Here is a 56,358-nt window from a genome sequence, read left to right as displayed (position 1 = left end):
CGGACAGCAGCCGCCACACGCCGTCGGCGTACCCGGCCGCGACAAGCGCCACGGTGGTGTCGCGCGGCGCGTGCCAGGTGTGGCCGTAGCTCACGCCCTGTCCGGCGGCGAGCTTCTTGACCATGAGCACCTCGGCGGAGAACGTCATGGCGGGCACGAGACCGTAGCCGTCGTCGGGGATCGGGCACAGACCGTAGAGGGCGATGCCGGGCCGCACCATCTCGAAACCGTCCCCGGGCCGGGTGAGGGTGGCGGCCGAGTTGGCGTGGTGGTTGACCGGGCACTCGAGGCCGCGGGCGCGGGCCTCGCGGACGCACTCGTGCAAGCGCGCCACCTGCTCGTCGATGACGGGGTTGCCGGGGTCGTCGGCGTGCGCGAAGTGCGCCATGAGGCCGGTGACCTCGACGAGTCCGGCCTCCGAGGCCTCCACGAGCCGGTCGAGCAGCGCCGGCCAGTCGTCCAGGGTGATGCCGGAGCGGGCGAGCCCGGTGTCGATCTTGGGGGTGACGCGGGCACGGCGGCCGGTCCGCCGCGCGGCGTCGAGGACCGGCTCGAGGTGGCCGGGGCTGGGGATCGCGAGGTCGACGTCGGCTTCGAGGGCCACCCGGACGTCGTCGCGGACCGAGTAGAACCAGGCGAGGATCTCGGCGTCGATGCCCGCCGAGCGCAGTGCGAGCGCCTCGGCGACGGTGGTCACGCCGAGGGCGTCGGCGCCGCCGCGCAGGGCGGCCAGGGAGACGGGGACGGCGCCGTGGCCGTAACCGTCGGCCTTGACGACGGCCATGACGCGGGCGCCGGCCGCGGAGGCGACGAGGACGCGCGTGTTCGCCTCGATCGCGTCGAGGTCGACGACGGCGCGGCACGGCGCCGGGGGGACACTGGCGGTCATTTTGTCTATTCTGCCAGCCCGCCTCACCGGGAGGTATTCGCCGACCCGCGGAGTCGCGAGATCGCGCCCGGAAGCGCCGCGAGCAGGTCCGACGCGCCGATCGGGGCGCCCGGCGGGCCCGCCCGGAGCGCGGCGTCCCGGGCGGCGCGGGAATGGGCGACGACGGCGAGGACCGCGGGCCACGACGGCGCGCCGTCGCGACCGAGCCCGTGGGCGAGCAGCGCGCCGGCCACCCCGGACAGCACGTCGCCGGAGCCGGCCGTGGCGGCCCACGAGGAACCGGCATCGACGGCCCACGCCGCTTCGCCGTCGTCGACCAGGGTGACCCGCCCCTTGAGCAGGACCGTGGCGTCCACCCCGCGCTCGCGCAGCCCCGCCGTGTACCGGCGTAGCGCGCCGGCCCGGTCGGCTCGGTCCCACCCGCCGGTGAGCCGGTCGAACTCCCCGGCGTGGGGGGTGAGCAGGACGGGGCCGGTGGCGGCGCGCAGCAGTGCGGGGTGCTCGGCCACGCAGGTCAGAGCGTCGGCGTCGAGCACGGTCGGCAGGCCCGCGGCGAGGATCCGGTCGACGTCGGCCACCGCGGCGGCGTCGGTCCCCGCGCCCGGGCCCACGACCCAGGACTGCGCGGTCCCGGCCCCGTCCACCGTGGGGTGGCACACCACCTCGGGGCGGGCGGCCACCACGGCGGCGGTGCCCGAGCCGACGTAGCGCACCATGCCGGAGGTCGCGGCGACGGCCGCCGAGGTGCACAGGACCGCCGCGCCCGGGTAGCGCTCGGACCCGGCGCGGATCGCCACGACGCCCTGGCTGTACTTGTCGTCGTCGGGCCCCGGCACCGGCCAGTCGCGGCCGACCTCGGCGTCGTGGGGCGCGGCGAGCGTGCCGGGCCCCGCGGGGAGGCCGGGCAGGCCGATGTCGACGACCTCGACCCGGCCGCACGCGGGGCCGGCGAGCAGGTGGGCGCGGCGCAGGGCCCCGAAGGTGACGGTGACGTCCGCCGGCACGTGCGCCGGGTGGACGGTGCCCGTGTCGGCGTCGACGCCGCTGGGCAGATCCACGGCGACGAACGGCGCGCCCGCGGCGGCCAGCTCCGCGACGAGCGTCGCCGCCGGTTCACGCAGCGGACCGGTCCCGCCGAGACCCACCACGCCGTCGATCACCGCGTCCGGCGTGCGGCCGGGCCCGCGGGACCGCCCGCCCGACGGCGCGTCGGGCCGCTCGACGACCGTGCCGCCGGCCCGGCGCAGCGCCGCGAGGCCCCGCGCGTGGGCGTGGTCGGGGGCGAGCAGCACCGCCTCGACGCGGCAGCCGCGGCCGCGCAGCATCGCCCCGGCGTACAGGGCGTCTCCGCCGTTGTCCCCCGAGCCCACCACGAGCAGGACCGTGCGGCCGGCCACGCCGCCGGTGCGCTCCCGCAGCAGCGCCGCGGTGTGGTGCGCGACCCCCGCGGACGCGCGGCGCATCACCGCGTCCGGGTCACCGGCGGCCGAGGCCGCGTCGAGCAGCGGCCTCTCGGCCGCGCGGATCTCCTCGACGGGGTGGGCTCGCCTCACGGTGTCACCCGCGCATCGTCATGGCGGGCCGCGCCGGCTGGTCGTCGTGGCCGGGCGACCAGCCGTACCGGGATTGTCCGTACTGCGGCCCGGGGTACTGCTCCGGCTGCTGGGACGGGTTCACTCGCGCTCCTGGGGGGGGGGGGGGATCGACGTCGGTTCGGCGCGGACGCTGGCCCACCGCGACCGTGGGGTCTCACTCCACGGTGACCGACTTGGCCAGGTTCCGCGGCTTGTCCACGTCGTAACCGCGGGCGGCGGCCACCTCGGCGGCGAACGCCTGGTACGGGATGGTGGCCAGCAGCGGCTGGAGGAGCGTGGTCGAGGTGGGGATGGGGATGAAGTAGTCGGACAGGGGCCGCACCACGTCGTCACCCTCCTCGGCGATCACGATGGTCCGCGCCCCGCGGGCCTTGATCTCCTGGATGTTGCTCACGAGCTTGGAGTGCAGGACGCCGCGGCCCTCGATGGGCGGCATCACCACGAAGACGGGCAGGCCGTCCTCGATGAGCGCGATGGGCCCGTGCTTGAGCTCACCCGCCGGGAAGCCCTCGGCGTGCATGTAGGCGAGCTCCTTGAGCTTGAGCGCGCCCTCCAGCGCCGTCGGGTAGCCCACGTGGCGGCCGAGGAACAGCACCGACTTGGAGTCGGCGAGCTCGCGCGCGATCGCCCGGACCGGCTCGAGCGAGTCCACGACACGCTGGATGAGCTCGGGCATCTTCTCGAGCTGCCGGAACTCCGAGGCCACCTCGTCGGGGTACTTGGTGCCGCGAGCCTGCGCCAGTGCCAGTCCCACGAGGTAGTTGGCGGTGATCTGGGCGAGGTAGGCCTTGGTGGAGGCCACTCCGATCTCGGGGCCGGCGTGGGTGTAGAGCACCGCGTCGGACTCCCGGGGGATCTGCGAGCCGTTGGTGTTGCACACGGCCAGGACCCGGGCCTTCTGCGACTTGGCGTGGCGGACGGCCTCGAGGGTGTCCGCGGTTTCTCCGGACTGGGAGATGGCGACGACGAGGGTGGACCGGTCGAGCACCGGGTCCCGGTACCGGAATTCCGACGCGATCTCGACCTCGCAGGGCAGCCGCGTCCAGTGTTCGATCGCGTACTTGGCCACGAGCCCCGAGTGGTAGGCGCTGCCGCAGGCCACGATGAAGACCTTGTCCACGTCGCGCAGCTCCTGGTCGGAGATCCGCTGCTCGTCGAGCACGATCCGGCCGTCCCGGAAGTGCCCGAGGAGGGTGTCGGCGACAGCGTCGGGCTGTTCGGAGATCTCCTTGAGCATGAAGTAGTCGTAACCGCCCTTCTCGGCGGCCTCGAGGTCCCAGTCGATGCGGAAGGGGCGGCCCTCGGCGGGCTCACCGGCGAAGTCGGTGATCTCGTAGCCGTCGGCCCGCATCACCACCACCGTGTCCTGCCCCAGCTCCACGGCGTCGCGGGTGTGGTCGATGAAGGCGGCCACGTCGGAGCCGAGGAACATCTCGTCCTCCCCCACGCCCAGGACGAGCGGGGTGGAGCGGCGGGCCGCGACCAGCGTGTCGGGGTGGTCGGCGTGGCTGAACACCAGCGTGAAGGCGCCCTCGAGGCGATTCAGGACAGCGCGGCAGGAGGCCACGAAGTCGCCGGCGGTGGGGCCGTCGTCCATCGCGCGCGCGAGCAGATGGGCGGCCACCTCCGAATCCGTGTCCGAGACGAGGTCGACGCCGGCGGCCTCCAGCTCGTGCCGCAGGGGCGCGAAGTTCTCGATGATGCCGTTGTGGACGATCGCGACCTCGCCCGACACGTGCGGGTGGGCGTTGCGGTCGCTGGGGCGACCGTGGGTGGCCCAGCGCGTGTGGCCGATGCCGGTGGTGCCGGCGAAGGAGTCGCGGCCGGCGGCGTCGAGAGCGGCCTCGAGGTTGGCGAGCTTGCCCTCCTTCTTCTCCACCCGGGTCGCCCCGGCGCCGTCGAGCACCGCCACCCCGGAGGAGTCGTACCCGCGGTACTCCATCCGGCGCAGGGCCTCCACGACGACCGGCAGAGCGGCCTGATGACCCACGTATCCGACGATTCCGCACATGCGCGCCAGTGTAGTCGCGCGGGTCGGCCCGCCCCGGCACCGTCCGGCGCGGCGAGGCGATACTGTGGCAACCGTGGCCACCAAGACCAAGAATCTCCTCGACACGCTGAGCCGCCGCGGCCCCCACGGGGTCGACACGGGAGATCTCGGGTTCACCGGAACCCCGGGCACCGTGTTCGTCCCCCGCGGCGTGGACTCCCCCGCGCCCCTGGTGGCGTTCGCCCACGACTGGACCAAGGGGCCCCGGCACTACGTCGACACGCTCAAACACCTCGCCTCGTGGGGCTTCGTGGTGGTCGCGCCCGACACGGACACCTCGGGGCGGCCCCACCACCAGCACTTCGCCGACCACCTGTCGGCCGCGATCGAGGACGTCCTCGTGGCGCGCCTGGGCCGCGGCTCCGTGCGCGCCGATCCGCGACGCATCGCGGTGGCCGGGCACGGGCTCGGCGGCGGGGTGGCCGCGCTGCTGGCCTCCCAGCGCACGGACATCGACGCGGTGGCCATGATCTTCCCCAAGGACACCGTCCCGTCCGCGGCGGACGGCGCCGTCTACTGCGACTCCTCCGCACTGATCCTGTCGGCCTCGGGTGGCGTCCAGACCGAGGACGCGCGGTCGCTCCACCTGGCGTGGCGGGGCCCCCTCGTCCACCGGCGGCTGGAGAACGCGATCGAGCGCGGATTCGTGGAGCGCAATCCGCTGCTGGACGGGATCGGGCTCGCGGACCCGGACAAGCGGACGCACCGCACCGTGCGGCCGCTGCTCGCCGGCTACCTGCTGGCGACCCTGGCCGGGGACGACACCTACTCGGCGTTCGCCGACCCGGAGGAGAAGATCAAGAACTCCACCGCGGTGACCTACGAGATGCTCGAGGCGGAGGAGGACGACCTGCTGGCCGACGCGCCGCCGCTGTTGAGGTTCGTCAAGTCCTTCACCGGCGGCTGAGCCCTCCCGGGGCGGCCTCCCCGCCCCGGCCGGCCGCGACTGCCGGCGGATGCTCCGGTGATTCGCTCACTCGCACACCCGGACGCTCCCTCTCTCTGGAGGTTCCACCGCGTCGCCGGCGCTCGCACCCCGCGCTGACCACCCGAAGTGAGCGAATCACCCCGAACAGACTGCGCGAATCAGTTCAGCCAGTCCGTTTCGCACAGCCCCCACAGCCAGATTCGCTCACCCGCCGACCCGCGGAGCGCCGACGCCCTGCCCGGCGACACCGGGTGGCCCCGACCCACGCGACGAGTGGGCTCTCTGTTGCTCGTGTGACGGCAGCTGGACCGGTGCGACGCGAATCCACGTGAGCGAGTGAGCGAAACGTCAGAGCGTCGTGAACGCATGGGCCCGGTCCCGGCAGCCCAGGTCCCGGCGCCCCCGGCGCAACCGGCTCAGACCGCGGCCACGACCTCGGCCAGCCGGTCGGCCACGGCCCGGGCGAGGTCGGCGTCCTCGGCCTCGACCATGACGCGGACCAGCTGCTCGGTTCCCGACGGCCGCAGCAGCACCCGTCCGCCCGACCCGAGCCCGGCCACCTCGGCGGCCACGGCGTCGGAGACGGACTCCGACGCGGCTACCGCCGCCTTGTCGCCGACGGGCACGTTGACCAGCACCTGCGGCAGTACCGTCATCACGCCCGCGAGCTGGGCGAGCGTCGAGCCGGTCTCGGCCATCCGGGACATGATCCGCAGGCCGGTGAGCACACCGTCGCCGGTCGTCGCGTGTGCCGGCAGCACCAGGTGGCCGGACTGCTCGCCGCCCAGGCTGAAACCACCCTCGCGGAGGCGTTCGAGCACGTAGCGGTCGCCCACCTTGGTCTCGGTGACCTCGATCCCCGCGGCCTGCATGGCCACCTTGAGCCCGAGGTTGCTCATGACCGTGGCCACGAGCGTGTCGCCGGCCAGCTCGCCCGCGTCGCGCATCGCCAGCGCGAGGATCGCCATGATCTGGTCGCCGTCGACCACCTCCCCGGAGGCGTCCACGGCGAGGCACCGGTCGGCGTCGCCGTCGTGGGCCAGACCCAGGTCGGCACCGTGCTCGCGCACGGCGGCGCGGACGTCGTCGAGGTGGGTCGAACCACAGTCGTCGTTGATGTTGTAGCCGTCGGGCGTGGAGTGGATGTCGATCACCGTGGCGCCCGCCGCCCGGTAGGCGCGGGGCGCGGCCTGGCTGGCGGCGCCGTTGGCGCAGTCCACGACCACGGTGAGCCCGTCGAGCCGGTTCGGGGTCGAGGCGAGCAGGTGGGCGACGTAGCCCTCCAGGGACTCCTCGGGGGTGGCCTGCGTGATGCGACCGATCGCCGAGCCGGTGGGTCCGGTGACGGGCCCGTCGCCGAGCGCCGCCTCGATGCGGTCCTCCACCTCGTCGTCGAGCTTGTGCCCGCCGGCGGTGAAGAACTTGATTCCGTTGTCCGGCATCGGGTTGTGGGAGGCCGAGATGACCGCACCCAGCGCGGCGCCGTGCTGCGCGGTGAGGTGCGCGACGGCCGGCGTGGGCAGCTCGCCCACCAGCAGGACGTCGACGCCCTGACTGGCCAGCCCCGCGGCGAGCGCCGCCTCGAGCATCTCCCCCGACACGCGAGGGTCGCGGCCCACCACGGCCAGAGGCCGCTCCGACCCCGCCGCCCCCGGGGAGGCCCCGTCCGTCGCGAGGACCGCGGCCGCCGCCGCGCCGAGGCGGACGGCCAGGTCCGCCGTGAGGGTCCGGTTGGCGAGCCCGCGCACGCCGTCGGTGCCGAAGAGTCGGGTCATGGTGAAGAAAGCTCCTGGAAGGGGGTGGGCGGCTCGGCCGCACGGCATGCGCACGGTACCACCGGCGGACGGGGGGACCCTCACGAACGCGCCAGGGCAGGCACCCGCCGGAGCGGGGCCTGCCCTGGTGATCCGGACGCGTGGATCAGCGCTTCGAGTACTGCGGGGCCTTGCGGGCCTTCTTGAGGCCGGCCTTCTTGCGCTCGACGGCGCGGGCGTCCCGGGTGAGGAACCCGGCCTTCTTCAGGGCCGAGCGGTCGTCCGGGGCGTACACGGTGAGCGCCCGGGCGAGGGCGAGACGCATCGCGCCCGCCTGGCCCGAGGGTCCGCCACCGTGGAGCAGCGCCACGATGTCGAACTGCTCCTCGCGCTCGACGGTCACCAGCGGCGACTTGACGAGCTGCTGGTGCACCTTGTTCGGGAAGTAGTCCTCGAGGGTGCGGCCGTTGAGTGTGAACTGGCCGGAGCCGGGCACCAGACGGACGCGGACGACGGCCTCCTTGCGGCGGCCCACGGCCTGCGCCGGGCCGGAGGGGACTGCCGGGGCGAACTGCGCGTCGGCGTCGGCGACGAACTCGGTGCCGCCGGCGTAGTCGGCCTCGCTGTAGTCCTCGGCGACCTCGGCGGCGAGCTCCGCCACCGTGTCGTCGGCGACCTGGGCCTCGGGGGTGATGTTCTCGTCGGTCACTGGGCCACCTGCTTGATCTCGAAGGGCACGGGCTGCTGGGCGGCGTGCGGGTGATCGGGGCCCGCGTACACCTTGAGCTTGGAGGCGACGGCGCGGCCGAGCTTGTTGGTCGGGAGCATGCCCTTGACCGCCTTCTCCACGACGCGCTCGGGACGCGTGTCCATGGCCTTGCCGAGCGTCTGGGTCTTGAGGCCGCCCGGGTGACCCGTGTGGCGGTGGAAGACCACGCGGTCACGCTTGTTCGACGAGATCGCGACCTTGTCGGCGTTGACGATGATGACGAAGTCGCCGGTGTCGGCGTTGGGAGCGAACTGCGGCTTGTGCTTGCCGCGGAGGAGATTGGCGGCCTGGACGGCGAGTCGACCGAGCACCACGTCGGTGGCGTCGATGACGTACCAGGCGCGCGTCACGTCCCCGGGCTTGGGGTTGTACGTGGACACAGGCGATACCTCTATTGTCTCGTGGGCTGCCGGCCAGGCGGGCGCCCTCCCCCTCACACGGCGGCCGGTGGTGACCCGTGCGAGGCGGTCCACCGCCCCACCTCGGGGTGGCGGGGACGCCGACGGACAACACTACCGGCCCGCGGGGTCCTGCTCCAACTCGCCGCCCAGGACTTCGGCGTGGACCGCGTCAGCGAGCGGCCGACGCTCACGCCACCCGTGGCGGACGAGGTCGGGCACCTCCTGCAGCGCGGTCACCGGACCCAGGCACAGCCAGGCGATCGGCCTGACCGGCGGGGCCGCGCCGACGAAGCGAGCCAGGAACTCCTCTTCATAAAACGACACCCAGCCCATCCCCAACCCTTCGGCCGTGGCGGCGAGCCACATGTTCTGGATGGCCAGGACGGCAGAGAACAGGCCGGTGTCGTCGACGGTGCGGCGTCCCAGCACGTGTCGTCCGCCGCGGGCGGGGTCGTAGGTCACCACGATTCCGGTGCCCGACTCCCGGATCCCCTCGACCCGGATGGTCCGGAACGTCTCGGCCCGCTCTGGGGGGAGCGCGGCCGCGAAGTCAGCGCGGCATCCGGCGACGTGCTCGGCGAACGCCCGCAGTCGGGCGGGGTCGCGGACCACCACGAAGTCCCACGGCATGGTGTTGCCCACGCTCGGTGCCGCGTGGCCGGCGGCAAGGACACGGTGCAGGGCGTCCGCGCCCACCGGCTCACCGGAGAACTCCGCACGGACGTCCCTGCGCGCGGCCACGAGGTCGTACAGCACGCGCCGTGCGGCGGATCGGGCCCCTTCGTCGCTGTGACTCATCGGTTAAACTCTCCCCCGGTTCCCGCCCTCGTAGCTCAGTGGATAGAGCACGGCTCTCCTAAAGCCGGTGTCGGAGGTTCGATTCCTCTCGGGGGCACCGCACGAGCCCGGCTGCGGGTCACGACGTCGCACGACCTACGTGCGCCAAGTCCGCGCGAACGTGCCGGTGAGCGCGTAGATCGGCAGGCCGATGACGAGGTTGACCACCGCGGCGGCCAACCCGTCGAGCAGGCTGGGCGTGATGAGCAGGGGCAACGCGACCGCGGCGACGATCGTCAGCCCGATGATCCAGCCGAAGAAGCCGCTCGGGTTGGGCGTCCCCACGTGCAGGAGGAACCACAGCAGGCCCGCCACGAGCGCGGCGACCGCGCCGTAGATCGCGTACATCGTGGGTGTGTTGCCGCCGTTGGCCCAGGTGTGCCCGAAGCGGGCGAAGAGTGCGTCGACGATCCACGCGCCGAGGCCGCCCGCCAGGGCCGCGACGACGGCCGTGGCCACCACGCTGCCGACGAACCGCGTCATGTCCAGCTTCGGACCGCCGCGGCCGGGCCCGTCCACGGCCGCACCTCCGTCGGCGTAACCCCCGTCGGCGTATCCGCCGCCCTGGTACTGCCGGTCGTCGTAGCCGTAGTCCTGGCCGGGCCGGCCCATGCGTCGCGTCTGGTCGTCCTGTCCGGGATACATCCGAGTCGCCTCCGTCTTCCGGGTCGTGGCCCCCGAGGGTAGCCGCTCACGGTCGTCGGCCCCACCGACGACACGGCCCGCCGCACCGGGAGCGGTGCGGCGGGCCGGCCGGGGTGGGCGCGAGAGGCGTCAGTGCGAGACGGCCTTCTCCACGCCAACGCCGGTGAGCGAGCGGACCTCCATCTCGGCCGCCTTACCCGGGTCCTCCTTCTTTCGGGCGCCCACGTGGGTGCCCACGAAGCCCAGGAGGAAGGCGAGCGGGATCGAGACGATCCCGGGGTTGGACAGCGGGTAGATCGCGAAATCCACATTCTCGCCGAGCATCGCCGTGGCGCTGCCCGATACCGCGGGAGAGAAGGTGATGAGCAGCAGGCAGGAGATGAGCCCGCCGTAGATCGAGAACAGTGCGCCTGTCGTGTTGAACTTCTTCCAGAACAGCGAGTACAGGATCGTCGGCAGGTTGGCCGACGCCGCCACGGCGAAGGCCAGGGCCACGAGGAACGCGATGTTCTGGTTCATGGCACCGATGCCCAGGGCGATCGCGGCGATACCGATGACGATCACGGTGACCCGCGAGACCCGGAGCTTGGCGGCCTCGGTGGCCTTCCCGTGCTTGATCACGCCGTCGTAGATGTCGTGCGCCAGCGAAGCCGACGCGGTGATGGCCAGGCCGGCGACCACCGCGAGGATCGTGGCGAACGCGACCGCGGAGATCACGCCGAGGAAGATCTCGCCGCCGAGGGCGAAGGCCAGCAGCGGGGCCGCGGCGTTGGACTTGCCGGGGGCGGCGTCGATGACGTCGGGCCCGACCATCGCTGCCGCGGCGTACCCGAGGACCAGCGTGAACAGGTAGAAGGCACCGATGAGACCGATGGCCCAGGTGACGGAGCGGCGGGCCTCCTTGGCCGTGGGGACCGTGTAGAAGCGCATGAGCACGTGCGGCAGGCCCGCGGTACCCAGGACCAGGGCGATCCCGAGGGAGATGAAGTCCAGCTCCTTGGTGACCGTGCCGCCGTAGCGTAAGCCCGGGTTGAGGATCTTCTCGCCGTCCGGTGAGGCCGCGACAGCCTGCGCGAGCAGGTCGGAGAAGTTGAACTTGACCAGGATCAGCACCCAGACACACATCATGGCGACGCCGCCGACGAGCAGCACGGCCTTGACCATCTGCACGTACGTGGTGCCCTTCATGCCACCCACGAGCACGTAGACAATCATGATGAGGCCCACCACGGCCACGACGATCGCCTGCCCAGTGGCGTTCTGGATGTTGAGCAGGAGCGAGACCAGTCCGCCCGCGCCGGCCATCTGGGCGATGAGGTAGAACAGGCACACCGTGAGCGTGGAGAGCGCGGCGGCCATGCGTACGGGCCGCTGCCGCAGGCGGAAGCTCAGCACGTCGGCCATGGTGAACCGGCCGGTGTTCCGGAGGGTCTCCGCCACCAAGAGCAGCGCCACCAGCCAGGCGACCAGAAAGCCGATCGAGTAGAGGAAGCCGTCGTAGCCCTGCATGGCGATCGCGCCGGCGATGCCGAGGAAGGACGCGGCCGAGAGGTAGTCGCCGGCGATGGCGAAGCCGTTCTGGGGGCCGGTGAAGCTCGCGCCGCCGGTGTAGAAGTCAGCGGCGGTCTTGGTGGACTTGCTGGCCCGGAGGACCAGGGCCATGGTGACGACGATGAAGACGCCGAACACGATCATGTTGAGCGTCGTGCTGCCGACCTCGTCGCCCGGGTTCAGGTCGTTGAGCGCGTGCGAAGTGGTGATCATCGGACGGTCCCGCCTTCCAGCGCGGTGCGGATCTTCTCCGCGCGGGGGTCGAGCTCGCGGTTGGCGAACCGGATGTACGCCGCGGTGATCCCGAAGGTGGTGACGAACTGCAGGAGGCCGATCACCAGGCCGACGTTGATGTTGCCGAGCAGCTTGATCGACATGAAGTCCTTGGCGTAGATCGCGAGCAGGACGTACAGCAGGTACCAGGCCAGGAACGCGACGGTGAGCGGGAAGACCCACTTGCGGAACGTCCGGCGCAGGTCCTGGAACTCCGGACTCGCCTGCATCGCGAGGAACTCATCGGGAGTCGGGGTGCGGCGGCCGCTACCCCCGTCCCGCGGATCGGCGGGTTGGGACACGGGTACTCCAATTCGGTCAGGCGAGGCGACCGTCAGTAGTGATGGGCCTCACAGGTTTCGACCGAAGCAGTGTGACACGGAGCACAGTCCTCGTTCGACCGGCAATCCCGAAAACTCCCCCGGCGCCGGAAAATCCGAGGTGGCACCACCCCCATTGGTGGGGTCGGGGCCGGCGACTCAGGCGCCGCCGCGTTGCTGGATGTCGGTCGCGGCTCGAGCCCTCGGAGGTGGCGGCGAGAATCGGGGCGTCCGCGGTATCGGAGACCGTGGGGTCGCCCATCGTCAGCTCGGGGCGGCGAGTGCCGAGATCCGGGTGTCCATGTCCACCCCGGCGTCGCGCGAGGCGATGACGACGGGGGCGACGCCAGCGAGTTGAGGTCGGCCCCTAAGGGGATCCGGACGTCCTGCGACAAGACCGCGAGCCGGAGCGCCGAGTCCGCCACCCACACGTCCGGCAGCGCTTCGCGGCCAGCGGGCCTCATCGTCATCTCCGCCGAGGACACCGTGTCGACCCGGAAGTCGTGGCACCCGTCGGCCTCGCCGGCCGCCCCGTGGGACGCCCCCGCCCGGGTCAGCGTCCGCGGAAGACCGGCGGCCGCTTCTCCTCCCGCGCCGCGCGGGCCTCGGCCATGTCCTCGCTCTGCCAGACGCGCCGCTGGAGGGCGGTGTGTTCGTCGCGGGGCAGCAGGCGCGCGTCGTCGTCGTTGATGACGGTCTTGATGTGCTGCAGCGTGAGCGGGGCGAAGCCGGCGACCTCGGCGGCCAGCTCCATCGCCGCCTCGAGGTCGCCGATCTCGTTGGCCAGGCCGATGCGCACGGCCTCCTCCGCACCCACCGGGCGGGCGGTCATGAGCACCGTGCGGGCGTGCCCGCCGCCCACGACGTTGGCCAGCCGCTTGATGGTCCAGTTGTCCAGCGCCAGACCCACCTTGACCACGGGGACGGTAAAGACCGCGCCGGGCGCCACCACGCGTAGGTCCGCGGCCAGGGCGAGCTGTACTCCGGCCCCCACGGCGGGGCCGTTGACGGCGGCGACGACGGGAACGGGCACGGACTCGATGGTCCGGAGCATCGCGGCATGGGCGCCAGAGAACTCCGTGTTGTAGACACCGCCCGAGAGATCCGCCCCCGCACAGAAGGCGGTCCCCGCCCCGGTGACGACGATGGCGCGCACCGGATCCTCGGACTCGGCCAGGGCACCGGCGGCCTCGACCGCCTCGCGTAGCGCGGTGCACACCTCGGCGTCGAGGGCGTTGCGGGTCGGGTGCCGATCGATGGTGACGACGGCGACGGCGCCGTCCCGACGGGTCTGGATCATGACGCCGACATTACCCCCGACGCGACGGGGCGCCGACCACTCCGTCGGCGCCCCGTTCGGATCGGGTCGTGGCGTCAGGCCGCCTGGTGGCAGTCGCACTCCACGTCGCAGGTCTGGTGCTCGCCGCACAGGCCTGTCTTGCAGCAGGCGCACTCGGGACCGCAGGTGCACTCCGGGCCGCACCCGCAGGGCTTGTTCTCGGCCATGACGGACTCCTCTCGTCGGACTGGGCCGATCTGGCCCGCCGCCCACACATTAGCGCATGCGCATATGATTACGCATCTGCCCCCGGAGCGCCGCCGTAGGATCGCGGCATGGCACGCACCGGCGCTCGACAGATCCTCGACCTCGTCCTCGACGGCGGTTCGTTCCGGTCGTGGGACGGCGAACCCGTCCGATCCCTCCAGGTGGAGACCAGCCCGGACTACGCCGACGACCTCGCGCGGGCGGCCGAGAAGTCGGGCGTGGACGAGTCCGTGATCACCGGCGAGGGCACCCTCGACGGGCGCCGCGTGGTGCTCATCGCGTGCGAGTTCGACTTCCTCGCGGGCTCGATCGGCATCGCGGCCGCCGAGCGGATCGTCTCGGCGATCGAGCGGGCCACCGCCGAGCGCCTGCCGATCCTCGCCTCCCCCACCTCCGGCGGCACACGCATGCAGGAGGGAACGGTCGCATTCCTGCAGATGGTCAAGATCTCCGCGGCTGTCGCCGGCCACAAGGCCGCCGGCCTGCCGTACCTCGTCTACCTGCGGCACCCCACAACCGGCGGCGTCTTCGCCTCGTGGGGCTCCCTCGGCCACGTCGCGGTGGCCGAGCCGGGTGCGCTCATCGGATTCCTCGGCCCCCGCGTCTACGAGGCCCTGTACGACGCCCCGTTCCCCGAGGGCGTCCAGGTCTCGGAGAACCTCGCCGAGCGCGGGATGATCGACGGCGTCCTGCCGCCCGACGGGGTCCGCGACCTCACCGCCAGCGCCCTGCGGGTGCTGTGCCAGGACCCGCCGTCCGAGGGCGAGCCGACACCGCCCCACGGGCCGGTGCCCGAGCCGGAGTCCGATGACTCCGCGCCGCCCGACGCGTGGGACGCCATCACCCGCTCGCGCCGCCGCGACCGCCCCGGCGCCCGCGCCTTCCTCTCCCGGACGGCCACCGACCGGGTCCGCCTGTCCGGCACCGGCCAGGGCGAGGACAGCGGCTCGGTCCTGCTCTCACTCGCCCGCTTCCGCGGGCAGTCGGCCGTCGTCCTGGCCCAGGACCGCGACGCCGAACACGAGACCAGCCCCCTCGGACCGTCGGCGCTGCGCTCGGCCCGCCGCGGCATGCGTATCGCCGCCGAGATCGGCGTCCCGCTCGTGCTGCTCATCGACACCCAGGGCGCCGCGCTGTCCCGGGAGGCCGAGGAGGGCGGCCTCGCCGGCGAGATCGCCCGCAGCCTGTCCGACCTGGTCACGCTGCCCACCCCCACGGTCTCGGTGATCCTCGGCCAGGGCACCGGGGGCGCGGCGCTGGCGATGCTGCCCGCCGACCGCGTCCTGTGCGCCCGCCACGGCTGGCTCGCCCCGCTCCCGCCGGAGGGGGCGAGCGCGATCCTCTACCGCGACACCACCCGCGCCGCGGACGTCTCGCGAACGCAGGGCGTCACCTCGGGCGACCTCTACGAGGCCGGGATCGTCGACGTGGTGGTCCCCGAGCGACCCGACGCGGCCGACGAACCGGACGCCTTCTGCGACCGCATGGCCGACGCCGTGGCCTCGGCGTTGATCGAGGTCCGGCGGCTTCCCCCCGAGCGGAGGTACGCCGAGCGGATGTCCAGGTACCGGCATCTCGGCCTGCCATTAGAGTGAACCCCGTCACAGGACAAGAGCACGGAAGGCACCACCGCATGTCGGACTACGCCACCGCCCACCGCCAGTCGATCGAGGACCCGGACGCCTTCTGGCTCGAGGCCGCCAAGGGCGTCAGCTGGACCACCACACCCACCACCGCGGTCGACGGCTCGCGGCCGCCGATCTACAAGTGGTTCCCGGACGGCGAGCTCAACACCTCCTACAACTGCATCGACCGCCACGTCGAGGCCGGCCGCGGCGACCAGGCGGCGTACATCTACGACTCCCCCGTCACCGGCACCAAGGAGACGGTCACCTACTCCCAGCTCCTCGAGCAGGTCGAGGCGTTCGCCGGCGCGCTGCGCGCCGAGGGTGTGGGCAGGGGGGACCGCGTCGTGATCTACATGCCCATGATCCCGCGGGCCGCGGTGGCCATGCTCGCCTGCGCCCGCCTCGGCGCCGTGCATTCCGTGGTGTTCGGCGGGTTCGCCGCCCCCGAGCTCGCCATCCGGATCGACGACGCCCGGCCCAAGGTCGTCGTCACCGCCACCGGCGGCATCGAGCCCAGCCGCAAGATCCCCTACTTCCCCATGGTCTCCAAGGCCCTCCAGCTCACCGAGCACAAGCCCTCCGCCGTGCTCGTGGCCGCGCGCGCCGACCAGTTCCCGGACGAGGTCTTCCCCGAGACTCCCGGCACCACGTGGACCGACTGGGACGACGCCGTGGCCACCGCCGAGCCCGCCGGGCCGGTCACGGTGAACGCCAACGACCCGCTGTACATCCTGTACACCTCCGGCACCACGGGCATGCCCAAGGGCGTGGTCCGCGACAACGGCGGGCACGCCGTCGCCCTGACCTGGTCCATGTGGAACGTCTACGGCGTCAAGCCGGGCGACGTGTGGTGGTCGGCCTCCGACGTCGGCTGGGTCGTGGGCCACTCGTACATCATCTACGCACCCCTGCTCGTCGGCGCCACGTCGATCATCTACGAGGGCAAGCCCGTCGGCACCCCCGACGCCGGGGCTTTCTGGCGCGTGGCCTCCGAGCACAAGGCCGTCGCCCTGTTCACCGCCCCCACCGCCGTCCGCGCGGTCCGCAAGGAGGACCCGAACGGCGAGGAGATCGGTAAGTACGACCTGTCGGCCATGCACACCCTCTTCTGTGCCGGCGAGCGCCTCGACCCCGAGACGTACCAGTGGGCCACCGACAAGCTCGGCAAGCCCGTGGTGGACAACTGGTGGCAGACCGAGACCGGCTGGCCCATCGCCTCCAACCTGCGCGGCCTGGACCCCATGCCCATCAAGGCCGGCTCCCCCACCGTCCCCGTGCCCGGCTACGAGCTCCACGTGCTCGACGGCGAGGGCAACCAGCTGCCCGCCGGCGACGAGGGCAACCTCGCCATCAAACTCCCCATGGCGCCCGGCACCCTGCTCGGCCTGTGGGAGGACGACGAGCGGTTCGTCTCCTCCTACATGTCCGTCTTCGACGGCTACTACTCGACCGGCGACGGCGGTTACATCGACGACGACGGGTACGTCTACGTCATGGGCCGGACCGACGACGTCATCAACGTCGCCGGCCACCGCCTGTCCACCGGCTCGATGGAGGCCGTGATCGCCAAGCACCCGGCCGTCGCCGAGGCTGCCGTGATCGGCGTGCGCGACGAACTCAAGGGCCAGCGTCCCGTCGGTTACGTGGTGCTCAAGGTCGGCGAGGTCCGCGACCCGGACGAACTGCGGTCCGAACTGGTGACGATGGTCCGCGACGAGATCGGCGCCGTCGCCACGTTCCGCGACTGCACCGTGGTCCAGGGCCTACCCAAGACGCGCTCGGGCAAGATCCTGCGCAAGACCATGCGGCAGATCGCCGACGGCCAGGAGAACGTGCCCGTGCCGTCGACGATCGAGGATCCACAGGTACTGGAGGACCTCACGCCCTTCCTGCGGCAGCAGGGCTAGCGCCCCGGGCGCCCGGCTGAATCACATGTGCCGGACGCCGGCTCAGGCGTCGAGCAGGTCGATGACGAAGACCAGGGTCTTGCCGCCGAGAGGGTGCAGCGCGGCAGAGGTGCCGTAGGCCTTGTCCGGCGGGATCACCAGCTGGCGGCGGCCGCCGACCTTCATACCCGGGATGCCCTCCTGCCAGCCCTGGATGAGGCCGTTGAGCGGGAAGGTGATGGACTCGCCGCGGTCCCACGAGGAGTCGAACTGCTCACCCGTCTCGTAGTCCACGCCCACGTAGTGCACGGTGACGTTGCCGCCTGCCACCGCCTCCGCGCCGTCGCCGACCGTGAGGTCCTCGGTGACGAGCTCGGTGGGCGCGGGGCCCTCCGGCATGTCGATCTCGGGCTTGTCCATGCGGTGACTCCTTCTGGGGGGCGCCGACGCGTATGTCAGCGGTGACCAGCGCCGGTCAGCGCTCGCCGATCGGGGTGAACGTCCGCTCGGCCGGGCCGGTGTAGACTTGGCGCGGGCGGTTGATCTTGGTGGTGGGATCCTCGCGCATCTCGCGCCAGTGCGCGATCCAGCCGGGCATACGGCCGAGGGCGAACAGCACGGTGAACATCTCCGTTGGGAAGCCCATGGCGCGGTAGATGAGGCCGGTGTAGAAGTCCACGTTCGGGTAGAGCTTGCGCTCCACGAAGTAGTCGTCCGCCAGAGCCGTCTCCTCGAGCTTGAGCGCGATCCCGAGCAGCGGGTCGTCCGAGTGCGAGAGCAGCTCGTGGGCGTGCTTCTTGGCGATCTGGGCGCGCGGGTCGTAGCTCTTGTACACGCGGTGGCCGAAGCCCATGAGCTTGACGCCGTCGACCTTGTTCTTGACCTTGTCCATGTAGTCGGTGGCGTCGCCGCCCTCCGACTCGATTCGCTCGAGCATCTCGAGCACGGCCTGGTTGGCGCCACCGTGCAGCGGGCCGTAGAGGGCGTTGATGCCACCGGTGATCGAGGCGTACAGCGGCGCCTCGGACGAACCGACCATGCGGACGGTCGAGGTGGAGCAGTTCTGCTCGTGGTCGGCGTGCAGCACGAGGAGCATGTCCAGGGCGCGCTCGACCTTCTCGGTGATCTCGTAGTCCGGCCCGAACGTCATGCGCAGGAAGTTGCCCGTGTAGCCGAGCGAGGTATCGGGCGCGACGGTCTCCTGCCCGGAGCGGATGCGCTCGATCGCGGCGGCGAGGGTCGGGCCCCGGCCGAGAAGGCGGGCCGTGGCGAGGTCGACGGCCTTGGGGTCGTCGATGTCCAGGTCGTCGCCGTGGGTGCCGAACAGGCTCACGCCGGCCGAGAGGACCGGCATCGGGTGGGTGTCCGCGGGGAACGCCTGCAGCAGCGGCAGCATCTGGCCGGGCAGCTCGGTCTCGCCGAGGACCTTCTCGGTGAACTCGGCGAGCTGGGCCTCGGTCGGGTCCTCGCCGTAGATGAGCAGGTAGGACACCTCGAGGAACGAGGCGTGCTCGGCGAGCTGGTCGATCGGGTACCCGCGGTGGCGCAGGATGCCCTCGCCGCCGTCGATGTAGGTGATGGAGGAGGTGCACGAGGAGGTGTTGACGAAGCCCACGTCGAGGGTCGTCATCCCCGTCTTGGACAGGAGTGGGCCGAGCTGCACGGCGTCACTGCCGCACGTCGCATCGACCACGTCGAGCTCCAGGTCACCACCGGGGTACGACAGTGTTGCCTTGCGGTCCGAACCGTTCGAGCCTGCGGTCACGCGATTCCCTCTCCGACGATTGGTCCCGGCGGCGACTGTCCCGCCTCGATGTCCAGTGTGCACCTCGGGGCCCGCGGCCCACGGGTGCGCTGTGGCACACCTTACCGTGCTGGTCGCCACCGATTCGACGCGTCCCACCGAGAGCACCCCCCGGAAAGGACACCGGTCCAGGTTAGGGGTGCAGACGAACGACCGACCACCGGTCGCCGTCCCGGACGCACTCCACCCGGTCGTGGAACCGGTCGCGGCCACCCTGCCAGAACTCCACCCGGTCCGGCACGAGCCGGTAGCCGCCCCATCGCTCGGGCATGGGCACCTCGTCCTGCCCGGCGAACCGCGCCTCCGCGGCCGCGAACAATGACTCGAGCTCGCGCACCGACCCCACCGGGCGCGACTGGTCCGACGCCCAGGCCGCCACCTGCGACCCGCGCGGTCGGGTGCGCCAGTAGGCGCGACTCTCCTCGGGGTCGAGCGGACGGCACGCCCCCTCGAGGTGCACCTGCCGCTCGACGACCAGCCAGGGGAACGTCACCGAGGCGTACCCCGAGGCCGCCAGCTGGGTGCCCTTGCGGGACGTCGTCGTCGTGAAGAAGGTGAGCCCCTGCTCGTCCACCCCCTTGCACAACACCGTGCGGGTGGAGGGGCGCCCGTCGGCGCCGACGGTGCCGAGCACCATGGCGTTGGGCTCGCGGACCCCGCGCCGCCCGGCCTCGTCGAGCCACGCGGTGAACAGGGGCAGCCACCCGACGGCGAGGTCGGCCTCGTCGAGCCGGGTGTGCAAGCCGTAGCCCACCCGCATCGTGTCGAAGTCGGTCGGCTCGAGGGTGGGTTCCGTGGCGGCGTCCTCCATGCCCCCCGACGCTACTCCGGCCCGTCGGGGTGTCGGACTACGATGACACCCATGAGCGATCAGCTGCCCACCATCCCCACCGACCTCCTGCCCACGGACGGCCGCTTCGGCTGCGGCCCGTCCAAGGTCCGGCCCGAGCAGATCGCGGCCGTCTCGGACGCCGCTACCACGATCATGGGCACGAGCCACCGCCAGCCGGGCGTGAAGAACGTCGTGGGCCGGGTCCGCGACGGGCTGCGCGAGCTGTTCTCGCTCCCCGAGGGCTACGAGGTGGTTCTCGGAAACGGCGGCACCACCGCCTTCTGGGACGCCGCCGCGTTCGGCCTCGTCCGCGGCAAGTCGCTGCACCTCACCTACGGCGAGTTCTCCTCCAAGTTCGCCAAGGTCACCGGCGCCGCGCCGTTCCTGGACGACCCGGTCGTCATCTCCGCCGACCCGGGGTCGGCCCCCGACACCGCCTCGGCCTCCGACCCGTCGGTGGACCTCATCGGCTGGGCGCACAACGAGACCTCGACCGGCGTCATGGTCCCCGTGACCCGCCCGGCCGGGTCGGGGGACGCCCTCGTCGCGATCGACGCCACCTCCGGCGCCGGCGGCCTGCCGGTCGACATCACCGACGCCGACGTCTACTACTTCGCGCCCCAGAAGTGCTTCGCCTCCGACGGCGGGCTCTGGGTGGCGCTCATGAGCCCGGCCGCGCTGTCCCGGGTCGAGGAGATCGCCGCCACGGACCGCTGGTGCCCCGACTTCCTCTCCCTGCCCACCGCCGTGGACAACTCGCTCAAGAACCAGACGTACAACACCCCCGCGGTGGCCACGCTGCTCATGTTTGCCGACCAGATCGAGTGGATGAACACCCAGGGCGGTCTCGACTGGTGTGTGGCGCGCACCGAGGACTCGTCCTCGCGCCTCTACGACTGGGCGGAGGCCAGCGACTACGCCACCCCGTTCGTCGCCGAGCCCGCGCACCGCTCGCAGGTCGTGGGCACCATCGACCTCGACGAGAAGATCGACGCCGCGCAGGTCGCCAAGACGCTGCGCGCCAACGGCGTCGTCGACACCGAGCCCTACCGCAAGCTCGGCCGCAACCAGCTGCGCATCGGCATGTTCCCGGCCATCGACCCCGAGGACGTCACCCAGCTCACCCGCTGCATCGACCACGTGGTCTCGCAGCTCGGCTGAGCGAGTCCGCGCCGCCCGGCTGCGCGCGTCTGCGCGACTGGGCCGGGGTGCTGCCCTACCATGTGGGGAACGCCCCGGCCCCGGGTGCGCGTCACCCGAGTCGCCGCCGGCGGGGCCACGAGAAGTCGAGGAGGCGGCATGCGGCAGCTGAGGATCGTCGGGGTGGACACCGACTCGTCGGTGGTCGAGTGCGAGATCCGGGACACCGGGGAGAAGCTCGCCCTCCCGCTCGACGACCGTCTCCGCGCCGCCGCCCGCGGCGAGTACCTGCCCTCCGACACCGGGCCGCGGCCGCCGGTGACGGGCACGCTGCGCCCCCGCGAGATCCAGGACCGCATACGGCACGGCGCCTCCCCCGAGGAGGTCGCCGCCGACGCCGGCGTGCCGCTGTCGCGCATCGAGGGCTTCGCCGTCCCCGTCCTGCTCGAGCGCGCCACCGCCGCCGAGCTCGCCAGGGGCGCCCATCCCGCCCTGCCCGACGGCCCGGCGCTGGACACCCTCGCCGAGCGCGTCGAGTCGGCCCTCGACCGCCGCGGCATCGATCCCGACCTCGTGACGTGGGACGCCTGGCGCGACCGCTCCGGCGGCTGGGTCGTCCGCACCTCCTGGCCCGCGGGCCTGTCCGACGACGCCTCCGCCACCTGGTCGTTCGTCCCCGACTCGCACGGCGGCGCGGCCCACGCCCTCGACGACGAAGCCCACGGCATCCTCGACCCCGACCGCGCGACGTCGCTGCGCACGGTCGCGTCCCCGCCCCCGCTGCCGCCCGGCCCGCCGCCGGTCCGCGCCGTGCCGGCCCCGGTCGAGCCGCCGCGCGACGAGGAGCCCGGGTCCGCCTCCCGCCCCGCCCCGGTCCCGGACGAGCGCCCCGCGCCGCCCACGCCGCTGCCGGCGGCCGGTCGCGAGGAAACAGGTGACGACGACGAGGACTTCCTCCGACACCCGCCGGCCGAACCCGAGCGCCGCCCGTCGCGCCGCCACCCCACCATGCCGTCGTGGGAGGACGTCCTGCTCGGTGTCCGCAGCAAGGACGACTGACCCGCGCGCATGACCCACCACGTCACGACCTTCTGGTACCTGGACACCGACGACCCGGCCGCACCGATTCGCTCCGGGATGCCGTCCGACCCCGGCTTCGCCCGCCGGCTGCTCTCCAAGCTCTTCCCCACCGTCACGGTCACGTCGCTGGGCGCGTTCCCGCTCAACCGCTCGGCCTCCGCCGGGGCCGGCGAGATCTACGTGGGCTCGTTCCCCGGCCTCACGGTGGTGCACACCCCGGTCGACGCGCCGCTGGAGCTCTCCGAGACGGACGTCACGTGGCTGCGACTGGTGGAGGCTCCGGTGATACTCGCGTTCTCGCACGACCCGGCGTCGGGCGTGAGCGGGTTCGCCCGCTGGGAGTCCGGCCGGCTCGTCCGATCGTTCGCGGGCGCCGACGACCGGATCGTCGAGGACGAGGGCATGCCGCTGCCGTTCGAGCGCCCCTACTGGGCGGGCGAGTTCCCGCTCACCGGGCACGCCGACGACCCGCTCGCCCTGCCGTTCGCCCCGGAGGCCCTGCTCCACGCCGCCCACCGGGACTGGCTGGGCTTCGACCTCGACCCGGGTGGGCTCGACGTCCCCGTCCACGGGTTCGCCACCGACGGTCGCCGCGAGGTGCGCCAGCACCGCCCGCCCGTCGGGCCGGCGGTGCACCTCATGGGCTCGCCGGGCCGCGCCGAGCTCCACGCGGCCGCCCAGCGCGAGGCCCGGGGCTCCGGAGACGACGCCCGGCGCGCCTCGTCGCCGTACGAGGCGGACGACTACGAACGCGCCCCCCTGGCGGCCCAGGACGGCGGCACGGCCCTGGGCGCGTTCCGACGGGTCGCTGGCGCGGTCGGCGGTGCCGTCCGCCGGGGTGCGGACGCCGCCGCCCGTCTCCGGCCGGGCCGCCGGTGACCGTCACCCGGTCGATCCTGCTCTTCGCCCTGGCGGCGCTGCTCGAGATCGGCGGGGCCTGGCTGGTGTGGCAGGGGGTCCGCGAGCACCGCGGCTGGCTGTGGATCGGCCTCGGCGTGGTGGGGCTGGGCCTCTACGGCTTCGTGGCCACCCTGCAGCCGGACGCCAACTTCGGGCGGATCCTCGCCGCGTACGGCGGGGTCTTTGTGGCCGGCTCGCTCGTGTGGAGCATGGTGGCCGACGGCTTCCGCCCGGACCGCTACGACGTGGTCGGAGCGCTGATCTGTCTGGTCGGCGTGGGCGTGATCATGTATGCCCCCCGCTAGACCGGCTCGACCCCGCGGGCGCGCTCGTAGAACGCCACGGCCGCCGCGGTGGCCACGTTGAGTGAGTCCGTGCCGGGCGTCATGGGGATCGCGGCGCGCACATCGCAGGCCCGCATCGCGTGCTCGGTGAGGCCGGGTCCCTCGGCGCCCAGGACAAAGGCGACCTTCTCGGCGTCCACGGCCCGCGCGAGCGGCACGTCCGCGGACGGGGCGAGCGCGACCGTGCGGAACCCCCGCGCCCGCAGGTCCTCCAGGGAGCGCTGCCACGTCGTCGGCGTCCCCGGCAGGTGGGCGAAGGGCAGCCGCAGGACGTGCCCCATCGACACCCGCACGACCCGCCGATAGAGCGGGTCGCCGGTGGCGGCGCCGAAGAGCACGCCGTCCACCCCGAGCGCGGCGCAGTTGCGGAAGAGCGCGCCGAGGTTCTCCGGGTCGTTGACCCCTTCGAGCACGACCAGCGTGTGCGCGCCGGCCACTACGTCATCGACGGGCAGCGGCGCGGGCCGCTCGGCCGCGGCGAGGATGTCGCGGCTCGAGCGGAAGCCGATCACCTCGCTGATCAGCTCCTTGTCGGCGCGCAGGAACACCGCGTCGCCGGCTCGCTGGTCGGCGTCCCAGCCCTCCTCGGCGGCCTCGCGACGCAGCTGGGCCAGGCGGGCGTCGGTGCCCAGCAGGACGTGCGGCCGGAACCGGGAGAGCAGCATCCGGCCCACCACATAGGTGCCCTCGGCGATCACCAGCCCGCGCCCGCCGGGCAGGTCGGGCCGCCGGTCGGAGTGGTTGAGGTCGCGGAGGTCGTCGAGCCGCGGGTCGGCGGGGTCCTCGACGTCACTCACCAGCACGGGCGCGCCCCCTCCCAGACTCAGGCCAGCGCGTCGGTGATGGGGCCGATCGCAAAGAACACGGCGAACGCGATCGCCACGCCCCACAGCAGTGGGTGCACCTGGCGGCCCTTGCCGGTGGCGGTGGCGAGCACGACCCAGGCGATGAAGCCCACGCCGATGCCGTTGGCGATGGAGTAGGTGAACGGCATCACCACCATGGTGAGGAAGGTCGGCAGGGCCACCTCGAAGCGCCGGAAGTCGATGTTGACGATCTGCGCGATCATGAGCGCGCCCACCACGACGAGCGCGGGCGCGGCCGCCTCGACGGGCACCACCTCGTAGAGCGGGGTGAGGAACATGGCCACGAGGAACAGCGCGCCGGTGACGATGTTGGCCAGGCCGGTGCGGGCGCCCTCGGCGATGCCCGCGGCGGACTCCACGAAGACGGTGTTGGACGACGACGAGGTGAGACCGCCCGCGACGGCGCCGACGCCCTCCACGACGAGCGCCGTCTTCATCCTCGGCAGGTTGCCGTCGGCGTCCGTGAGCTCGGCCTCCTTGCCGAGACCGGTGAACGTGCCCATGGCGTCAAAGAAGTTGGCGAGCAGGAGGGTAAAGACGAAGAGGCTGGCGGCCAGGGGCCCGATGCGCGTGAACGCACCGATGAGGTCGACCTCGCCGATGAGCGAGAGGTTGGGCAGTCCGCCGAGCGACTCGGGGATGCTCGGGACGGCCAGGCTCCAGCCGGTGGGCACGGGCTCGCCGTCGACGAATGACGGCCCGGTCTTGGTGACGGCCTCGACGATCGCAGCGACGACGGTGGTGATGACGATGCCGACGAACAGCCCACCGCGGACCTTTCGTGCCACGAGGACGCCACACAGCAACAGGCCCAGGACGAAGACGGCGGTCGGCCACGAGGCGATCGAGCCGTCGATGCCGAGCCCGACCGGGACGGTGGTGTTGGCGGCGTCGGGCACGCGGCGGACGAAGCCGGAGTCGACGAGGCCGATCATCGCGATGAACAGGCCGATCCCCACGGCGATCGCGGCCTTGAGGTCGCCGGGGATGGCGTCGAAGACCGCCTTGCGGAACCCGCTCACGGCGAGGACGACGATGATGAGGCCCTCGATGACGATGAGCCCCATCGCCTCGGCCCACGTGACCTGCTTGGCGATGGTCACCGCGACGAGCGAGTTGATGCCCAGGCCGGTGGCGAAGGCGAACGGGTAGCGGGCGATGGCGCCGAACATCACGGTCATGACGCCGGCGGTGAACGCGGTGACGGCGGCGATCTCGGGGATCGACAGGCGGGCGCCGGTGACGTCCTCGCCCGAGCCCAGGATGAGCGGGTTGAGGATGACGATGTAGGCCATCGCGAAGAAGCTCACGAGCCCACCGCGGACCTCGCGGCCGACCGTCGAGCCGCGCTCGGTGATGTGGAAGTAGCGGTCGAGCGCGCCGAGCCGTTGAGGCGACGGCGGCGAATCCTGGGTGCTCTGGGTCATCAACGGACCTTCCTGAGGCTGGCCTGAGAGGCATGGTCGAACCGTCACAGCGTAACCGGCCCCGTCCGCTGCGGTAGCGTCGCGGGCATGACGGGGCGTGAGGGCGGGGCGGATCAGGCGGCGCGTCCCCGCGTGCCCCGCATCCCGGGTTACCTGCTCGATCCGCGGCCGGTGGTCATCGTGGGCACCCTCGCCTGGACGTTCGCTCTGCTCGCGGAGATGCTCGTCGCCGACGCGGACATGCACACGGTGATCCTGTGCGCGGTGGGCGTGGGCGTGGGCGCGCTCGGCACCTTTGTCTACGTCCTGCAGCGGCGGGCCGTGCTACGCGGCAGCGAGGGCGCGCAGGTCGGCCTGGACTTCGACCTCACCGACACCGTCCGTGGCGTCGAGACCGAGCAGGACTGACCGCACGCGACCCGTCTCCCGTCTCCGGTCTCCCCCGCCTCCCTCTGCACGGGGCCGGGGCTGATCAGGCCTCGCCGGGCGCGCGCTCGTCGCCGCCGTTCGCCATCGGCTCGGGATCCACCGGCTCGTCCGGGGAGTCGAGTTCGACGTGCGGGGCCCGCGGAGCCGCGGCGGCGCGGCGGGCAGCCATCGTGGCCGCGAGCTGCTGCGGGAGCACCACCACGTCGACGGCGGCGTCGTCGTAGGCCGCGGCGACGGGCGTCGAGGACTCGGGGCTCACCTCGACCTCACTGTGCGCCCCGCAGCCGTACTGCAGGTGGACGATCTGCCCGTCGGCGGAGAACTCGTTGGCACACACCCCGAACATCGCGCCGAGCGAACCGGTGACGGGGAGGAGGAAGCCGCAGGTGCCGCAGTGGTGCTTGGCCCCGCGGGCGATCTCGGCGTCGGGCCCGCGCTCGGCGGCCCAGCGGGCGGCCGCGGCGGACCGGCCCTCGCGGCTGAGATGGCGCGGGCGGCCGAGGCCCACCGGGCCGGCCAGCTCGTCGAGTTCCTCGTCGCCGGTGAGTAGCTGGCCGGGGACGAGCCGCTCGTCGTCCTCGGCGGGCGGGAGGAGGTCGCCGGCCCCCAGGTCGCCGGGCCGGATGCGCTTCTCCCACGGCACCCATTCGGGCGCCACCACGGCGTCGGCGCCGGGCAGCAGGGAGATCTCGTCGACCGTGACCTCGCCGCCGGGCACCAGCGCGAGGACGCACGCCCAGTGCCAGCCGCGGTAGCCGGACAGCGCGGCGGCGAAGCGGTGGGTGGTGGTGAACGGCGCCTCGATCGCGTGCCCGAGGTGCTCGCCCACCCCGTCGGCGGCCACCTCCGCGACGGCGGAGCGCGCCACGTCCACGGCGGCGGCCAGCCGCTCGCGCAGCGCGTCGTCGAATTCCGGCGACGGCCCGGGGGCCGTGTCCGGTGCGTCCGTTCCTACCTCGGTGTCCACCCCTCCCATTATGCGCGTCGACGGGTCTGTCTCACGGCCCGGCCTTCTGTGCGGCATCCTGAAGGCATGCGCAGCCTCGTCGGCCCCCTCGCCCCGCTCGTCCTCACCGTCGGCCTGGCGGGGGCCCTGTCCGCGTGCGCGGACTCGGGAGAGGACGCCCCGTCGGCGTCACCGGCCGCCGACACCACCCTCGCCTCGTCGAGCGTGGACACCGGCTCGGCGGGCTCGGCCGGGGGCGGCGTGGCGGTGGGCGACGGCCCCGAGCAGCCCGCCCGGGGCACGGTCGAGGTGGTCCGCACCCTCCCCCACGACTCGCGCCTGTTCACCCAGGGCCTGCAGGTCGTGGGCGACCGGATCTACGAGTCCACGGGGCACTTCGGCCGGTCCGAGGTGCAGCACCGCCCCCTGGAGGGCGAGGGCCCGGTCGTGTCGGTGCCGATGGCCCCCGACGAGTTCGGCGAGGGCCTCGCCGTCACCGACGACACCGTGTGGACCCTCACGTGGAAGAACGGCGTGGCCCACAACCGCGACCCCGAGACGCTCGAGGTGCGCTCCGAGGCGCGGTACCCGGGCGAGGGCTGGGGCCTGTGCTACGACGGCGAACGGCTCGTCATGAGCGACGGCTCCGACCGCCTCACCTTCCGCGACCCCGTGACCTTCGAGGAGACGGGGACGGTGCCCGTAACCGCCGGCGGCGCCCCCGTCCCCCGGCTCAACGAGCTCGAGTGCGCGGACGGCACCGTCCTGGCCAACGTCTGGATGACCGACGACGTGGTGCGCATCGACCCGGCCTCCGGCCACGTCACCGCCGTCTACGACGCCTCGGCGCTCGGGCAGCCCCGCACATCCGACCAGGACGCGGTGCTCAACGGGATCGCCGCCCTCCCGGACTCGGAGAACGTCCTGCTCACCGGCAAGCTCTGGGACACCGTGTACGAGGTGCGGCTCGTTGACTGAGGCCCCCGGCGGCGACGCGGGGGCCGAGCGCGGGGCCGCCCGACGCCTGGGCGGGACCACGCGCCGGGCGGCGGGCACGGTCGGCCGAACCGCGCGCCGGGTCTTCCACGCCGACGGGGCGGACCGGTCCGGACTCGCGCCGCTCAGCTACGTCACGGTCGCCAACTTCGCGTGCGACGCGATCCTCGCCGTCGCGCTGGCCAACACGTTGTTCTTCTCGGCCGCCACGGCGGAGTCCCGCGGCAAGGTGGCCCTCTACCTGTTGGTGACGGTGGCCCCGTTCGCCGTGCTGGCCCCGGTCATCGGCCCCGCCCTGGACCGGCTGCGCAGCGGGCGGCGTCTCACGGTGTCGCTCACCTTCACGCTGCGGGCGGTCCTCGCCGTCATCCTCGCGCTCAACGTGGACACGTGGCTGCTGTACCCGCTGGCACTGGGGATGCTCGTGCTGTCCAAGACGTTCGGCGTGGTCAAGGCCTCCATCACGCCGCACGTGCTGCCGCCGGCGCTCGACCTGGTCCGCACCAACTCCCGGCTCAACGTGCTGGGCCACGTGTGCGGATCGCTCGTCGCGGGCGCGCTCGCCGGGCTCGTGGCGTGGGTGTGGGACTCGCCCACCGCGCTGTGGCTGCTCGCGGGGGTGGCGCTGGTCGCGGCCTACGTGGCCATGACGATCCCCGCGCACGCCGAGGCCGACGTCCACGAGGAGTCGGCCACCTGGACCGTGCACGGCCGCCTCACCGGCGCCCTGCGCGCCGCGCTCACCCGTCCGCTGGGGCGCAACGTGCTCGCCGACCTGTGGGCGGTGTCCTCACTGCGGCTCCTCACCGGCTTCCTCACCCTGTTCCTGGCGTTCGTGGCCAAGGCGCAGGAGGACGCGTCCGCGGTGGAGCAGGCGGGGATCCTCGCCGTGGCCGGCGCCGCGGGCGGGATCGGGACGTTCGCCGGCAACGCGGTCGCGGCCCGCATCCCGTTGGGCCGGCCCGGCCGGATCACGGCGACGGCGGGCGGGGCCGCCCTGGCTGCGTCCGTCGTGGCGGCGTTCCTCGGCACCATCTGGGCGGCCGCAGCGCTGGCGCTCGTCGCCGCGGTGTGCAGCGCGCTGGGCAAGGTCGCACTCGACGCCTCCATCCAGACGGACATCCCCGATTCCGCGCGGTCGTCGTCGTTCGGCCGCTCGGAGACCGCGCTGCAGCTCTCGTGGGTCGTCGGCGGTGCGCTCGGGGTGCTCCTTCCGCCCGACTTCACGGTGGGGTTCGCGGTGGTGGCGGTGATCGGCGCGGTGATGTACGCGCAGTCGGCCCTCACCGCGCGCGGCCGGACCCTCGTCCCGGGCCTCGGCGGCAACCGCCCCCGCCGTCCGGGCCCGCCCGGGGCCCCGGTGTGACCGACCCGGGCCACCTCGGCAGAATGGGGCCGTGAGCTCCACCAGCACATCCGAGTCGTCCCGCCGTCGCATCCGCCCCGTGACCTGGGCGATCCTCGCCTGGATGGTGATCATGATCGCCGCCATCCTGGGGGCCTGGCAGGGTTCGGAGTCGCGGCACGGCGCGCTGCCGGAGATCACCGTGACCACCGAGCGAGGCCACCAGAAGGTCCTGCCGTTCACCGCCACGGACCTCGACGGCAACACCTTCACCAATCCCGTCGCCGAGTACCGCGTGCACGACGAGGGCGTCATCGGGGTCCGGCTGCCCTCCGAGCTCCGGCGCGCCGCGCTCGCGGTGGTCGAGATGCGCGAGAACGGCGTCCACGAGCGCGAGATCCAGCCGGGCGGACCCGGTCAGCTCCGCATCCCGGTGATGTCCGACGACCTCGGCCGGCTCGAGGGCCTGGCGATCATGGCGGGCACGCTGGTCTACAACGCCGACGGCGAGGAGACCCTCCTCAACGGTGAGTGGTCGGTGGGCTTTCTCTATGACGGCGAGGTGGACTGACCCGGTCAGGAGTCCAGGTCGCGGGCCACGGCCCGCAGCACGGACGCGACCCGGGAGGCCACCTTGTGGTCGGGCCTGCGACCCCGCCGCAACTCGGGCTGGACGGTCGACTCGAGCACCTTGATCATGTCCTCGACCATCCCGTGCAGCTCGTCGGCGGAGCGCTTGGGCCCGCCGCGGGGGGCGCGCTCCTCGGCGGCCGCGGGCTCGTCATGGACCACGACGCGCAGCGCCTGCGGTCCGCGGCGCCCGGAGACCATGTCGAACTCGACCCGCTGGCGGGGCCGCAGCGTCTCCACGCCGGCCGGGAGGGCGTCGGCGCGGACGTAGACGTCCTCGCCGCCCTCCTGCGACAGGAAGCCGAACCCCTTCTCCGCGTCGTACCACTTGACCTTGCCGCTGGGCACCGCGCTCCACCTCTCCACCGGTCGCGCGCACGCGCGTCCCTTCCAGTCACTACCGGCAACCGACTGTACCCGCGCGGGCTCGCGTCGCCCCGGCGGTCCCCGGGCGGTACCCTCCCGGTGTGAGTTCCGACGACCGGCGCGACGATCCGCGCGACCCGCACGACGACCCCTGGTCCCCGGACTCCGCCCGCGGGCCGTTGGACGGGCCGCGGCAGGACCGGGCCCGGGGGCGGGTCCTGCTCCGGGTTGCCGTCGTCCTCTTCGCCGTCGGCGTGCTGTTCTCGGTCCTCGCCGCGGTGGTGCCCATCGCCCTCGGCCGGGACGCCCCGACGGTCCTGTATCTGGGCGCCATGTTCTTCACCCCCGCCGGGTTCCTCCTCGGGCTCGCGTCGGCGTTCCTCGGCTCGCGGCCGCCCGGGGTGTGACCAATCCCACAGTTCGCCATCCCTCCTGGTAACGACGGGATAACGGCGGGGCATCCCGACCTGTCCGGCCTCGCTTTATTTCAGAATGGTGACGATTGCGCATCGGCCCGGTAGTGTCCTTCGCAGACTCGTCAGCGAGTTGGCATCGGCCGCGACACCGAACCCCGCCCAGCGGACCGATGGACAGTGATCATCCACCGGGCGGGGGCGGGGGACCCACCACGGGCCCACGTCGGGCCGGCGACCCACGGTCGCCTTGGGGTGAAGCCGCCGAGAGGCGGCCGGGCGCACTCGTCCGAACCCGACAGCTCACCCCGTAGGCACTGAGTGAAAAGGACTGACGCGTACATGACCTCGTACACCGGACGCCACCGCGCCGCCACCACGACCTCCGCCCCCAAGACGGCCGCCAAGGTCGTCCTCGCGGGCACCGCCTTCTCCGCCGCCGGCCTCGCGCTGGCCCCGGCCGCCAACGCCGCGCCGGATTCCGACTGGGACCGCCTCGCGCAGTGCGAGTCGGGCGGCAACTGGGCGATCAACACCGGCAACGGCTACCACGGCGGCCTGCAGTTCTCGCCGAGCACCTGGGCCGCCTACGGTGGCACCGAGTTCGCGCCCACCGCCAACCAGGCCACCCGCGAGCAGCAGATCGCTGTCGCCGAGCGCACCCTCGCCGGCCAGGGCTGGGGCGCCTGGCCCGCCTGCTCGGCCAAGCTCGGCCTGAACAGCGCCCCGACCCCGCGCGACGTCTCCGGCGCGCCGGCCGCTCCCGCGGCCCCGGCCGCCCCCGCCGCCCCGGCCGAGGTCACCGCCGCCGACCACGTCGCGACGCTCGCCGCCGCCGCCAAGGCCCAGGGCATCACCCTGCCGATCGAGGCCACCTACGAGGCCAACAAGGCCGCCGTGGACGAGGCCTACAAGGCCAACCAGGACGCGGTCGACGCGTTCTTCAGCAACTACCTGGGCTGATCCGGGCACACCCGGCAGACCGACGACGCGGGCCGCCGTTCCCCTCGGGGAGCGGCGGCCCGCGTCGTACTCGGTGCGCCTCAGGCGGTCACGTGGTGACCCGGGTCCGGTTGACCACGGTGTAGGGGTGCACGTAGTTGATCGCGTCCGCGGGAAGCGGGAAGGTCTCCTGCCCGAAGGGCGACAGGCCTCCCGCGACCAGCGCGGACAGTTCGGTGACCGGGTGCTCGCCGAACGAGGCGTCGGGCCAACCCGGGTTGTCGTGAGTCAGTTTCTTGGCAGCCACGTGGGTAGTCTCTCACCTCCGGCACGCTTCGTCAGCAACTGGGTCGGATCCACCCCGCCGTGTCCACCCCGCCCGTCGCGGCCTCACTAGGCTGGGAGGGATCATGACGACGACGCGCGCCCCGTCCCGGCCCGGCTCCGGCGGCGACCCCGACTTCTCGGCCTGGCTCGCCGGGCGATCCGACGACGCCCTGGTGCGCCTGTGCGAGCTCCGGCCCGACGTCGCCGCCCCTCCCCCGACCTCTCTCGAGGTCCTGTCCTCGCGCCTGCGCCTGCCCGCCTCCGCGGTCCGCGCGCTCGGCGACCTGGACTGGCCGGCTCTCCTCACCCTGTCCACAGTGGTCGCGCTCGGCGCGGACTCCGGCCCGGTCCCGGTGGTGGCGGTAGCGGACCGGCTGGGCGTCGGCGTCGACGACCCCGCGTTCGTCGCCGCGCTCGCGGCACTGCGCGAGCGGGCCCTGGTGTGGGGCGAGGAGTCCTCGGCCCGGGTCGTGGCCGTGGTGGCCGGGGCTGTGGAGAACGCTCCGGTCGTCGCGCCCGATCCCGGCGAGCCCTCCGGCGAAGCCCTCGAGGCCGCCTGGTCCGGGCTCTCGGAACCGGCCCGCGCCGTCCTCAGGGCGATCGGCCGCGGCCGCACCCCGGCGGGCGCTCTCGGCGCCGAGGCCGCGCCGACGGTCCGGGAGGCGGCCGCCGAACTGGCCGCAGCCGGCCTGGCCACCATCCGGCACGGCGACGACGGCGCGACCGTGATCCCCCACGCCCGCGCCCTGGACCGCGCCCGCCACGGCGCCCGGCCGACCGGCGCTTCCCTGCTCGACCGCCCGCCCGGTTTCGAGACGCCCGCGCGGGCGCGTCCGGCCGCCGGCTCCGCCGCGGACTCCGTCGAGGCCGCCGCCGGGGTGGCCGCGCTCGACCTGCTGCACCGCTGCGACGCGGTGCTCGCCGCCCTGTCCACCGTGCCCGCGGCCACGCTCAAGGCCGGTGGCGTCGGCGTGCGCGAGCTGCGCCGCGTGTCCCGGGCCGCCGGGGTGGACGAGGCCGAACTCCCGCTGCTGCTGGAAACCCTCGCCTCCGCCGGCCTGCTCGCCGAGGGCGACACCGAGGTGGGCGACGAGGCCTACGACGCCGTGTGGGCCCCCACCGAGGCCGCCGACGTGTGGGCCTCCCGCGAACCCGCCCGCCGCTGGGCCGACCTCGTCCTGGGGTGGTGGACCTCCCCGCGCGCCGCCTGGCGGGTCGGGACCGAGCTCGACGGCGGCGGCACCGTCCCCGCGCTCGGCGACCCGGCCGGCCCGCCCCCGCAGGCCGAACGCGCCCGCACACTCGCGGCGCTCGCCGCCGTCGAGCCGGGTGCCGCCCCCGACGAGGCCGCGCTGCCCGAGGTCGTCCGCTGGGCCTCGCCGCTGTGGGTCTCGCGGGCGGGCGGGCGGCCCGCACAGGAGACGATCACGGAGGCGCGGCGACTCGGCCTCGTCGTTCTCGGCTCCGCCACCACCGCCGCGCGGCGCCTCGCCGCGGGGGACCCGCCCTCCACCACCCCCGACGACCTCCTCGACGTCCTCACCGCCGCGCTCCCCGAGCCGGTCTCGGAGGTCATCGTCCAGGCCGACCTCACCGTCCTCGCGCCCGGCCCGCTCGCGGCCGACCTGGCCGCCGAGTTCGCGCTCCTCGCCGACGTCGAGTCCGCCGGCGCCGCCACCACCTACCGGATCACCGAGGCCTCGCTGCGCCGCGCGCTCGACGCCGGCCGCACCGCCGCGGGCCTACGCGACCTGCTCGCCCGCACCTCGGTGACCCCGGTACCGCAGTCCCTGGACTACCTCGTCGAGGACGTCGCCCGCCGCCACGGCCGGCTCCGCGTGGGCACCGCGTTGTCCTTCGTCCGCTGCGACGACCCCGCGCTCGTCGCCCAGGTCACCTCCTCCCCGGTGGCCGAGTCCTGCGCCCTGCGGGCCGTGGCCCCCACCGTGCTCGTCTCCCAGGCCCGGCCCCTCGACCTCGTCGAGGCGCTGCGCGAGCATGGCTTCGCGCCCGTCGTCGAGGACACCACCGGCGCCGTCGTGGCCCTCACCCGCCCGGCCGCCCGTGTCCGCGCCACGCCACCCGGCCGGGCCCCGCGCGTGCCCACCCGCGTCGCCACGCCCGCCGAACTGCGCTCCGCCGTGGCCGCGATGCGCTCGGCCGACCGGGTCCGGGCCGCCGGCCGCGGCGCCGGCCTGACCGGGGAGGCCGCAGTCGCACGGCTCCACGAGGCCGCACGGACCGGCACGGCGGTCATGGTCTCCGTGGTGGACACCCAGGGCCGCTCGACGACCCGCCTCGTCGTCCCCGCCTCCGTCGGCGGCGGCCGCGTCGAGGGCATCGAACCCGACTCCGCCGAGCCCGTCACCCTGCCCCTGCACCGGGTCATCACCGTGGCCGACGTCGAGCCCACCCGCTGACCCCGGCCGGCACTTCGCCCGCCGCCGCGCCGCCCGGATTTCCTGGACAATGGGCGGTCTGGCCCGGCGTCCACCCGGGCCGCGAACCGAGGGAGGGTTTTTCCGTGAGTGGTGGTCCGCTGATCGTCCAGTCCGACAAGACCGTGCTGCTGGAGATCGACCACGATCAGGCCGACGACGCCCGCCAGGCGCTGGCCCCGTTCGCCGAGCTCGAGCGCGCCCCCGAGCACGTGCACACCTACCGGATCACGCCGCTCGCCCTGTGGAACGCCCGGGCCGCCGGGCACGACGCCGAGCAGGTGGTGGACGTGCTCGTCACCTACTCGCGCTTCCCGGTTCCGCAGCCGCTGCTCGTGGACATCGTCGAGACCATGGCGCGCTACGGCCGGCTGCAGCTGGTCAAGAACCCGGCGCACGGGCTCACGCTGGTCTCGCTCGACGCCGCCGTGCTCGCCGAGGTGCGCCGGCACAAGAAGATCTCCCCCATGCTCGGTGCCGAGATCGACGCCGACACCGTGGTGGTCCACCCCTCCGAGCGGGGCCGCCTCAAGCAGGAGCTGCTCAAGGTGGGCTGGCCGGCCGAGGACCTCGCCGGCTACGTTGACGGCGAGGCCCACCCCATCGACCTGTCCACCGAGCACGAACAGTGGGAGCTCCGCGACTACCAGCAGATGGCCGCCGACTCCTTCTGGGCCGGCGGCTCCGGGGTGGTGGTGCTGCCGTGCGGCGCCGGCAAGACCATGGTCGGCGCGGCCGCGATGGCCAAGGCCAAGGCCACCACGCTCATCCTGGTGACCAACACCGTCGCCGGGCGTCAGTGGAAGCGGGAGTTGCTCGCCCGCACCACCCTCACCGAGGACGAGATCGGCGAGTACTCCGGTGAGCGCAAGGAGATCCGGCCCGTCACCATCGCCACCTACCAGGTGGTCACGCGCAAGACCAAGGGCGTGCACCGGGCGCTGGAGCTGTTCGACTCCCGCGACTGGGGCCTGATGATCTACGACGAGGTGCACCTGCTGCCCGCGCCCGTGTTCCGCATGACCGCCGACCTGCAGTCGCGACGCCGCCTCGGCCTGACGGCGACGCTCGTGCGAGAGGACGGCCGCGAGGGCGACGTGTTCTCCCTCATCGGCCCCAAGCGCTACGACGCGCCGTGGAAGGACATCGAGGCGCAGGGGTGGATCGCGCCCGCCGACTGCATCGAGGTGCGCGTGACGCTCACCGAGAACGAGCGGATGCTGTACGCGACCGCCGAGGCCGAGGACAAGTACAAGCTGTGCTCCACCGCGCGGACCAAGATCCCGGTGGTGCGGCGGATCCTGGAGAAGCACGCCGGGGCGCCCACGCTCGTGATCGGCGCCTACCTCGACCAGCTCGAGGAGCTCGGTGCGGAGCTGGACGCACCCGTCATCCAGGGATCGACGTCCAACTCCGAGCGCGAGAAGCTGTTCGACGCGTTCCGAGCCGGGGAGATATCCACGCTCGTGGTGTCCAAGGTCGCCAACTTCTCGATCGACCTGCCCGAGGCCAGCGTCGCGGTGCAGGTGTCGGGCACGTTCGGATCGCGTCAGGAGGAGGCGCAGCGGCTCGGACGACTCCTGCGGCCCAAGCAGGGCGGCGGGCAGGCGCACTTCTACTCGGTCGTCGCCCGCGACACCCTCGACGCCGAGTACGCCGCGCACCGCCAGCGGTTCCTCGCCGAGCAGGGTTACGCCTACCGGATCGTCGACGCCGACGACCTGCTGGGCCCCGGGATCCCCGAGGTGGGATAGGGCCGGGCGAGGCGGATGACCGGGCGGCCGGCACCCTCGCGGAAGGCTCGAAGGCCGCGTTCGGTCCGGGAGTTTTCCAACGGGCGCCTGTTCTGACATTCGGTTCCCGGGCTGCCCGGCTCCCCGGCCCGCTGCGGGCGCCGCCTGGGATACTGGGCCCATGGCCGCCGATCGCTCCCCCCGCAACCCTCATGAGAAGTACCGCCTCGCCGACATCCCCGTCGACGACGCCTGGGTCCGCAAGCACAACGAGAACCTCTCGGAGGTGCGGCGCCTGCAGTGGTCGGCGGGAATCCTCGGCGGCATCGTGCTCGCGGCCGGCATCGGCATGCTCATCGTGGCGGAGTTCGAGGCGTGGGGCTGGATCATCGCGGCGCTGGCCGGCGCGTTCGCGATCGGCTCCCTCGCCATGATCGGCTACATCCCCCGCAAGATGGGGTCGATGCAGCACGCCTACTCGACCTCCGAGCTCGTCCCGGCCGTCATCGCCGAGGTCCGCCCGCGCGGCGTGACCCTGCTGGCACTGGTCGACCGCGCCGTCGACCGTTCGGCCGGGAAGCTGCCCGCCCTCGTGGCCCGCAACTGCGGACCTGTCGCGGGCCACGAGTCGAAGGTCGGCGAGCGCGTGCCCTGCGTCGCCGTGGTGGGCAACCGGAGTGCCCGCGGCCGCGACAACCTCTACCAGTTCATCTCCCCGATGCCCGTCGCGTGGGCCACCTCCGACTCAGCGGCGCTGCGTCGCCTGGAGAAAGAGATCCCCTCGGGTGAGTGGGAGCGGCTGCGCCAGAACATCGACCGCGTGGACGAGGTCCAGGCCGTGCCGGCAAGCCTGCTGCCCCTGGACTGAGCCGCCGCTCCGGGCGTGGGTGCCCCCGGGAGTGATTCCGGGGACCTGACGTACCACGCACCACCAACTAATCTGGAGGTTCTGCCAGCCCCGGCCGAAAGGACCCCCGTGCCGTTTCCCCTGGATGTTCCCGAATCGCAGCTGCGTAGTCGGCGAAGCCAGAAATGGCGGGCCTATCCGGAGGACGTACTTCCGATGTTCGTGGCGGAGACCGACGTGCTTCTCGCGCCCGCCATCCGCGAGCGTCTGGCCGACGCGGTCGCCGACGGGGACACCGGGTACTTCACCGAGATCGAGCGGTTCGCCGGGGTGTGCGCGCGCTTCTACTCGCGGTTCGGTTACGAGGTGCCCGAGGAGACAGTGGTGCCGGTCAACGACGTGGGAGTGGGGGTGCGCGAATCACTGGCGCGGTCCCTGCCGCCGGGCGCCGGTGTCGTCTACACGCCGCCGGTGTACATGCCGTTCGGGCCGTGGATCCGGCGGGTGGGGATGTCACCCGTGGCGGTGCCGCTGCTGGGTCACGACGACGACAACCCCCGCCTGGATCTCCCCGGCATCGAGCAGGCCCTTCATGAGGGCGCACGAGGCGTGCTGCTGAGCCACCCGCACAACCCGACCGGCGTGCTGCACTCCGCTTCCGAGCTGGCCGAGCTCGCCGAGCTGGCCGAGCGCTATGACGCCGTGGTGGTCTCGGATGAGATCTGGGCCCCGCTGACCATGCCCGGCGTGGACTTCACCTCGTTCCTGGCGGTGTCCGATACCGCTCGCGAGGTGGGGTTGGCCATCTCGTCGGCCTCCAAGGCCTTCAACCTGGCCGGGTTGAAGTGCGCGTTTGTGATCAACGGCAACCCCGGGAAGTTCGCGGTTCCGCGCTCGGCGCTGTCGGGTGCGGTCGGGCATTTCGGGGCGCTGGCCGGCGAGGCGGCGATGACCCGGTCGCTGGACTGGCTGGACGAGATGCGGGCGGCACTGGCGTCGAACCTGGACCTCATGGAGCGGCTACTCGCCGAGCACCTCCCCCGCGGCCGGTGGCGCCGGCCCGACGCCGGGTTCGTGGCGTGGATCGATCTGCGCGCCTACCCGGGGCTGGGCGACGACCCGGCGGCCGTGTTCCTGGACGAGGCCCGTGTGGCGCTGAGCAACGGCCCAGCGTTCGGCTCCGAGGGCAAGGGCTTCGTCCGCGTGAACTTCGCCTGTTCCGAAGAGATTCTCACGGAGGCGTTCACGCGGATGGGGCGTGTGGCAGCCGCGCACTGAGACCGAGCCCCCTGACCGGCAACTCACTCCCTCTCCCGTTCTGCGTCCGCCACCTGGCCATACGCTGCCGTCCGCGGCTCCGCGCGTGACGAGCTCACCGACCGCCACGCCGCAATGTGGCACATCTCACACACCTTACCTTTAGGTAAGGCACACCTAAACCGGCTAAGGTAAGGCTTGCCTCAGCTAAGGGGCCATCCACCGGGTGCAGCCGGCGCCCGGGCCGACTTCACGAAGGAACGAGAATGTCTTTCTCCAACTCCCGGTCAGCCGCGATCGCGCTTACCTCCGCCGCCCTGATGGGCCTGTCCGCACTGGCCGCCCCCGGCATCGCAGGCGCGGCCGAGGTCGACTGTGACCCCGCCGACCTGGCCTACTCGGTCGACAGCGGCGCGGTCAAGTGGGGCGTCAAGACGTCCTTCCGCAGCTACCTCAAGGGACCCATCGCCCAGGGCGACTGGGACCTCTCCGACGGCGTCACCTTCGAGGGTGCCGAGCGTGGTGCCGACGGCCAGTTCGTCTGGCCCGTGGCCGGCGACGCCGCGACCGTCAGCCCGACCGGCGCAACCGCGGCCGGCACCGGTGCCGTCCTGATGCGCGGCCACCACGATGTGCTCCACACCACCATCTCCAACCCGACCGTGGAGATCAACGGCACCGAGGGCACCCTCAAGATGGACTACCGCGCCAAGAAGGTCGCGAGCTTCGTTCCGGACGCCCCGTTCGAGTGGGTCGAGGGCCGGCAGGCCCTGGCGGTGTCCTTCACCCTGCCCGAGGCCCCGAGCTTCCAGCAGGCGGGCACCATCACCGTCAAGACCGGCGCCACCACGATCGATGAGGGCTTCGGCGAGGCCTTTGCCGACATGTACGACTCCGAGGACGACATGGATCCCCTCACCCTGGTCCTCAACGTCAGCGCGACCTGCGACGCCGGTGGCGGCGACGACGATGACGACAACGGCGACGGCGGCGACAACGGCGACAACGGTGGCGACACCGACAACGGCGGCGACAACGGCGGCGACGGCGAGCTGCCCGGCGGCATCTTCGGCTCGCTCGGCGTCTTCGGCTCGCTCGGCACCATCCTCGGGTCACTGTCCTGAGCATGACGTGAAGCGGTGATGCCCTCGGGTGTCGAACGATGAACATTCGTTCGGCACCCGAGGGCTCTCTCGTTATCCGCTGCACGTGATCGACCAGCAGCACCGCCTCGACCACCGGGTCAGGCACTCACACGTGCTGCACCCTTGAGAAATAAACCAGATTCACCACGGAGGAACCATGGAGAAAACTCTTCCTGCCCCCCTGTCCACGTCGCTCCAGTCCTCCACCGCCGAGGCGCACGACAGAGCCGAGAACGCGGGCTTCATCACGCAGCTCCTCGCGGGCGATTCGGGACCCGATTCCCTGGTGGCACTGCTCCGGCAGTCGCTGCCAGTGTACGAGGCGCTGGAGGACGCGTGCCGCGCCCACAGCGCCGATCCGCGTATCGCGCCGATCCTCGACCCTCGCCTCGAGCGGGCCGACTCCCTCCGCGCGGACCTCGAGGCGCACCGCGCAGCGGGACGCATCTGTGACACCGTTCTGCCCGTCACTTCGGCCTATGTTGCAGACATCGTGGCGTGTGCCGATGATCCCGCAGCACTCGTGGGGCATCACTACGTCCGGTACCTCGGCGATCTCTCGGGCGGTCAGATCATCGCGCGACTCGTTCGGCGCCACTACGGGCTGGAGGACGGCCTGTCGTTCTACGACTTCGACATCCCCAAAGCCAAGGTGTTCAAGGACGAGTACCGGGCCGCCCTGGACGCGCTGCCACTGAGCGATGCAGAGCGCGATTCCGCCATCGCCGCGGCCAACCGCTCGTTCGACCTGAACTACCAGATGTTCGTCGAGCTCGGCGCCCTCGAGTCGACCTGAGTGCCCTGCTCCCTCCGAGCAGCGACGCCCCGAAGTCCCACGCCGGAGTTCGGGGCGTCGTCATTTTCCGCACCGTCGCTCCCCGCACCGACCCTGACGAGTGCCGTGGGCCGTGAGCCATGCAGACGGCCCCGGTACCTGGAATCAGGTACCGGGGCCGTCTCCTTGGAGATCTGCTCGGCTGGACCGTTGCTCTCGTCGGTGCTTACGAGCCGAAGATGCCCGAGATCGAGTTCAGGATCCCGGCGACCGAGCCGGCGGCCGGCGCGGCGTCCTCGTCGGAGAAGACGATGGGAACGTACTGTTCGTACGCCTCCTTGACCGCCCCTCCCGCCGCGTAGGTGTAGATGCCGTAGTTGCCGCCGAGTTCGGGCTCGGCCTGGAAGACGGTGAACGTCGTGCTGAAATTGCCGTCACCGTCGATCTCGATGTACGGCGGTTCGCCGCCTCGCTCGTTGAAGCTGACGGTCGGCAGCGCCCACCACTGCTCGATGACCTTACGAGCCGAGCTCGGCGCGTCCGCGGACGGCTTCCACTCGTCGAGGAACTTGCCGAACACCACGTAGGCGCCGGAGGGCTGGCCCGCCAATGGCGGGCGGGTGCCCAGGACCGACGGGTCGTTGAATCCGGTTCCGGTGACGGTGATCTGGTGCTCCCCCTCGGTCGGGAGGGTGGTGTCAGACACCGTGATCCGGGGGCCTGCCTCCGCTCCGGGGGCGTCGTCCTCCACTCCCGATGCGTCGTTGGACAGGGACGCAGAGGGCAGACTCGCGCTGGAGAACGCCTGAGCGTTGACGACGGGGGACACGCCGGCGCCGACGAGCAGCGCGACGGAGGCTCCGAGGACGAGTCCCCGGCGCGTCAGGCCTTCTAGACCTGAGCGGTTGTGGTTCATTCCTATACCTTCTTTCGGGCAGCCATATAGATGAGTCCTGCTGCGATCGCGAGCAGGGCACCGCCAACCCACCACTGCCACTGGAGCAGCGAGGTTGCTGACGACTTCGAGGCGATATCGGCGTAGTAGACCTCTCCACCCTCCGCCTGCCCGGCAGCAGCCAACGGGGAGGAGTTGTCCGCCATGGTGCTGGCAGCGGGAGCGGAATTCCCGCTCGAACCGCTGTTGGACTGCCCGCCGGACGACGGGGAGCCCCCGCTGGTACCGCTGTTCCCACCGGAGGTGGGTGAGGTTGCCGTGGTCACCGCGTATCCGACCGTTCCGGCGTTGACCGGACCACTGGCCGGCAGGACGTAGTCGTCCGAGTCCTCCGAGGCCGTGGTCGAGTCGCCGCTATCGGTCGTCGTTCCGGTTCTCACCGCGGCTCCGCTGACCCCCGCCCCCGTCGGCGTGGTGTCGGCGAGGTCACTGGACCCCAGGTCACCCCAGGTCTTGTCGCCGTTGACGACAGAGTTCAGGTCCTCCCGGATACGGGTCCGGAAGATGCCCGCGGTGTCATCGAGGACGCCCTTGACAAAGTCGTTGATGACGTCGGAGAGCAGTCCCCCGGAGCCCGAGCCGCCGCCCGAGCCGCCGCCGGGACCATCGGCATCCGGAACCTCGAGTTCGTCACACTCCGAGGCGTCCCAGCAGACACTCAGCGGGAACGGGTTCTTCCGGCGATCTGCCGCCCCACCACTGGAGTACCAGTAGGGGCCCGATCCCGCCTCGGCCACGTAGTCGACGAAGTCCGAGGGGAAGGACCCGAAGTACTGATCGCTGGTGACCTGCTCCGGGAGCTCGGGGAGTTTCGGTGTGTACCTCACTCCGAAGTACTTGGGTGTGGCCGCGAATCCCAGGTCGGCTGACAGCTCCACGTCGTCGCGGTCCAGCTCGGCGAGCGTGACCTCCTCCGGGTCCAGCTCCTCCCAGAGATCCATGTTGTTCATATCGGTCTTGTGCGCCTTCAGGGTGCCCGTCACCGTGGCGGACGACGCCTTGACCTCGAGTACGGGATCCGAGATCGTGAAGTAGGTGTAGCCGGAGTAGAAGAGGACCGTGATGGTCCCGTCCCACTCGATGGTGCCGGTCCCCGACTGAGGGTCGATCTCCCCCTGCCCACCGGTGAACACCGCTTCGAAGCCGTTGTACTGATTGTTCCTCTTCAGTTCCGCCCCGTCCCGGTCCTTATGGATGTCCGCCTCGGTGGCCCGGGTGACGTTGCCGTCCGAGTCTCGCTTTTCGATCACGACATTGCCGTCCTGGCCCTTCCAGTCGCCCTGCGGAAGAGTCGTCATTCCACCGGTCAAGCCGCCCGACACGTCTCCCGCGGAGAGGAAGTTCTTCGTCTTCGGGGCAGGTGCGATGGTGCCGCTCTCAAAGTTGATTCCCCACCGGAACTCAGCGTCGTCGAGCGTGATCGCACCGCCGGGATCACCGTCGTCGTCCCCGGCCTGGGCGTGTGCCGTGGCGGCGAAAGGTGCCGTCGCGGCGACGAGTGCGGCCGATGCGAGGATCGCCCCGACCTTGATCGGGCGGGCTCTAGTGGACATGGGAATCTCTCCTGTCGGGATGGTGGTGCTCGTGCTGAGCGTGGTCAGTGGGTGAAGTACTGGGAATGCTGAGGGGATGATCCGTAGAAGTCATCGGCGCCGGGCACCGGCCCGTAGGCCTCTGTCGGGAGTTCATGGTCGTCGCCGTCGTCCTCCTCGTCTGGTCGCCCGGACAGGCGTCGGGCGACCACAAACACGATTGCTCCGAGGAGAACAAGAACCGCCACCGTGATGAACACCCACCCCCACTTCATGAGGCGCCCCTCCGTCGACAGCAGCCCGACGTCGCTGACCGCGAAACGGACCGATCCCTCGAGGCCCGACCCCGCGCCGACGGCACGGATCTCATGGGTGCCGGGCTCGATGTCGTCCGGGATCATCAGGACGCCGGCGATCTCTCCGTCGACGCCGGTCGTCAGCGGCCCGACGGCCGCGATTCCCTGCCCGAGTGAGACTGTTGCCTGTTCTCCCGGCCAGAAGCCGTACGCGGTGTAGGCCAGCGCTCCGCCCGGACGCGCCGCAGCCCGGTCCACCGTGATCTCGATGTCACCGGTTCCGGCCCCCGTGCCGCCGGTCGCCCCCCCGCCGCCTCCGGCTTGGCCGCCATCATCGCCGCCGTCCGCACCTGCGGATTCGCCGCCGTGCTCGCCGGAGGACCCGGCGGCTCCGCCGCCTCCGGACGCCCCCTGCTGGGTCGCGTTTCGGGTTCTGGCCTGCCCCTGTGCTCTCTGGGCGGTCGCCGGCCGCTGTGCCGCTCCGCGTGCGGACTGCGCACCGGATGCCGCGGCCTCCTCGCCGCCAGCCTCGGCGGCCTGCCCTCCGGCACCGGTGTCTCCACCGCCGCCGGCCTGGAAGGAGACGGGCACAAAGGCCTCGTTGTTCGCGTTCTTGACCCCGTGTGCGCCGAAGGTCATCCAGCCGCAGGTGACCTCCAGACAGTTGACCGTGACACGGTTGCCATCTCGGTCCTCGGACGTGAACCGCGGCCCCGGCACGTTGAGCGACAGGCGCCACGAACCGTTGTCCGCCATCGTGCCGTGCGCCTCGCCCTCGGTGGACGAACCCGGGAAAGCGATGAAGCCCAGATACCCCTGGTTGTTCTTGGCCTCGGAATCCGGCACGTACCGGTAGTGCGTGCCCGTCATCCCGCCTTGCGAGGGCCGCCAGTTGCGCTCATCCACCCAGCCGAACGCGACATAGATACCACCGAAGCCACCCTTGACGACCTGGTACCCGGAACCCTGGAGGTCGAACCGCGTCGGACCGTCAGCAGAGGCGGTGACACCGCCGAGCTCGCTGGTCACCGACAGTCGCCCGGCAGCGTTCGCGGTGGCGGGCAAGAGCACCGAGAGCAGCGCCCCGACCAGTCCGACAACGGCGAACAACGCCACCAACGGCACAGTCCGAGCTCGAATCAATGACACTTTCACGACGCATTCTCCGAATCAGGTGAGGACGCCAGGCCCGCGACAGCGAATCCGCGGTCGGTGCCCGGGGCGTCCGGGTGTTCCACGCCGTTGGCGCGTGCGCGACGGTCCGGCGTGACCAACAGGTCCCCGGTCACGGGATGTCGATGGACGAGAACAGGCTGCTGGTAGACCTCGTTGATCAGGTCTTCGGTCAGGACCTGCTCCGGGGTCCCTTCCGCGCGCACCGCTCCGTCGGACAGCAACACCACGCGGTCCGCATAGGCCGCAGCGAGTGCAAGATCGTGCAGCACCACCACCACGGCTCCGCCGGCGTCCGCCGCCTCGCGGGCCAGATTGAGCACGATCTCCTGGTGGCGCAGGTCGACGGCTGCCGTCGGCTCGTCCAGCATGAGGATGCTGGTTTCCTGCGCCAGCGCCCGGGACATGGAGACGCGGCCCTTCTCTCCGCCGGACAGTGTGGGGAAGGTGCGGTTCTGCAGATGCGCGACCTCGGTCGCCTCCAAGGCCGTGTCGATCGCGATGTCGTCCCGGTCCTCGGCCCCGGTGTTGATCCACGGTGCACGCGCCATGGCCACCACCTCGCGGACCGAGAACGGAAACGAGACCGTGTTGACCTGGTTGAGCATCGCCCTACGACGGGACAGGTCCTTGAGCTTCCAATCGGACAGCGGGATGTCGTCGAGGCTGACGCGCCCGGAATCCGGTTGCGTGTCACCGGCGATGACGCTTAGCAGCGTCGACTTGCCGGCACCGTTCGGCCCCACCAGCGCGAGCATCTCGCCGTGCCGGATCTCCAGGTCGACCGAGTCGAGGAGGACCTTTCCGCCGATGCGGTAGGACACGTTCTCCACCATGATCGCGGTGGCCCCGTCCTGCTTCTCCTCCGGCGAGGTGCCGCGTTCGAGCGTTCGGCTCATCCCCAACCTCCTGCGGTGCGACGGGTCCGGCGGAGAAGCCAGAAGAAGAACGGTCCACCGACCAGCGCGGTGATCATGCCAAGCGGCAGGTCCGCGTAGGCGACCGCGGTGCGCGCGAAGAGGTCGGCCGCGGTGAGCACGAGCGCACCCCCGACAACGGACGCCGGGATGAGCATCCGGTGGCCTGGCCCGATCATCATGCGGATCAGGTGCGGCACCACCAGCCCGACAAAGGCGACGATCCCGACGAACGATACCGCTGCCGCGGTGAGCAAGCCCACCAGCAGGATCGAGTGGATCCGCAACCGTTCGACATCCACGCCAAGGTGACGGGCCGAGCGCTCGCCCAGCGACAGGATGTCCAGAGAACGGGCCAACCGCATCGACAAGAGGATGCCGATTATCGCGATGGGCGCGACGATGACGACCTGCCCCCAGCGGCTTCCCGCCAGGCTTCCCATCTGCCAGAACACGATCTCCTCGCGGGCTTGGGTGTCGCCGATGAACATGAGGAACGCCAACAGCGCGCCGGCGACGGCGTTGATCGCGATACCGGTAAGGACGAGGGTCACGACCTCGGTCCGGCCGTTACTGCGGCTGAACAGGTATACGGCCGCGGTGGTCGCCACACCCGCGACGAACGCGCACACGACCTGGGTCCAGGGACCGAAGGCGGTGAGGCCAAAAACGATCGCCGCGGCCGCACCCACTGCAGCACCGGAGGAGACGCCCACGACGCTAGGTTCGGCGAGCGGGTTCCCAAAGGCCCCCTGCATGAGCACGCCACCGATCGCCAGTGCCGCACCTACCGCCGCGGCCATGGTCACCCTGGGGAACCGGACGCTCCATAGCGTGTTGTACGCCTGCGGGTGGGTTGCTTCTCCCCCGACGTCGATACCGATCCCCCGGAGGAAGCCGGAGGCCACCTCTCCGACGGGGATGGACAGCTGACCGGAACTGGCCGAGATGAGGACGAACACGACCAACGCGATCAGCATGCCGACGATCAACGCCATCGCGGAGAACATGCGTTTCGCCGAGCCCGGCTCCCCGCCCCTCGCCGGGGAGGTTGCCGGTGCTACCGGAACGGGCGCGGCTGTGGTGACCGTCCTGCGGGGGCTCTCGGTGGTGATCACAGTGACCCCGGTGCGTAGAGCGCCACGGCGAGAGCGTTGAGAACGGCGGGCGTACGGGTGCCGTAGGACAGAATCTGCTCATCGGGCATCGCGATGACGCGCTTGTTCTGGCCCGCCGGCGTATTGGCCAGTGCCGGGAACTGCTCGATGAGTCCGTCGATGCCGCCCACGGATTCCAGGCCCTTGGTCATCATCAACAGAACGTCCGGTTGGGCGGAGATTATGGCCTCGTCGTTGGCCGGCCTGGCACCGGACCACCCGATCTCGGAGGAGACGTCGTAGCCTCCGGCGGCCTCGATCAGCGAATCCGCACCACTGTTCTTACCGAAGATGTAGTAGATGCCGGCCTGCCCCCGGGCGTAGATGAACAGGGTCCGCAGTTCCTGATTGAGGTCGGTGGGGACGATCGTCTCCACTCCTTCGAGCGAGGTGGCGGTCTCCGCTTCGATTCGCTCGGCCAGCTTCGCGCCCCGCTCCGGGACCCCGAGAGCCTCCGCGACCGACATCGTCAGGCTCGTGATGTTGTCCAACCCACGGTCGGCGTCAACCACCACGACGGGAATCCCGGCATCACGGATCTGCAGGACGACGTCCCAGGGCCCGAGGGAGGTGTCCGTGATGAGCACGGAGGGGTTGAGGTCGAGTATGGCCTCAGCGCTGAGCTCGTGACCGTTGGTCGTGACCAGCGGTCGATCAGCGATCTCGTCGAAGTTGGAGGAGACGTCCCTGCCGATCACGTTCTCGCCCAGACCGAGCTCGAACACCATGCGGGAGGTGGTGCCGTACAGATCGAGAGGGAGGATCCGACTGATATCGGTGATCTCGACTTCGGTGCCCTGGTTGTCAGTGACCGTGACGGGGAGGGCCGGCTCGGGGCCGTCCACCGGGTCGATCGGATCGTCGGCCAGATCGAGGATCAACTCGCCCTGGAATTCACGCGTGTCCGACGCGGGCGTCACATCCGCCGCCAGCGGCGCCTCGGTGATCACATCGCTGCCCGACGAGCCAGCGGAGGCACCGCAGGCACCCAGTGCCAGAACCAGCAGTGCGGAGGTCACGATACGGGCCGCACCCGTGCGTCTTCTGAGCATGCGCAAAGAGTAGCACCCGATGCATAGGTAAGCCTAACCTTGCAAAGCCGAGGCTAACCTAATTCCTGTTTACGCAGGTCTGAGCGCTATGCCGAGCGATGGCTACATCTCATGCGCTCTGGACAACCGTGTGACTGAACGAACTCGACCACAAAATAAGGACTATCCGAAACTCACCACACACTGGACATCTATCCATTTTCGGACCGCGAACGACGACGGCCGCCCCGGGAGTCTCCTCCCGGGGCGGCCGCGTTGCGTGGCGTCGGCGCCTTCGTTACCTGACGGTCAGCCCTGCTCTGCCGCCAGCTTCTTCAGCGACTCCGTCGGCGCGAAGCGCTCTCCGTACTTCGCGGCCAGCTCCTCGGCGCGGGCCACGAAGCCCTGGTAACCCGTGCCGGCCTCACCGTCGAAGTTCTTGGCGTACTGGCGCGTGCCCCCGGTCCAGGCCGGGTACCCGATGCCGATGATCGAGCCGATGTTGGCGTCGGCGTCGTCGACGATCACGCCCTCGTCGAAGCACTTCTGGGTCTCGATAGCCTCGGCGAAGAGCATCCGGTCGATGAGGTCCTGCATCGGCGGCGCGTTGTCCACGGAGGTGTTGAACGCCTCGCGCAGGCCGGGCCACAGGCCTGTGCGCTTGCCGTCGGCGTACTCGTAGAAGCCGGCACCCGCAGCGCGGCCGGAGCGCTCGAGCTCCTCCACCATCTTGAGCACCACCCGGTCGGAGGCATTGGGCTCGTAGGTCTTGCCCGCGGCCTCCTCCGCCTCACGCGTTGCCTGGCGGATCTTGACCATGAGGTTGAGGTTCAGCTCGTCCGAGAGCTGCAGCGGCGCGGCCGGGTAGCCTGCCATGCGGCCGGCCTGCTCGATGGTGGCGGGCTCGATGCCCTCGTCGAGCATGCCGATCGCCTCGTTGACGAACGTGCCGATGACGCGCGAGGTGTAGAAGCCCCGCGAGTCGTTGACGACGATCGGCACCTTGCGGATGGCGACCGTGTAGTCGATGGCCTTGGCCAGCGTCTCCGGCGTGGTCTTCTCGCCCTTGATGATCTCGACGAGCTGCATCTTGTCGACCGGCGAGAAGAAGTGGACGCCGATGAAGTCCTCGGGGCGCTTGACGCCGGTGGCGAGGTCGGTGATCGGCAGGGTCGAGGTGTTGGAGCCGAGCAGTGCGGTGGGCTCGACGATGTCCTCGATCTCCTGGAACACCTGCTTCTTGAGGTCCGGCGACTCGAAGACGGCCTCGATCACGATGTCGCAGCCGGCCAGATCGGCGGCGTCGGCAGTCGGGGTGATGCGGGCGAGCAGGGCGTCGGACTTCTCCTGCGTGGTGCGGCCCCGCTCGAGCGCCTTGGCCTCGAGCTTCTCCGAGTAGGCCTTGCCCTTCTCGGCCCCCTCCTGCGAGACGTCCTTGAGCACGACCTCCATACCGGCCTTGGCCGAGACGTACGCGATACCGGCTCCCATCATGCCGGCGCCGAGCACGCCGATCTTCGTGAACTCGGTCTTCGGGATCTCCGAGCCGTCGGCGGCCTTGGGCCGGGCCCCACCGGAGGCGCAGTGCTGCATGTCGAAGAAGAACGCCTGGATCATGTTCTTGGCGATCGACCCGGTGACGAGCGAGACGAAGTAGCGGGCCTCGATCTGCTCTGCGGTGGCGAAGTCCACCTGCGAGCCCTCGACGGCCGCGGACATGATGGCGCGCGGGGCCGGCGACGGGGCGCCCTTGGTCTGCTTGCGCATGTTGGCCGGGAACGACGGCAGGACGGAGCTCACGGCGCGGTCGTTGACGGTGCCGCCGGGCAGCGTCCAGCCCTTGCGGTCCCACGGCTGCGAGGCCTCGGGGCCGGTCTTGATCCACGCCTTGGCGGCGTCGAGGAGCTGCTCGGGCGCCACGACCTCGTCCACGAGACCCATCTCGAGGGCCTTGGCGGGGACGAAGGACTTGCCGGACATGAGGATGTTGGGCACGGCCTGGGCGAGGCCGAACATGCGGACGGTGCGGACGATGCCGCCGCCGCCCGGCAGCAGGCCGAGGGTGATCTCGGGCAGGCCCACCTTGTTGCCGCGCACGTCGGCCATGACGCGGTGGTGGCAGGCCAGGGCCAGCTCGAGGCCTCCGCCGAGGGCGGCGCCGTTGAGGGCGGCCACGACGGGGACGCCGCAGGTCTCGAGGGCCCGCATCCGGCCCTTGATGGCCATCGAGCGCTCGTAGATCTCCTGGGCGTTCTCCGGCCCCATGGTGATCATGGACTTGAGGTCGCCGCCGCCAAAGAAGCTCTTCTTGGCGGAGGTGAGCACGACGCCCGTGATCGAGTCCTTCTCGTCGACGATCCGCTGGACCGTCGCGTCGAAGTCCTCGGTGAAGCGCGTGTTCATGGTGTTGGCGCCGTGGTCGGGGTCGTCCATGGTGAGGGTGACGATGCCGTCGCCGTCCTGCTCCCACCGGAACATGTTATCGCTCACTGGTTCTCTACTCCTGTATGAATCGTGTGTCGGTGGGGTGGATCAGACGCGCTCGATGATGGTGGCGACGCCCATGCCGCCTCCCACGCAGAGGGTGATGAGGGCGCGCTTGCCGCCGGTGCGCTCGAGCTCGTCGAGCACGGTGCCGGTGATCATCGCGCCGGTGGCGCCGAGCGGGTGGCCCATGGCGATCGCGCCGCCGTTGACGTTGAGCTTCTCGTCCGGGATGTTCATGTCCTTCTGGAAGCGCAGCACGACGGAGGCGAAGGCCTCGTTGATCTCCCACAGGTCGATGTCGTCCGGGGTGAGGCCGGCGATCTCGAGCGCCTTCTTGGAGGCGGGGGTGGGGCCGGTGAGCATGATCGTGGTGTCCGCGCCGGAGGTGGCGGCGGCCACGACCCGGGCGCGCGGCGTCATGTTCATGTCCTTGCCGGCCTGCTCGGAGCCCACCACGACGAGCGCGGCGCCGTCGACGATGCCCGAGGAGTTGCCGCCGTGGTGGACGTGGTCGATCTTCTCCACGTGGTGGTACTTCTGCAGCGCCACGGCGTCGAAGCCGCCCATGTCGCCGACCATGGCGAACGACGGCTTGAGGCCGGCGAGCGTCTCGACGGTGGTGCCGGGGCGCATGTGCTCGTCGCGGTCCAGCACGGTGAGGCCGTTGATGTCCTTGACCGGCACGACCGAGTTGGCGAAGCGACCCTCGTCCCAGGCCCGGGCGGCCAGGCGCTGCGAGCGCTCGGCGTAGCGGTCCACGTCCTCGCGGGTGAAGCCCTCGAGGGTGGCGATGAGGTCGGCGCCGATGCCCTGGGGAGAGAAGTAGGTGTCGTAGTTGGTGGCCGGGTCCAGCGCCCAGGCGCCGCCGTCGGTACCCATCGGGACACGCGACATCGACTCGACGCCACCGGCGAGCACGACCTCGTCCCAGCCGGAACGGATCTTCTGCGCGGCCATGTTGATGGTGGTGAGGCCGGAGGCGCAGAAGCGGTTGATCTGCACGCCCGCGACGGTGTCGGGCATCTTGGCGGCCAGCGCGGCGATGCGCGGCAGGTCCATGCCCTGGTCGCCGAGCGGGGTGACGATCCCGTAGATGATGTCCGAGATCCGGTTCTCGTCGAGGTCGGGGAACCGACGCCGCATCTCCTCGATGAGTCCGACGACGAGGTCGATCGGCTTGACGCCGTGAAGAGCCCCGCCGGGCTTGCCCTTCCCGCGCGGGGTCCGGATGGCGTCGTAGATGAATGCCTCGGTCATGGGTGGTCCACGGCCTTTCTCTGGGCGGAACTGCTGTCCTGGTCCGAAATGAACGTGTTCCGGGACAGATTACGTGGTCACACCTCGCCCGGTCGGAGCACGGTCCGCTTCAGCCGCCGCGAGACCCTCGCACCCCACGGCACGGCCAGCCGTGCCGCACCGAGCAGCGCCTCGTCCCGCAGCACGTCGTGTGCCGGGCCGCGGGTCAGGTGGCCCGCGGTGAGCACCGCCACCTCCCGCGCCCAGGCCCAGGCCAGGTCGACGTCGTGGGTGGCCATGACCACCGCCGTCCCGGCCGCGCGCACCGCCTCCAGTGCCGCCAGCAGGTCGTCGCACGCCACCGGATCCAACCCTGCGGTGGGCTCGTCGAGCAGCAGGACCCGGGGCCGCATGGCCAGGGCGCCGGCGATCGCGACGCGTTTGCGCTGACCGAAGGACAGGTGGTGCGGGACGCGGTCGGCGAGGTCGGCGATCGCCAGGGCCGCCAACGCCTCGGCGACGCGCCGCTCGACCTCGGCGCGGTCCAGGCCGAGGTTCACCGGCCCAAAGGAGACGTCGGCCCGCACGGTGGCGGCGAAGAGCTGGTCGTCGGGCTCCTGGAGGACGAGCTGCACGGACTCGCGCAGGCGGGTGCGGTCGGCGCGGCGGTCCCGGACGCGCTCGCCGTCGAGCTCGAGCGTCCCGCCGTCGAGCCGGTTCAGCCCCACGAGTAGACGCAGGAGGGTGGTCTTGCCGCTGCCGTTGCCGCCCAGCAGCGCGAGGCGCTCCCCCGGCGCCACCTCGAGGCCGGCGCCGTCGAGCACGGTGTGCCGGTGGCCGCCGGTGGAGTCGAGGCAGCGGTGCGCGAACCGGGCGTCGCGCAGGGCGAGGACGGGCGGCCGGACCGTGTCGCGCGGGGCCGTCACGCCGCCATCCCCACCGCGACCACGGCGCCCACCACCACGGTGATGACGACGAGGCGGGCGGCCGAGACCGGCCGGGCCGGCGCGAGGACCGCCGTCTCGCCCCGTTCGGCGCGGAGCGCCATGGCGTCGTCGATCGCCCGGGCCCGGCTCAGTGCCAGCACGAAGACGGTCGCGAACTGCGTCCCCACGGACGTGATCGCCGCGCGGGCCGTGCGGTGCCCCAGCCGCAGGTCGTGGGCCTGCCGCAGGGTCCGGGTGGTGCCCACGAGAATCCCGACGAGCCGGTAGGTGGTGTCCACGACGTGTGCGAGTGGGGCCGGCAGGCCAGCCCGCCGGCCCGCGGCGAGGAGGTCGGCGGCGGGCGTGGTGCAGGCCAGGGTGACGGTGGCGGCAGTGGCCGCGATCGCCCGGCTCACCGCGCGCCACGCCGCGTCGACCCCGGTGGGGTCCACGACGAGCCGCCCGCCGACCAAATCCCACACGAGCGGGCCCACGCCCAGTGCGAGGAACACCGCCGGCGCGAGCAGCGCCGGCAGGTAGACCCGGGCCGGGACGCGGGCCAGCACGAGCCCGCACACGCAGCAGACCGCTAGGATCGCCGCGTGCCCCACCGGTGGCGGCACGAGCAGTGCCGCCACCAGCAGGCCGCCGAAGAGCAGGAGCTTCTCGGCGACGGGGCGGTCCGACCAACGGTTGTGGGCGGCAGCCAGTTCGAGGGGGTTCACCTAGACGGCGGCGGTGCCCGACGCGGCGGGCTGCACCCGCTGCCGGCTGCGGGTGCGCAGGACGCCGAGCCCGTAGCCGACGATCCCGCCGCCGATGCCGGCCTGGAGGGCGAACACACCCGATTCGACCTCGCCCGGCAGTTCGGGCAGCAGGGGCTCGAACCAGGGCTCGTAGTCGGGCGCGACCTCGGTGATCGTGTCCTCAGCCTGGCCGTCGGCCCCCTCGAACTCCCCGCCGCGGCTCGCGCCGTAGACCAGGGACAGCGCGGCGATCGCCACGGCGACGGCGACGAGTCCCACGAGGACCCATGCCCCGGCGTGCCGACGCCCGCCGGTGGTGGTGCTCCCGCTCATCGCACGGCCTCCTTCTTCTCGGCGTTGGTCGTCGGGGCGTCGTCGATGGCCGGGGCGGCCGCGCCCTCGAGCCGCGCTCGTCGGAAGAACCCGAGCAGGTCGAGCTCACGCGCGGCGATACGCAGCAGGACGCTGACGATCACCACCACGATGAGCGCTTCGACGATCGCGAGCGGGATCTGGGTGAGCGCGAAGACGGCGAGGAACTCGCCCATCGAGTGCCACATCCCGTGCTCGGCGCTGGGGAACGCGAGCGCGAGCTGGGCGCTGGTGACGAGGTAGGTGACCAGGTCCGCGAGGAACGCGGCCACGAACACCGCTCCGAGCAGCGGCACGGCGACGCGCCGGCACGCCACGAACGCGGCGTAGGCGATCCACGGCCCGGCCACGCCCATGGAGAAGACGTTGGCGCCGAGCGTCGTGAGGCCGCCGTGGGCGAGCAGCAGCGCCTGGAAGAGCAGGACGACCGTCGCCACAAAGGCCATGACCGGGGGCCGGAAGACGATCGTCCCGAGTCCGGTGCCGGTGGGGTGTGAGCTCGAGCCCGTCACCGACGGCAGTTTGACGGCGGACATGACGAACGTGAACGCCCCGGCCGCGCCGAGCAGGACGCCGGCCTCCGGGGTCTGCCGGACCGTTCTGACGACCTCGCGTGCGCCGTGGATCACGAACGGCGCCGCGACGGCCGTCCATGCCGCGGCGTGGACCGCGGGGAGGAAACCCTCTGCGATATGCATGTGTGGTGGAACCTTTCTGCCCGTCACCTCGCGGGCACTCGCGGTGGCGGCCACGGCCGGTCTCCTGACTCACGGTTCCCCGGACCACCCGCGTGGGGTGGGCCGGATCGCCGCCCGTCCGCCTTCCCACCCGCACACGAGGCGCGAGCAGTGGCACAGTGGACTGGCGACATCATCCGTTCACAGTGGCGAGGGCCGCCCCGGACTCACACCGGGTTCCCGAACACCGCAGCTGAGCAGATCGTAACCCGCCGCAGGCACGCGCACACCATCGGAGCGAGGACACCACGTTGACCACCACCCAGCCCGTCTCCCCCGCCCTCGCCGCGCTGGCCGAGGAGTGCGGCGTCTCCACCGGATACGAGGACGGCCAGGGGATATGGCACGACGCCTCCGCGGAGACACTTCGCGCCGTCCTCGCGGCGATGGGGGTCGAGACGGCGCCCGGGGCCGGCGGGCCGGGGGGTGACGACGACGAGGCCGTCGCCGCGGCGGGTGGGCCCGCCGCCGACGCGGCCGACCGGGCCTCGCTCGAGCGGGTCCGCCTGCGCCCGTGGCGGCGGGTCCTGCCGCCCACCGTCGTCGCGCGCGAGGGCTGGAGCCCGCGCGTGCGCGTCCACGTCCCGGACGGGGCCTCGCTGACGGTCGAGGTGATCCCCGAGGGCGGCGGTCCCGCCCGCCACGTGCCACAGCTCGACCTGTGGGTGGAGCCCCGGGACGTCGACGGGCTGCGCACGGGGTGCGCGACGGTCGAGATCCCCGGTGATCTGCCTCCGGGCTGGCACCGTGTCGTCGCCGTCGTCGACGGCCGCGACCCCCGTGACGACGCCGGCGACGCGGCCCCCGCCCGCACCGCGCGCCACCCCGACGAGGGCACCGTCGCGGACCCGGGTTCGGCGGTGGCGACGCTGCTCGTCTCCCCGCGGACGATCCCCGTGCCCGTCGGCCTCGAGGAACGGCCGGCCGTGGGCGTGGCGGCGCAGCTCTACCAGGTGCGGTCGGAACGATCTTGGGGGGTGGGCGACCTGTCCGACCTCGCCGACCTGGCCGACTTCTCCGCCCGCGACCTCGGCGCCGACTTCGTCCTGGTCAACCCGATGCACGCGGCGGAGCCGTACCCGCCGCTCGAGCCGTCGCCGTATCTGCCCACGACCCGCCGGTTCGCCTCGCCGCTCTACCTGCGGCCCGAGGAGATCGACGAGTACGCCTACCTGCCCGCCGCCGACCGCGCTCGCGTCGAGGAGCTGGCCGCCCTCGCGCGGCGGGGCAACGAGGCCGACACGATCGACCGCGACGCAGCATGGACCGCCAAGCTCGAGGCGCTGCGCCTGGTGGCGACGGCGGAGCCGACCGGACGCCGCGCGGCCCGGTTCGCCGCGTTCCTCGCCGAGGAGGGCGAGGGCCTGCGCCGTTTCGCCACCTGGTGTGCGATCGCTGCCGAGCACGGCCCCCATTGGTCGGTGTGGCCGGAGGACCTGCGCGACCCCGAGTCCCCCGCCGTCGCCCGGTATGCCGCCGAGAACGCGGGCGAGGTGCGGTTCCACGAGTGGCTCCAGTGGGTCGTGGCCGAGCAGCGGGCCCACGCCCAGCGGGACGCCCTCGCGGCCGGTATGCGTCTCGGGGTGCTGCACGACCTCGCCGTCGGGGTCCATCCGAGCGGCGCCGACGCGTGGGCCCTCGACCGGTCGCTGGCCCGTGGGGTGTCCGTGGGGGCGCCGCCGGACATGTACAACCAGCGGGGGCAGGACTGGTCCCAGCCGCCGCTGCGGCCGGACGCGCTCGCCGAGGAGGGCTACGCGCCGTTCCGCGACCTCGTCCGCGCCGCGCTCCGCGACGCCGGTGGGGTGCGCATCGACCACATCCTCGGCCTGTTCCGGCTGTGGTGGGTGCCCGCCGGCAGGCCGCCCACCGAGGGCACGTACGTGCGCTACGACCACGAGGCGATGATCGGAGTCCTCGCCCTGGAGGCGAGCCGCGCCGGTGCCGTGATCGTGGGCGAGGACCTGGGCACCGTCGCTCCGGGCGTGCGGGAGGAGATGACCGAGCGCGGCCTCTTCGGTACCTCGGTCCTGTGGTTCGAACGGACCGACGACGGCTCCGTGCTCCCTCCCGAGGACTACCGACGCCTGTGCATGGCGTCGGTGACGACGCACGACCTGCCCCCGTCGGCCGGGTACGTGGACCTGGTGCACGTGGACATCCGCGACGAGCTCGGCCAACTGGTCGATCCGGTGGACGTGGAGCGTCGGCGGGCGGCCGAGGAGATCGACACGTTCACGGACGTGCTGCGCGAGCGGGGCCTGCTCGACAGCCGGACGCCCACGCCCGCGGCCGAGGACGTCTCGGTGGCGCTCCACGAGTTGTTGTCGGCGGCGCCGTCGTTGCTGCTGTCGGTGTCGGTGGCGGATCTGGTGGGAGATCGCCGGCCGGTGAACATGCCGGGGACGTACCGCGAGTATCCGAACTGGTGCGTGCCGCTCTCGGGCGCCGACGGTGAGGCTGTATCGCTCGAGCAGCTCCGCGAGTCGTCGCTGGCACGGCGGATCATGTCGGCGGTAGCGCCGGAATAGCCACCGCGGCCCAGCGCCTTGACGCGCCGGCATCCACACGGGAAGTTTCCTGCGCGGGCGGTGGACGCCAAGCGGAAACGCAAATGGCGGCAAATGGCGAGAGCCCCGACCGAGGTCGGGGCTCTCGTGTGAAGTTGTGTTCGGCGGTGTCCTACTCTCCCACACCCTCTCGAGTGCAGTACCATCGGCGCTGGCAGGCTTAGCTTCC

General features: G+C 71.9%; 52 protein-coding genes, 1 tRNA gene and 2 riboswitches (1 of these 55 only partly in view). Of the genes, 21 read left to right on the top strand and 32 right to left on the bottom strand.

Annotation, left to right across the window (positions count from 1 at the left end; genetic code table 11):
* The 3 genes from alr to glmS form a co-directional block, all read right to left on the bottom strand.
* Positions 1 to 889, bottom strand: the 5' portion of a protein-coding gene (gene alr / locus ACH0BZ_RS13695; RefSeq protein ID WP_406899108.1) for an alanine racemase. It extends 284 nt beyond the left edge of the window; the window shows 889 of its 1,173 coding nt (coding positions 1-889); it begins with the start codon at positions 887 to 889; its stop codon lies beyond the left edge, outside the window.
* A gap of 23 nt (positions 890 to 912) precedes the next feature.
* Positions 913 to 2,442 carry a bifunctional ADP-dependent NAD(P)H-hydrate dehydratase/NAD(P)H-hydrate epimerase gene (locus tag ACH0BZ_RS13690; protein WP_406899106.1) on the bottom strand — a complete coding sequence of 510 codons (1,530 nt, stop codon included), beginning with the start codon at positions 2,440 to 2,442 and terminating at the stop codon, positions 913 to 915.
* 196 nt (positions 2,443 to 2,638) lie between these two features.
* Positions 2,639 to 4,495 (bottom strand): glutamine--fructose-6-phosphate transaminase (isomerizing), encoded by a 1,857-nt coding sequence (gene glmS, locus ACH0BZ_RS13685; protein WP_406899105.1) that lies wholly within the window; start codon positions 4,493 to 4,495, stop codon positions 2,639 to 2,641.
* A 73-nt stretch (positions 4,496 to 4,568) separates the two neighbouring features.
* On the opposite strand from glmS, the gene ACH0BZ_RS13680 reads away from it, so the two are divergent.
* Positions 4,569 to 5,441 carry a dienelactone hydrolase family protein gene (locus ACH0BZ_RS13680; RefSeq protein ID WP_406899104.1) on the top strand — a complete coding sequence of 291 codons (873 nt, stop codon included), beginning with the start codon at positions 4,569 to 4,571 and terminating at the stop codon, positions 5,439 to 5,441.
* Between the two features lie 437 nt (positions 5,442 to 5,878).
* On the opposite strand, the gene glmM is transcribed toward ACH0BZ_RS13680, so the two are convergent.
* The 4 genes from glmM to bluB form a co-directional block, all read right to left on the bottom strand.
* Entirely contained in the window at positions 5,879 to 7,237 is a 1,359-nt protein-coding gene (gene glmM / locus ACH0BZ_RS13675; protein ID WP_406899103.1) for a phosphoglucosamine mutase, read from the bottom strand.
* Between the two features lie 145 nt (positions 7,238 to 7,382).
* Positions 7,383 to 7,925, bottom strand: coding sequence for a 30S ribosomal protein S9 (rpsI, locus tag ACH0BZ_RS13670; RefSeq protein WP_406899102.1), 543 nt, complete (start codon positions 7,923 to 7,925; stop codon positions 7,383 to 7,385).
* On the bottom strand, positions 7,922 to 8,365 hold the full coding sequence (gene rplM, locus ACH0BZ_RS13665) for a 50S ribosomal protein L13 (RefSeq protein ID WP_406899101.1): 444 nt from the start codon (positions 8,363 to 8,365) through the stop codon (positions 7,922 to 7,924). Before rplM ends, rpsI begins: the two co-directional genes overlap by 4 nt.
* 132 nt (positions 8,366 to 8,497) lie before the next feature.
* On the bottom strand, positions 8,498 to 9,184 hold the full coding sequence (gene bluB / locus ACH0BZ_RS13660; protein WP_406899099.1) for a 5,6-dimethylbenzimidazole synthase: 687 nt from the start codon (positions 9,182 to 9,184) through the stop codon (positions 8,498 to 8,500).
* Positions 9,185 to 9,208: 24 nt separating this feature from the next.
* Between bluB and ACH0BZ_RS13655 the strand changes: the two genes are divergently transcribed.
* A tRNA-Arg gene (locus ACH0BZ_RS13655) sits at positions 9,209 to 9,281 on the top strand.
* A 38-nt stretch (positions 9,282 to 9,319) separates the two neighbouring features.
* On the opposite strand, the gene ACH0BZ_RS13650 is transcribed toward ACH0BZ_RS13655, so the two are convergent.
* The 5 genes from ACH0BZ_RS13650 to ACH0BZ_RS13630 form a co-directional block, all read right to left on the bottom strand.
* Positions 9,320 to 9,868 carry a hypothetical protein gene (locus ACH0BZ_RS13650; protein WP_406899098.1) on the bottom strand — a complete coding sequence of 183 codons (549 nt, stop codon included), beginning with the start codon at positions 9,866 to 9,868 and terminating at the stop codon, positions 9,320 to 9,322.
* A gap of 129 nt (positions 9,869 to 9,997) precedes the next feature.
* Complete coding sequence (locus ACH0BZ_RS13645) at positions 9,998 to 11,632, bottom strand: cation acetate symporter (protein WP_406899097.1); 1,635 nt, start codon at positions 11,630 to 11,632, stop codon at positions 9,998 to 10,000.
* Positions 11,629 to 11,994, bottom strand: coding sequence for a DUF485 domain-containing protein (locus ACH0BZ_RS13640; RefSeq protein WP_406899096.1), 366 nt, complete (start codon positions 11,992 to 11,994; stop codon positions 11,629 to 11,631). The genes ACH0BZ_RS13645 and ACH0BZ_RS13640 overlap by 4 nt, the downstream gene beginning before the upstream one ends.
* Positions 11,995 to 12,565: 571 nt before the next feature.
* Positions 12,566 to 13,312 (bottom strand): enoyl-CoA hydratase, encoded by a 747-nt coding sequence (locus ACH0BZ_RS13635; RefSeq protein WP_406899095.1) that lies wholly within the window; start codon positions 13,310 to 13,312, stop codon positions 12,566 to 12,568.
* A gap of 74 nt (positions 13,313 to 13,386) precedes the next feature.
* Complete coding sequence (locus ACH0BZ_RS13630; protein WP_406899094.1) at positions 13,387 to 13,518, bottom strand: hypothetical protein; 132 nt, start codon at positions 13,516 to 13,518, stop codon at positions 13,387 to 13,389.
* A gap of 108 nt (positions 13,519 to 13,626) precedes the next feature.
* Between ACH0BZ_RS13630 and ACH0BZ_RS13625 the strand changes: the two genes are divergently transcribed.
* Positions 13,627 to 15,153 carry a carboxyl transferase domain-containing protein gene (locus ACH0BZ_RS13625; protein WP_406899093.1) on the top strand — a complete coding sequence of 509 codons (1,527 nt, stop codon included), beginning with the start codon at positions 13,627 to 13,629 and terminating at the stop codon, positions 15,151 to 15,153.
* Between the two features lie 38 nt (positions 15,154 to 15,191).
* Entirely contained in the window at positions 15,192 to 17,093 is a 1,902-nt protein-coding gene (locus ACH0BZ_RS13620; RefSeq protein WP_406899091.1) for an acetate--CoA ligase, read from the top strand.
* Between the two features lie 42 nt (positions 17,094 to 17,135).
* Here the strand turns inward: ACH0BZ_RS13620 and ACH0BZ_RS13615 are convergent, their stop codons facing one another.
* The 3 genes from ACH0BZ_RS13615 to pdxH all read right to left on the bottom strand — a co-directional run bounded on the left by ACH0BZ_RS13615 (position 17,136) and on the right by pdxH (position 19,687).
* Positions 17,136 to 17,492, bottom strand: coding sequence for an FKBP-type peptidyl-prolyl cis-trans isomerase (locus ACH0BZ_RS13615; protein ID WP_406899090.1), 357 nt, complete (start codon positions 17,490 to 17,492; stop codon positions 17,136 to 17,138).
* Positions 17,493 to 17,547: 55 nt separating this feature from the next.
* Positions 17,548 to 18,837: a citrate synthase gene (locus ACH0BZ_RS13610; protein WP_406899088.1), complete on the bottom strand. Its 1,290-nt coding sequence runs from the start codon at positions 18,835 to 18,837 to the stop codon at positions 17,548 to 17,550.
* Positions 18,838 to 19,009: 172 nt separating this feature from the next.
* The gene (gene pdxH / locus ACH0BZ_RS13605; protein ID WP_406899087.1) at positions 19,010 to 19,687 is read right to left on the bottom strand and encodes a pyridoxamine 5'-phosphate oxidase; all 678 of its coding nucleotides are present in this window, start codon (positions 19,685 to 19,687) and stop codon (positions 19,010 to 19,012) included.
* 51 nt (positions 19,688 to 19,738) lie between these two features.
* Here pdxH and serC point away from each other — a divergent pair, with 51 nt between their 5' ends.
* From serC to ACH0BZ_RS13585, 4 genes are all read left to right on the top strand, one after another.
* Positions 19,739 to 20,869, top strand: coding sequence for a phosphoserine transaminase (gene serC / locus ACH0BZ_RS13600; protein ID WP_406899086.1), 1,131 nt, complete (start codon positions 19,739 to 19,741; stop codon positions 20,867 to 20,869).
* Positions 20,870 to 21,007: 138 nt separating this feature from the next.
* A complete protein-coding gene (sepH, locus tag ACH0BZ_RS13595; protein ID WP_406899083.1) occupies positions 21,008 to 21,907 on the top strand; it encodes a septation protein SepH in 900 nt (299 codons plus the stop codon).
* A 9-nt stretch (positions 21,908 to 21,916) separates the two neighbouring features.
* Positions 21,917 to 22,807 (top strand): DUF6928 family protein, encoded by an 891-nt coding sequence (locus ACH0BZ_RS13590; protein ID WP_406899082.1) that lies wholly within the window; start codon positions 21,917 to 21,919, stop codon positions 22,805 to 22,807.
* The gene (locus ACH0BZ_RS13585) at positions 22,804 to 23,133 is read left to right on the top strand and encodes a YnfA family protein (RefSeq protein ID WP_406899081.1); all 330 of its coding nucleotides are present in this window, start codon (positions 22,804 to 22,806) and stop codon (positions 23,131 to 23,133) included. Before ACH0BZ_RS13590 ends, ACH0BZ_RS13585 begins: the two co-directional genes overlap by 4 nt.
* Here the strand turns inward: ACH0BZ_RS13585 and ACH0BZ_RS13580 are convergent.
* The gene (locus ACH0BZ_RS13580) at positions 23,130 to 23,975 is read right to left on the bottom strand and encodes a TrmH family RNA methyltransferase (RefSeq protein ID WP_406899080.1); all 846 of its coding nucleotides are present in this window, start codon (positions 23,973 to 23,975) and stop codon (positions 23,130 to 23,132) included. The two genes, ACH0BZ_RS13585 and ACH0BZ_RS13580, sit on opposite strands and share 4 nt — an antisense overlap.
* A gap of 20 nt (positions 23,976 to 23,995) precedes the next feature.
* The gene (locus ACH0BZ_RS13575) at positions 23,996 to 25,465 is read right to left on the bottom strand and encodes an NCS2 family permease (protein WP_406899079.1); all 1,470 of its coding nucleotides are present in this window, start codon (positions 25,463 to 25,465) and stop codon (positions 23,996 to 23,998) included.
* Between the two features lie 87 nt (positions 25,466 to 25,552).
* Between ACH0BZ_RS13575 and ACH0BZ_RS13570 the strand changes: the two genes are divergently transcribed.
* The gene (locus ACH0BZ_RS13570) at positions 25,553 to 25,873 is read left to right on the top strand and encodes a DUF2530 domain-containing protein (protein WP_406899078.1); all 321 of its coding nucleotides are present in this window, start codon (positions 25,553 to 25,555) and stop codon (positions 25,871 to 25,873) included.
* 64 nt (positions 25,874 to 25,937) lie between these two features.
* Here ACH0BZ_RS13570 and ACH0BZ_RS13565 read toward each other — a convergent pair whose 3' ends face one another.
* Positions 25,938 to 26,870 (bottom strand): DUF3027 domain-containing protein, encoded by a 933-nt coding sequence (locus tag ACH0BZ_RS13565; protein WP_406899077.1) that lies wholly within the window; start codon positions 26,868 to 26,870, stop codon positions 25,938 to 25,940.
* A gap of 57 nt (positions 26,871 to 26,927) precedes the next feature.
* On the opposite strand from ACH0BZ_RS13565, the gene ACH0BZ_RS13560 reads away from it, so the two are divergent.
* Genes ACH0BZ_RS13560 through ACH0BZ_RS13550 form a run of 3 tightly spaced genes read left to right on the top strand, consistent with a single transcriptional unit; the run spans position 26,928 to position 29,752 of the window.
* Positions 26,928 to 27,818, top strand: coding sequence for a glutaminyl-peptide cyclotransferase (locus ACH0BZ_RS13560; RefSeq protein WP_406899075.1), 891 nt, complete (start codon positions 26,928 to 26,930; stop codon positions 27,816 to 27,818).
* Positions 27,811 to 29,202: an MFS transporter gene (locus tag ACH0BZ_RS13555; protein ID WP_406899074.1), complete on the top strand. Its 1,392-nt coding sequence runs from the start codon at positions 27,811 to 27,813 to the stop codon at positions 29,200 to 29,202. Before ACH0BZ_RS13560 ends, ACH0BZ_RS13555 begins: the two co-directional genes overlap by 8 nt.
* A gap of 31 nt (positions 29,203 to 29,233) precedes the next feature.
* Positions 29,234 to 29,752, top strand: a complete 519-nt coding sequence (locus ACH0BZ_RS13550; protein ID WP_406899073.1) for a DUF2771 family protein — start codon at positions 29,234 to 29,236, stop codon at positions 29,750 to 29,752.
* Between the two features lie 5 nt (positions 29,753 to 29,757).
* Here ACH0BZ_RS13550 and ACH0BZ_RS13545 read toward each other — a convergent pair whose 3' ends face one another.
* Entirely contained in the window at positions 29,758 to 30,159 is a 402-nt protein-coding gene (locus tag ACH0BZ_RS13545) for a cold-shock protein (RefSeq protein ID WP_406899072.1), read from the bottom strand.
* A 119-nt stretch (positions 30,160 to 30,278) separates the two neighbouring features.
* On the opposite strand from ACH0BZ_RS13545, the gene ACH0BZ_RS13540 reads away from it, so the two are divergent.
* Together ACH0BZ_RS13540 and ACH0BZ_RS13535 are read left to right on the top strand one after the other, a co-directional pair.
* Positions 30,279 to 30,584, top strand: a complete 306-nt coding sequence (locus tag ACH0BZ_RS13540) for a hypothetical protein (protein ID WP_406899071.1) — start codon at positions 30,279 to 30,281, stop codon at positions 30,582 to 30,584.
* A 177-nt stretch (positions 30,585 to 30,761) separates the two neighbouring features.
* A riboswitch (cyclic di-AMP (ydaO/yuaA leader) is annotated at positions 30,762 to 30,923 on the top strand.
* A gap of 9 nt (positions 30,924 to 30,932) precedes the next feature.
* On the top strand, positions 30,933 to 31,553 hold the full coding sequence (locus ACH0BZ_RS13535) for a transglycosylase family protein (protein ID WP_406899070.1): 621 nt from the start codon (positions 30,933 to 30,935) through the stop codon (positions 31,551 to 31,553).
* Positions 31,554 to 31,641: 88 nt separating this feature from the next.
* Here the strand turns inward: ACH0BZ_RS13535 and ACH0BZ_RS13530 are convergent, their stop codons facing one another.
* The gene (locus ACH0BZ_RS13530; protein ID WP_406899068.1) at positions 31,642 to 31,839 is read right to left on the bottom strand and encodes a hypothetical protein; all 198 of its coding nucleotides are present in this window, start codon (positions 31,837 to 31,839) and stop codon (positions 31,642 to 31,644) included.
* A 103-nt stretch (positions 31,840 to 31,942) separates the two neighbouring features.
* On the opposite strand from ACH0BZ_RS13530, the gene ACH0BZ_RS13525 reads away from it, so the two are divergent.
* From ACH0BZ_RS13525 to ACH0BZ_RS13500, 6 genes are all read left to right on the top strand, one after another.
* Positions 31,943 to 34,279 (top strand): helicase-associated domain-containing protein, encoded by a 2,337-nt coding sequence (locus tag ACH0BZ_RS13525; RefSeq protein WP_406899067.1) that lies wholly within the window; start codon positions 31,943 to 31,945, stop codon positions 34,277 to 34,279.
* A gap of 104 nt (positions 34,280 to 34,383) precedes the next feature.
* The gene (locus ACH0BZ_RS13520) at positions 34,384 to 36,051 is read left to right on the top strand and encodes a DNA repair helicase XPB (RefSeq protein ID WP_406899066.1); all 1,668 of its coding nucleotides are present in this window, start codon (positions 34,384 to 34,386) and stop codon (positions 36,049 to 36,051) included.
* Positions 36,052 to 36,211: 160 nt separating this feature from the next.
* A complete protein-coding gene (locus tag ACH0BZ_RS13515; RefSeq protein WP_406899064.1) occupies positions 36,212 to 36,898 on the top strand; it encodes a DUF3239 domain-containing protein in 687 nt (228 codons plus the stop codon).
* Positions 36,899 to 37,093: 195 nt separating this feature from the next.
* Entirely contained in the window at positions 37,094 to 38,155 is a 1,062-nt protein-coding gene (locus ACH0BZ_RS13510) for a MalY/PatB family protein (RefSeq protein ID WP_406899062.1), read from the top strand.
* A 245-nt stretch (positions 38,156 to 38,400) separates the two neighbouring features.
* On the top strand, positions 38,401 to 39,258 hold the full coding sequence (locus tag ACH0BZ_RS13505; protein ID WP_406899060.1) for an HtaA domain-containing protein: 858 nt from the start codon (positions 38,401 to 38,403) through the stop codon (positions 39,256 to 39,258).
* A gap of 178 nt (positions 39,259 to 39,436) precedes the next feature.
* Positions 39,437 to 40,075 (top strand): heme oxygenase (biliverdin-producing), encoded by a 639-nt coding sequence (locus ACH0BZ_RS13500; protein ID WP_406899059.1) that lies wholly within the window; start codon positions 39,437 to 39,439, stop codon positions 40,073 to 40,075.
* 205 nt (positions 40,076 to 40,280) lie between these two features.
* Here the strand turns inward: ACH0BZ_RS13500 and ACH0BZ_RS13495 are convergent, their stop codons facing one another.
* The 12 genes from ACH0BZ_RS13495 to ACH0BZ_RS13440 all read right to left on the bottom strand — a co-directional run bounded on the left by ACH0BZ_RS13495 (position 40,281) and on the right by ACH0BZ_RS13440 (position 53,580).
* On the bottom strand, positions 40,281 to 40,970 hold the full coding sequence (locus tag ACH0BZ_RS13495; RefSeq protein ID WP_406899058.1) for a hypothetical protein: 690 nt from the start codon (positions 40,968 to 40,970) through the stop codon (positions 40,281 to 40,283).
* Between the two features lie 2 nt (positions 40,971 to 40,972).
* The gene (locus ACH0BZ_RS13490) at positions 40,973 to 42,562 is read right to left on the bottom strand and encodes an HtaA domain-containing protein (protein WP_406899057.1); all 1,590 of its coding nucleotides are present in this window, start codon (positions 42,560 to 42,562) and stop codon (positions 40,973 to 40,975) included.
* Positions 42,563 to 42,606: 44 nt separating this feature from the next.
* On the bottom strand, positions 42,607 to 43,953 hold the full coding sequence (locus ACH0BZ_RS13485) for a hypothetical protein (RefSeq protein WP_406899056.1): 1,347 nt from the start codon (positions 43,951 to 43,953) through the stop codon (positions 42,607 to 42,609).
* Between the two features lie 35 nt (positions 43,954 to 43,988).
* On the bottom strand, positions 43,989 to 44,846 hold the full coding sequence (locus ACH0BZ_RS13480) for a heme ABC transporter ATP-binding protein (RefSeq protein ID WP_406899131.1): 858 nt from the start codon (positions 44,844 to 44,846) through the stop codon (positions 43,989 to 43,991).
* Positions 44,847 to 44,905: 59 nt separating this feature from the next.
* A complete protein-coding gene (locus ACH0BZ_RS13475; RefSeq protein ID WP_406899054.1) occupies positions 44,906 to 45,925 on the bottom strand; it encodes a FecCD family ABC transporter permease in 1,020 nt (339 codons plus the stop codon).
* A 116-nt stretch (positions 45,926 to 46,041) separates the two neighbouring features.
* Positions 46,042 to 47,136 (bottom strand): hemin ABC transporter substrate-binding protein, encoded by a 1,095-nt coding sequence (locus tag ACH0BZ_RS13470; RefSeq protein ID WP_406899052.1) that lies wholly within the window; start codon positions 47,134 to 47,136, stop codon positions 46,042 to 46,044.
* A 288-nt stretch (positions 47,137 to 47,424) separates the two neighbouring features.
* On the bottom strand, positions 47,425 to 49,605 hold the full coding sequence (locus tag ACH0BZ_RS13465; RefSeq protein WP_406899051.1) for a 3-hydroxyacyl-CoA dehydrogenase NAD-binding domain-containing protein: 2,181 nt from the start codon (positions 49,603 to 49,605) through the stop codon (positions 47,425 to 47,427).
* 42 nt (positions 49,606 to 49,647) lie between these two features.
* On the bottom strand, positions 49,648 to 50,859 hold the full coding sequence (locus ACH0BZ_RS13460) for an acetyl-CoA C-acetyltransferase (protein WP_406899050.1): 1,212 nt from the start codon (positions 50,857 to 50,859) through the stop codon (positions 49,648 to 49,650).
* A 77-nt stretch (positions 50,860 to 50,936) separates the two neighbouring features.
* Positions 50,937 to 51,764 (bottom strand): energy-coupling factor ABC transporter ATP-binding protein, encoded by an 828-nt coding sequence (locus tag ACH0BZ_RS13455; RefSeq protein ID WP_406899048.1) that lies wholly within the window; start codon positions 51,762 to 51,764, stop codon positions 50,937 to 50,939.
* Complete coding sequence (cbiQ, locus tag ACH0BZ_RS13450) at positions 51,761 to 52,489, bottom strand: cobalt ECF transporter T component CbiQ (RefSeq protein ID WP_406899046.1); 729 nt, start codon at positions 52,487 to 52,489, stop codon at positions 51,761 to 51,763. Before cbiQ ends, ACH0BZ_RS13455 begins: the two co-directional genes overlap by 4 nt.
* Positions 52,490 to 52,843 (bottom strand): energy-coupling factor ABC transporter substrate-binding protein, encoded by a 354-nt coding sequence (locus ACH0BZ_RS13445; protein ID WP_406899045.1) that lies wholly within the window; start codon positions 52,841 to 52,843, stop codon positions 52,490 to 52,492.
* Positions 52,840 to 53,580, bottom strand: coding sequence for an energy-coupling factor ABC transporter permease (locus ACH0BZ_RS13440; protein WP_406899043.1), 741 nt, complete (start codon positions 53,578 to 53,580; stop codon positions 52,840 to 52,842). The genes ACH0BZ_RS13445 and ACH0BZ_RS13440 overlap by 4 nt, the downstream gene beginning before the upstream one ends.
* 36 nt (positions 53,581 to 53,616) lie before the next feature.
* A riboswitch (cobalamin riboswitch) is annotated at positions 53,617 to 53,826 on the bottom strand.
* Between the two features lie 44 nt (positions 53,827 to 53,870).
* Here ACH0BZ_RS13440 and malQ point away from each other — a divergent pair.
* On the top strand, positions 53,871 to 56,150 hold the full coding sequence (gene malQ, locus ACH0BZ_RS13435; protein ID WP_406899041.1) for a 4-alpha-glucanotransferase: 2,280 nt from the start codon (positions 53,871 to 53,873) through the stop codon (positions 56,148 to 56,150).
* Positions 56,151 to 56,358: the final 208 nt, after the last annotated feature.

The sequence above is a fragment of the Dietzia sp. 179-F 9C3 NHS genome (assembly GCF_045369825.1).
In the GTDB taxonomy this organism is placed as follows: Bacteria; Actinomycetota; Actinomycetes; order Mycobacteriales; family Mycobacteriaceae; genus Dietzia.
Note: the sequence above shows the minus strand (reverse complement) of the source record. Positions and strands in the feature narration are given on the sequence as shown.

Bases quoted from the DNA above. Each gene is read 5' to 3' on its own strand.
- ACH0BZ_RS13440 (WP_406899043.1), bottom strand. From the start codon at position 53,580: ATGCATATCGCAGAGGGTTTCCTCCCCGCGGTCCACGCCGCGGCATGG.
- ACH0BZ_RS13505 (WP_406899060.1), top strand. From the start codon at position 38,401: ATGTCTTTCTCCAACTCCCGGTCAGCCGCGATCGCGCTTACCTCCGCC.
- bluB (WP_406899099.1), bottom strand. From the start codon at position 9,184: ATGAGTCACAGCGACGAAGGGGCCCGATCCGCCGCACGGCGCGTGCTG.
- ACH0BZ_RS13535 (WP_406899070.1), top strand. From the start codon at position 30,933: ATGACCTCGTACACCGGACGCCACCGCGCCGCCACCACGACCTCCGCC.
- ACH0BZ_RS13445 (WP_406899045.1), bottom strand. From the start codon at position 52,843: ATGAGCGGGAGCACCACCACCGGCGGGCGTCGGCACGCCGGGGCATGG.
- ACH0BZ_RS13525 (WP_406899067.1), top strand. From the start codon at position 31,943: ATGACGACGACGCGCGCCCCGTCCCGGCCCGGCTCCGGCGGCGACCCC.
- ACH0BZ_RS13625 (WP_406899093.1), top strand. From the start codon at position 13,627: ATGGCACGCACCGGCGCTCGACAGATCCTCGACCTCGTCCTCGACGGC.
- ACH0BZ_RS13590 (WP_406899082.1), top strand. From the start codon at position 21,917: ATGACCCACCACGTCACGACCTTCTGGTACCTGGACACCGACGACCCG.
- ACH0BZ_RS13575 (WP_406899079.1), bottom strand. From the start codon at position 25,465: ATGACCCAGAGCACCCAGGATTCGCCGCCGTCGCCTCAACGGCTCGGC.
- ACH0BZ_RS13510 (WP_406899062.1), top strand. From the start codon at position 37,094: ATGTTCGTGGCGGAGACCGACGTGCTTCTCGCGCCCGCCATCCGCGAG.
- glmM (WP_406899103.1), bottom strand. From the start codon at position 7,237: ATGACCCGACTCTTCGGCACCGACGGCGTGCGCGGGCTCGCCAACCGG.
- ACH0BZ_RS13570 (WP_406899078.1), top strand. From the start codon at position 25,553: ATGACGGGGCGTGAGGGCGGGGCGGATCAGGCGGCGCGTCCCCGCGTG.
- ACH0BZ_RS13560 (WP_406899075.1), top strand. From the start codon at position 26,928: ATGCGCAGCCTCGTCGGCCCCCTCGCCCCGCTCGTCCTCACCGTCGGC.
- ACH0BZ_RS13480 (WP_406899131.1), bottom strand. From the start codon at position 44,846: ATGGTGGAGAACGTGTCCTACCGCATCGGCGGAAAGGTCCTCCTCGAC.
- sepH (WP_406899083.1), top strand. From the start codon at position 21,008: ATGCGGCAGCTGAGGATCGTCGGGGTGGACACCGACTCGTCGGTGGTC.
- ACH0BZ_RS13490 (WP_406899057.1), bottom strand. From the start codon at position 42,562: ATGTCCACTAGAGCCCGCCCGATCAAGGTCGGGGCGATCCTCGCATCG.
- ACH0BZ_RS13620 (WP_406899091.1), top strand. From the start codon at position 15,192: ATGTCGGACTACGCCACCGCCCACCGCCAGTCGATCGAGGACCCGGAC.
- ACH0BZ_RS13495 (WP_406899058.1), bottom strand. From the start codon at position 40,970: ATGAACCACAACCGCTCAGGTCTAGAAGGCCTGACGCGCCGGGGACTC.
- glmS (WP_406899105.1), bottom strand. From the start codon at position 4,495: ATGTGCGGAATCGTCGGATACGTGGGTCATCAGGCCGCTCTGCCGGTC.
- ACH0BZ_RS13475 (WP_406899054.1), bottom strand. From the start codon at position 45,925: ATGGCGTTGATCGTCGGCATGCTGATCGCGTTGGTCGTGTTCGTCCTC.
- ACH0BZ_RS13645 (WP_406899097.1), bottom strand. From the start codon at position 11,632: ATGATCACCACTTCGCACGCGCTCAACGACCTGAACCCGGGCGACGAG.
- ACH0BZ_RS13470 (WP_406899052.1), bottom strand. From the start codon at position 47,136: ATGCTCAGAAGACGCACGGGTGCGGCCCGTATCGTGACCTCCGCACTG.
- pdxH (WP_406899087.1), bottom strand. From the start codon at position 19,687: ATGGAGGACGCCGCCACGGAACCCACCCTCGAGCCGACCGACTTCGAC.
- ACH0BZ_RS13515 (WP_406899064.1), top strand. From the start codon at position 36,212: ATGGCCGCCGATCGCTCCCCCCGCAACCCTCATGAGAAGTACCGCCTC.
- ACH0BZ_RS13630 (WP_406899094.1), bottom strand. From the start codon at position 13,518: ATGGCCGAGAACAAGCCCTGCGGGTGCGGCCCGGAGTGCACCTGCGGT.
- ACH0BZ_RS13460 (WP_406899050.1), bottom strand. From the start codon at position 50,859: ATGACCGAGGCATTCATCTACGACGCCATCCGGACCCCGCGCGGGAAG.
- ACH0BZ_RS13650 (WP_406899098.1), bottom strand. From the start codon at position 9,868: ATGTATCCCGGACAGGACGACCAGACGCGACGCATGGGCCGGCCCGGC.
- ACH0BZ_RS13565 (WP_406899077.1), bottom strand. From the start codon at position 26,870: ATGGGAGGGGTGGACACCGAGGTAGGAACGGACGCACCGGACACGGCC.
- serC (WP_406899086.1), top strand. From the start codon at position 19,739: ATGAGCGATCAGCTGCCCACCATCCCCACCGACCTCCTGCCCACGGAC.
- ACH0BZ_RS13635 (WP_406899095.1), bottom strand. From the start codon at position 13,312: ATGATCCAGACCCGTCGGGACGGCGCCGTCGCCGTCGTCACCATCGAT.
- ACH0BZ_RS13500 (WP_406899059.1), top strand. From the start codon at position 39,437: ATGGAGAAAACTCTTCCTGCCCCCCTGTCCACGTCGCTCCAGTCCTCC.
- ACH0BZ_RS13615 (WP_406899090.1), bottom strand. From the start codon at position 17,492: ATGGACAAGCCCGAGATCGACATGCCGGAGGGCCCCGCGCCCACCGAG.